Origin of the sequence: Acidovorax sp. FJL06, assembly GCF_003852545.1 — a bacterium.
In the GTDB taxonomy this organism is placed as follows: Bacteria; Pseudomonadota; Gammaproteobacteria; order Burkholderiales; family Burkholderiaceae_C; genus Acidovorax.
This window is the reverse complement of record NZ_QAJR01000015.1, coordinates 113672-168256: the sequence shown is the minus strand read 5'-3', so window position 1 is coordinate 168256 and position 54585 is coordinate 113672. Positions and strand designations below refer to the sequence as shown.

The following is a 54585-nucleotide window of genomic DNA, read 5'->3' as shown; positions in this document are numbered from 1 at the left end:
CCCCATCGTGGAGACCTGGGACTTCACCGACACCCCCATCGACATGCTGGTCGGCCTGCGGCACGAAGCGCTGGGCGCGGCGGTGTGCGAGCACCTGCACGCCCGGGGCCGGCGCCGGCTGGCCCTGCTCAGCGGTGGCGACGAACGCGCCGCTCGGCGCGCGCAGGGCTTTGCGGCGGCGGCGCAGCGCCTGGGCCTGCGCGCACCCACCGTGCGACTGGGCAAATCGCCCACCACCCACGCCGACGGCCGCGAGGGGCTGGCGGCCCTGCTGGCCGACACGCCCGACATCGACGCCGTGTTCTGCAGCTCGGACATGCTCGCCCTGGGCGTGCTGACCGAGGCGCGCGTGCGGGGCATCGCCGTGCCGCAGCAGCTGGCGGTGATGGGCTTTGGCGACATCGACTTCGCGCAGACCGTGAGCCCCAGCCTGTCCACCGTGCGCATCGACGGCACCCGCATGGGGCAGACGGCAGCCCAGTGGATCGCCGACCGCGCCGACGGCAAGGCCGTGGCCGCGCCCGTGGTGGACATCGGTTTCTCGGTCATTGAACGGGAAAGCACGTAGCAGCGCGCAGGCGCTACACCCCGCCCCGCACCACACCCGCCAGCTTCTTCACCAGCGGCTCCATGGCCTGCACCGGCACCTGTGCATAGCCCAGCAGAAAGCCGCGCCAGGGCTGCGCGCGCAGGCCCACGGCGTGCAGGCTCAGGGCCGGCGCCATGATGCCGTGCCGCGCCATGAGGCGCGCGCTCAGCGCCACGTCGTCCACGCGGCCATCGTGCAGGCGCAGGGCCAGGTGCATGCCGGCCGTGCCGCCGTGTACCGTGGCTACATCACCCAGATGCTCAGCCAGCGCGGCCACCAGCGCATCGCGCCGCTGGCGGTACAGGCGGCGCATGCGCCGCAGGTGCAGCGCAAACTGGCCGCTCACGATGAACTCCGCCAGCGCCCGCTGGTCGGCCGTGCGCCCGCGCGGCGCGGCACGGTCCAGCAGCAGGGCCAGCGCGGGCGCCAGGGCCGTGGGCACCACCATGAAGCCGATGCGCAGGCCCGGGAACAGCGTCTTGCTGAAGGTGCCCAGGTAGAGCACGGGCGCATCGGGCGCGAGGCCCTGCATGCAGGCCAGCGGCGGGCCGTCGTGGCGGAACTCGCTGTCGTAGTCGTCCTCGATCACCAGCGCACCGGCCTGGCGCGCGCCGTCGATCAGCGCCAGGCGCCGCGCCAGGCTCATCACGCTGCCCACCGGGTACTGGTGCGAGGGCGTGGTGTAGATGAGCCGCGGGCGCTGGCGCAGCCAGTCGCTGGCGGCCGGTGCCATGCCCTCGCCGTCCACCACGATGCCCACCGCCTTGAGCTGCGCGGCGCGAAAGGCCGCCACCGCGCCCTGGTAGCCCGGGTTCTCCATCCACACCTTGTCGCCCGCGTCGGCAAAGGCGCGGGCACACAGGTCCAGGCTGCCTTGCGTGCCATCGGTGATGAAGACCTGCGCGGCGTCCACCAGCGCGCCGCGCGCCACGCGCAGGTGGCCGGCAATGGCCTCGCGCAGCGCGGTCTCACCCGCCGGGTCGGCGTAGTTGAGCTCTGCGGGCTTGAGCGTAGCCCAGGCTTTGTCCAACATCCGCCGCCAGCGCAGCACCGGGAACTCACCCAGCGCCGGCACGCCCGGCGCGAACGCGGCCGAGGTCTCGGAGCCCGGCAGCGCCGGCATGTTCTGCGCGCGCCGCGACAGGCTGGCACGCGGTGCGGGTGCCTCTGGCCGGGGCACGGCGGCCACCAGCCGCCCGGCCAGCGGTGCCACCACGCTGCCGCGCCGGCTGGCGAGGATGAAGCCCTCGCTCGCCAGCTGCTCGTAGGCATACAGCACGCTGTTGCGCGCCACGCCCAGCTCCGCGGCCAACGCGCGGCTGGCGGGCAGGCGTGCACCGCTGGCCAGGGTGCCGCTGCGTATGCCCTGGCGCAGGCACTCGTGCAGCTGGCGCTGCTGCGGCCAGCGGGCGTGCGCCGGTTGCGCCTGGAAGGCCGTGAACAGCAACTGGAATTCCATGGTGTTTCTGTGGCCCTAAAAAATAATGGTGCCGTGGGTCTTATTCTGGCACCACGCAGGTCCTACATTTCGCTCCCTCAGCAACTTCCCAACCGGAACCACGACCCGTGAACGACACCTCTTCCGCCCCCCTGCCCCCGACCGACCGCACCCGCATCCGCCGCGCGGCCGAGAACGCCCGCTACGACCGCGCCACGCTGCACGCCATCATCGACGCGGCCTACCTGTGCCACGTGGCCTTTGCCGACGACAAGGGCACGCACTGCATCCCCACGGCCTGCTGGCGCGAGGGCGAGCACCTGTACATCCATGGCTCCAACGGCGGGCGCCTGATTAAGTGGCTGGGCCAGGGCATTGAGGCCTGCGTGACCATCACCCACCTGGATGGCCTGGTGCTGGCGCGCTCGGCCTTCAACCATTCGATGAACTACCGCTCAGCCATGGTGTATGGCCGTTTCGAGCCCGTGGCCGACAAGCACGCCTCGCTCGCGGCCTTGATGGACCACCTGGCCGTGGGCCGCCAGACCGAGATCCGCGCGGGCAATGACAAGGAATTCGCGGCCACCACGGTGCTGCGCATCGCCCTCGATGAAGCCGCCTGCAAGGTGCGCAGCGGCCCGCCGGTGGACGATGCCGAGGACATGTTGCACCCGGTGTGGGCCGGCGTGCTGCCGCTGGTGCAGGTGCGCGGCGCGCCCGTGGCCGACCCGCTGAACGCGGTGGCCACGCCGGGCTATGTGGCGGCCTGGGCTGCGCAGACCGCCTGAAGGCTCAGGCCTTGTAGATCAGCGCGGCCGCCCGCGCTTCCATGGCCAGGCCCTGGCCCACGGGGCCCAGGCGCTCGGCTGTCTTGGCCTTCACATTGACCTGGTCGGGCTCCACTTCGAGCGCCCTGGCGATGCACTCGCGCATGCCAGGGATGTGCGCAGCCAGGCGCGGGGCCTGGGCCACCACGGTGCTGTCCACATTGCCAATGGTGTAGCCCGCAGCGCGCACGCGGCGCGCGGCCTCGGCCAGCAGCACGGCCGAATCGGCCCCTCGGAACTGGGCGTCGGTGTCGGGGAAATGCCGGCCAATGTCACCCAACCCAGCCGCACCCAGGATCGCGTCGGTGATCGCGTGCAGCAGCACGTCGGCATCCGAGTGGCCCAGCAGGCCCATGGTGTGGGGAATGTGAACGCCGCCGATCACCAGCGGGCGCCCCGGCACGAGGGCATGCACATCCCACCCTTCCCCGATTCTGAAATTCATGTGTTCCTTTGCCTCGCTCCCGTCCGGGGCGGATTAGAAAATCGTCTTGCGCCCCGTCTCGCTGGCGCCATGCCCACGCTCGCCGCCAAAACGGGCCAGCGTGGTGCCATAGCCGCGCTGGGCCAGCACGGCCTCGGCCAGCGCGAAGTCGTCGGGGTAGGTCACCTTGAAGTTCTGCGCACCGCCGGGCACCAGGCGCGGGTGCAGGCCCATGGCCTCCATGGCGCTGGCCTCGTCGGTCACATTGGTGCCCACCTTGGCCAGCGCGTCCTGCAGCGGGCCGATGCGGAACATCTGCGGCGTCTGCGCCAGCCATTTGTTGCTGCGGTCCACGGTGGAGGCCACGCGCACGCCGCCCGGGCCGTCGATGGAGGTCTTGAGCGTATCGGCCAGCTGGTGGGCCAGCAGGCCGCCCACGGAATCGTGCACACAAGCGTCGATGAGCCGGTCGATCTGCTCGGCCGTGACCAGGCAGCGCGCGGCATCGTGCACCAGCACCCAGTCGTCGCGGTCAGCGCCGTGCTCCAGCAGGGTTTTGATCCCGCCCTGCACCGTGGCCGCGCGCGTGGGGCCGCCACATGGGGCCACAAAAAACGAGGGATGGGCGTGGGCCTCCAGGAAGTGGTCCCCCGGCGCCACGGCCACCAGCGTGCCTGCGAGCCGGGCCACGCCGGCAAATGCAGCCAGCGTGTGCATGACCATGGGGTGGCCCGCGACCAGGTGGTATTGCTTGGGCAGGGGCGGTGGCGCGGGCTCACCCGCCGCACCGGCCAACGCGCCAAAGGCCGACACCGTGCTGCCTGCGGGTGCCGCAGGCGGCGCGGCCACGGCCCGCGAACCCACGCCCGCACAGGGCACCAGCGCCCACAGGCGCCCCGGCACGGACATGGGCGCATGGGGAGCGGCGAGCGAGGGTTGCAGCAGCGGGTCGATGGTCATGGGGGGCCCATTTTAGGAGGATGCACCTTGCGCGGCGAGCTGGTGCCTGGCTTGGCACCGGCCGCCGGGGGGCGGCATGCAACACGCCTCGCCGTGGATCACTAAAATGCCCCGTTGCCCCCGATCCAGCCCGTGCGCGCTCCGCGCCCCTGGGGATGCGGTGGCCCCGACGACCGACTCCATCCGCATGGAACTGCCCAAACTCTCCCCCGGAAAACGCTTCACCCTGCCCCGCCCCGTGGGCAGCGCCGATTCGCTGCTGCTGGCCCGCCTGGCCGAACGTGACAAGGCCGCCGGCCGCACCACTGCCATCGTCACGGCCGACGCCACCGATGCGCAGCGCCTCATCGAGGAAATGGCGTTTTTTGCGCCCAGCTTGCGCTGCGCCCTGTTCCCCGACTGGGAGACGCTGCCCTACGACACCTTCTCGCCGCACCAGGACCTGATCAGCGAGCGCCTGGCCACGCTGTGGCGCATCAGCCAGAAGGACAAGGACACCGGGGCCGACGTGGTGCTGGTGCCCGCCACCACGGCGCTGTACCGGCTGGCGCCGCCGTCCTTCCTGGCTGGCTACACCTTCCACTTCAAGGTCAAGCAAAAGCTCGACGAGGCGAAGTTCAAGGCCCAGCTCACGCTGGCCGGCTACAGCCATGTCTCGCAGGTGGTGAGCCCGGGCGAGTACGCGGTGCGCGGCGGACTGATCGACCTGTTCCCCATGGGTTCGCTGGTGCCCTTCCGGGTGGACCTGTTCGACAACGAGATCGACAGCATCCGCACCTTCGACCCCGACAGCCAGCGCAGCCTGTACCCCGTGCCCGAGGTGCGCCTGCTGCCCGGCCGCGAGTTCCCCATGGACGACGAGGCGCGCGCCAAGTTCCGCAGCCGCTGGCGCGAGATGCTCGAGGGCGACCCGACCAAGAGCCGCATCTACAAGGACATGGGCAACGGCGTGGCCACGGCCGGCATCGAATACTACCTGCCGCTGTTCTTCGACGACACGGCCACCGTGTTCGACTACCTGGGCGGCGAGGCCACTGTCGTACTGCACGGCGACCTGGAACCCGCCTTCCAGCGCTTCTGGCAGGACACCAAAGACCGCTTCCGCCTGGTGCAGGGCGACCCCGAGCGCCCGGCCCTGCCGCCCGAGTCGCTGTTCCTCTCGGCCGACCAGTTCTACACGCGCGCCAACGAACATGCCCAGCTGTCGCTGCGCCCCGGTGTGCAGGACGTGGACGACAACCCGCACTTCCACAAGCTCGGCGACCTGTCGGTGGTGCGCGGCGCCGAGGACCCGCTGGCCCGCCTGCACGCCCACATCCGCAACACCCAGCACCGCGTGCTGCTGCTGGCCGAAAGCGATGGCCGGCGCGAAAGCCTGCTCGACTTTCTGCGCGCCAGCGGGGTGAACCCGCCGGCCTTCGACTCGCTGGCCGAGTTCCAGGGCACGGCCGACGAAAAGGTGGGCATTGCCACCGCCGGCCTCACCGTGGGTTTCAGCTGGGTCGAGGACGGCATCGACTTCGTCACCGAGACCGAGCTCTTCGCCGCCGGCCCCACCACGCGCCGGCGCAAGAAGCAGGAGCAGGTGAGCGACGTCGAGGCCCTGATCAAGGACCTGGCCGAACTCAACGTGGGCGACCCCGTGGTGCACAGCGCCCACGGCATCGGCCGCTACCGCGGCCTGGTCAACATGGACGTGGGCAACAAGAACCCCGACGGCACGCCCGCCATGCAGGAGTTTCTGCACCTGGAGTACGCCGACAAGGCCGTGCTCTATGTGCCGGTGAGCCAGCTGCAGCTCATCAGCCGCTACACCGGCGTGAGCGCCGACGAGGCGCCGCTGCACAAGCTGGGCAGCGGCCAGTGGGAAAAGGCCAAGCGCAAGGCCGCCGAGCAGGTGCGCGACAGCGCGGCCGAGCTGCTCAACATCTACGCCCGCCGCGCCGCGCGCGAAGGCCACGCCTTCCGCTACAGCCCGCAGGACTACGAGACCTTTGCCAACGACTTTGGCTTCGACGAAACGGCCGACCAGAACGCCGCCATCCATGCGGTGATCCAGGACATGATCAGCCCCCGCCCCATGGACCGCCTGGTTTGCGGCGACGTGGGTTTCGGCAAGACCGAGGTCGCCCTGCGCGCGGCCTTCGTGGCCGTCACGGGGGGCAAGCAGGTGGCCTTCCTCGCGCCCACCACGCTGCTGGCCGAGCAGCACTATCAGACGCTGGTGGACCGCTTCAGCAAGTGGCCCGTGAAGGTGGCCGAGGTGTCGCGCTTTCGCTCGGGCAAGGAGATCACCTCGGCCATCAAGGGCATCGGCGACGGCACGGTGGACATCGTGGTCGGCACGCACAAGCTGCTCTCCGAATCCACAAAGTTCCACAACCTGGGCCTGCTCATCATCGACGAGGAGCACCGCTTCGGCGTGCGCCACAAGGAGCAGATGAAGGCCCTGCGCGCCGAGGTGGACGTGCTCACCCTCACGGCCACGCCCATCCCGCGCACGCTGGGCATGGCGCTCGAAGGGCTGCGCGACCTGTCGGTCATCGCCACCGCGCCGCAGCGGCGCCTGGCGATCAAGACCTTTGTGCGCAACGAGGGCACCGGCGTGATCCGCGAAGCGGTGCTGCGCGAACTCAAGCGCGGCGGGCAGGTGTACTTTCTGCACAACGAGGTGGAGACCATCGAGAACCGCCGCCAGAAACTCGAAGAGATCCTGCCCGAAGCGCGCATCGCCGTGGCCCACGGCCAGATGCCCGAGCGCGAGCTTGAACGCGTGATGCGCGACTTCGTGGCCCAGCGCTACAACATCCTGCTGTGCTCGACCATCATCGAGACCGGGATCGACGTGCCCACGGCCAACACCATCATCATGAGCCGCGCCGACAAGTTCGGCCTGGCGCAGCTGCACCAGCTGCGCGGCCGCGTGGGCCGCAGCCACCACCAGGCGTACGCCTACCTCATGGTGCCCGACACCGAGGGCCTGACCAAGCACGCCGCGCAGCGCCTCGATGCCATCCAGCAGATGGAGGAACTGGGCAGCGGCTTCTACCTGGCCATGCACGACCTGGAGATCCGTGGTGCCGGCGAGGTGCTGGGCGAGAACCAGAGCGGCAACATGCTGGAAGTGGGCTTCCAGCTCTACAACGAGATGCTCAACGAAGCCGTCAAGGCGCTCAAGGCCGGCAAGGAGCCCGACCTGCTCTCGCCGCTGTCGGTCACCACCGACATCAACCTACACGCCCCCGCCCTGCTGCCCGACGACTACTGCGGCGACGTGCACCTGCGCCTGTCGTTCTACAAGAAGCTGGCCACGGCCAAGAACCCCGACCAGATCGACGGCCTGCTCGAAGAGATCGTGGACCGCTTCGGCAAGCTGCCGCCGCAGGCCCAGACCCTCATCGACGTGCACCGCCTGCGCGTGCTGAGCCAGCCCTACGGCGTGGTGAAGGTGGATGCCGCCCCGGGCGTCATCCACATCACCTTCAAGCCCCAGCCGCCCATCGACCCGATGCGCATCATCGAGCTGATCCAGAAGAACAAGCACATCAAGCTCGCGGGCAACGAGAAGCTGCGCATCGAGCGCGAACTGAAGGAGCCTAAGGACCGGGCGCAGATGGTGCGGGACATCCTGCGGTCGCTGGGGCAGCCGGTGGCGGCCTAGTGCCGCTCAGATATGGGTCAAATGGGCACCTAGCGCCTATTCAACAAGCGCTAACAGCTATCAAAATCATAGTATGTGGATGGAAGCCGCGCTGGCCCTGATCGCTCTTGCCGCCGCGCTGGCGGCCCGCCCCTGGCGGCTGCTGGCCAGCCGCCAGCCCTTGGCGCATGAAACGCATGGCGCCCCCGCCGCGCTGTGGACGCCGCTGCTCGCCACCCTGGTCCTGCTGCCCTGGGCCTGGGCCCTGCCCACGCTGCACCGCATGCCGCTGCAACTGCAGTGGTCGGGCGCGTGCCTGGTGCTGCTCATGCTGGGCTGGCCACTGGCCGTGCCGACGCTGCTGACGGTGGGCGCCATTGCGGCGTGGGTCTCGCCCGGCCTCGGCGGGTGGGATGCGCTGGGCATCGCTGTGTGGCAGGGCGTGGTACCCGCCACGCTGGCCCTGCTGCTGGGCGTGGTGCTGCGCCGCCTGGCGGGCGCGGGCGCGCTCGCCGGTGTGCGGGCCTTTGTCTATGTGCTGGGCCGGGGATTTTTGGGCACGGCGCTGTGCCTGTTCGTGGCGGGCACGCTGTCGCAGTGGAGCGGCCACACGCTGCCGGGCGTGGGCGAACAGCTCTCGCTCGTGGCACGCTGGCTCATGGCCTGGGGCGACGCGGTGGTCACCGGCATGCTCTGCGCAGTGTTCGTGGCCTTCAAGCCCGAATGGCTGGCCACCTGGTCGGACGATCTCTATCTCAATGCAAAAAACGACTGAAGGGCTTGCTGATCAAGCGCAACAAGCTATCAAAAGAGAAGTACCTCCCAAGCCCCCTGCGGCGCACCGCCCGCGTGGGATGCATGGGAGGGTGGCACGCCCTAGTCCGCCGCCACGCCCTTCACCTGCCCTCGGAACCCCCAGTTGTTCTCCAGCCCCACGGTCACGGCCTTGCCGCCGCTCTCGAATTGCAGCTTGACCACGGTGACCTCGCCATCGGCCACCGAGCGTGAGATGAGCTGAAAGGTCTGCGCGTCGAGCCAATGGCCCTTGACGGCGATGACCGCATCGGGCCCTTGCGCAGCGGTGCGGTACAGGCCGTCCAGGCCCAGGGGGCCGGCAACGGGCTCGCGGGGCAGACCGGGGCGGCTGCCGTCGAAGCTGACCTCGTAGCGCGGGTTGGCGGGGGTCAGGTCCAGCACCAGGCGCTGGATGCCCATGCCGTTGCGCTCCAGCACCCAGGCCTTGCGGGAAACGGTGGCGGCCAGCTCGGGCGTGGACGCGGGAAGGGCACTGGGCTTTTCCTGTCCGGCATCGCGGATGCGGGCGGCCAGTTGCTCCTGTGCGGCAGCGTCGGCGGGCAGGGGCTCGCGCGAGCGCGCAGCGGCGGTGATCTGATCGATGAACGCGGGCAACGGGTAGTTGCGCCGGCCCGTGACGGCCACGACCACGTCGGTGTCGGGCAGCACCACGATGAGCTGACGGTTGAAGCCGGCCGTGAAAAAGGCGCGCTTGGACGGGATGCTCCACCAGCCATTGGCATAGCGGAACGCTGGCCCATTGCCGCCAAAGCCCATGTCCACCACGGGATTGAAGACCTGCTCCACCCAGGCGGCGGGCAGCAGCTGGCGGCCGTTCCACTGGCCTTTGCGCAGGTAGAGGTAGCCGATGCGCGCCATGTCGCGCGGGTGCAGGTACAGGCCCCAGCCGCCGACCTCGATGCCCTGCGGGTCCTTGCGCCAGCGCACGTCGCTGATGCCCAGCGGGCCGAACAATCGCTTTTGTGCATAGGCCAGGGTGCTGCCGCCGGTCTTGTGCGCGAGGATGGCCGAGAGCAGGTGGGTGTTGCCGCTGTTGTAGTTGAAGCCCGCGCCGGGCGCCTGGGCCATGGGGCGGTCGAGCACAAAGCCTTGCCAGTCGCGCGCGCGGCCCAGCTGCAGCATGGTCTCGGGCACGGCGTCGCTGAGCGGCTCGATCCAGTGCAGGCCCGAGGTCATGTCGAGCAGGTGGCCCAGGGTCATGGCCTTTTTGGAGGCATCGGCGTTGGCGACCTTGCGATCGGCAAAAAATTCGAGCACGGGCGCGTCGCGCGAGGCGATCAGCCCGTCCTGGATGGCCATGCCGGTGAGCGTGGCGACCACCCCCTTGGTGGTGGAGTTGACGGCATGCTTGAGCCCCTCGCGATACGGGGCGTAGAAGGCCTCGGCCACCAGGCTGCCATGGCGGGTGACGAGCAGGCTGTCCATGCCCTGCGCGGCGCCAAAGTCAACGAGTTTGGCCAGCGCGGCAGAGTCCATGCCCTGGGCCTCGGGCGTGCTCTCGGCCCAGTCGTCACCGGGCCAAAGGGTGGTGGCCGCAGTGGTTGCCGATGTGGCAGAGGGTGCGGGCGCAGCAGCGTCCTGCTGCGCCCCGGCCGTGAAAGGTGCGGCGGCGCCGGCCAGCAGCACGGCCGTGGCCTGCCTGCGGTTGATGGGTGTTGCGGCAGCTGTCCCCGCCGCCCTGCAGTGCGCTTGCATGGCCATCACCAGCCTCCCTGTGTGCATGTTGTGCCGGAATCATATGCGGGTGGCTATGCGGACCCTGGCCCCCTTTGGAGAGACTGTTGCCGTTTGCCCACGGCGGGTGGCTGCGGGGGTGGCAGCAACCCCTCGCAGGCGGATCGCAGCCAGGCCAACACGGTGTGGAAAACGCCGTCTCCATCCTCGGCCGCGCGCGGCGCCATGAGCTGGTAGCAGCTGCCATCGGCCACGAAGCCGCGCGGCGCACACAGCACGCCGCTGGCCAGGTCGTCGGCCACCAGGGCCAGCGGGCCGATGGCCACGCCGGCACCGGCCACGGCGGCCTGCAGGCTCTGGTAGAAGTGCTCGAAACGGATGGCGCGCGTGGGCTGCAGCGGTGTGCCGGCCAGGGCGGCCCAGGTGTCCCAGGCGCCCGGCCGCGTGGCGGTGTGCAGCAGCACGCCCTGCAGCGGGGCACCTTGCTGCCGCCCCAGGGTGGCCGCCACATCGGCGCGGCACACGGGGCCAATGTGCTCATTCACGAAGGGCTCGGCCAGCACATCATCGGCCAGCGCAAAGTCGTTGCGTCGGATGGCCAGGTCGATGCCGTCGCGCTCGAAGTGCACTACGCCGCCGGCCGAAACCAGGCGCAGCTCGCGCTCGCCCCCTACGGCAGCCTGCAGCTGCGCCAGGCGCGGGATGAGCCAGCGGATCAGCAAGGTGGGCTCGCACGACAGCACCAGTGGCCGGCCCGGCCCCGCGCTGCGGCGCGCACGCGCCAGGGCCGCGCGCAGCCGGTCGAGCGCACCGGCCACGTCCTGGGCCAGCACCTGGGCTGTGGGCGTGGGCAGCACCGCGCGGCTGCTGCGCTGGAACAGATCGAAACCCAGGTCGCTCTCCAGCTCGCGCACGGCGCGGCTCACGGCGCCGTCGGTCAGGTGCAGCTCGCGCGCGGCGCGCGAGACGCTGCCATGGCGCACTGTGGCCTCGAAGGCGCGCAAGGCGGACAGCGGGGGCAGACGGGTGTCTGGGGGCATGGCTTTAATGATTGAGTTCTGCTCAATCATGCATGAGATCAAATCGGTTTTCTTCATTTAAGGCAAAGGGCACATTCACGGCTTCTGACTGAATGACATGCAAACAACGATGACAACTGCAGCGAACGGCGCCCAGCCCCTGGCCATCACCATGGGCGACCCGGCCGGCATCGGCCCCGAGATCATTGCCCAATGGGCCGCAGCACGCGGCAAGGGGGCTGCGCCGTATGTGGTGGTCGGTGACGTGGGCGCCCTGCGGCGCGCGGTGGCCACCGTGGGCGTGCCATTGAAGGTGCAACCCGTGGGAGACCAGTTGGAGGGGCTTCAGGCAGCCTTGCAGCAAGGCGCCCTGCCCCTGCTGCAGGCCTGCGCGCCGCTGCCGGCCGACCTGCCCATGGGCCGCGTGGATGCGCGGGCCGGGGCCGCAGCGCACGCCTGCGTGCAGCGCGCCATCGACCTGGCGCTGGCGGGCCGGGTGGCCGGCATCGTGACCGCGCCGCTGCACAAGGAGGCGCTGCGCGCCGCCGGCGTGCGCCACCCCGGGCACACCGAAATGCTGGCCGAGCGATCGGGCACCACCGACTTCGCAATGGTGCTGGCCAATGGCGAGCTGCGCGTGCTGCTGGTGTCCATCCACCTGGCGCTGCGCGATGCGATTGCCGCCGTCACGATGGAGAACGAGCTGCGCGCCATCCGCCTGGCGCACCGCGCCTGCCGCGCCCAGGGCATCGCGCAGCCGCGTGTGGCGGTGGCCGGGCTCAACCCGCATGCGGGCGAAGGCGGGCTGTTCGGCCACGAAGACCGCGAGGTCATTGCCCCCGCCATTGCCGCCGCGCGGGCCGAGGGCATTGACGCCACGGGCCCCTGGCCGGGGGACACCGTGTTCATGCGCGCACGCCGGGGCGCGTTCGACATCGTGGTGGCGCAATACCACGACCAGGGTCTGATCCCCGTGAAATACCTGGGCGTGGACCAGGGCGTGAACATCACCGTGGGCCTGCCCTTTGTGCGCACCTCGGTGGACCACGGCACGGCCTTCGACATCGCGGGCACGGGCCGGGCCGATGCATCGAGCCTGGGGCATGCGGTGGACCAGGCTGTGGCCATGGTGACGGCCGCACCGGTACCGCCGCCACCCGCGCAACCGTTGCCGGAATTCATCTTCATGCTCACCCGGCACGACCAGACCATCGCCGACGCCCTGGCGCAGTTGCCCGCCGTGCTGGCCGCCGGGGTGCGGCACATCGGCTTCAAGGACATCGGCCTGCCCTGGGCGGCGCTGCAGCGCCTGGCCGATGCCATCCGCGCGGGCGGCGCGGTGAGCTACCTGGAGGTAGTGAGCCAGGACGAAGCCAGCGAGGTCGCATCGGCCCGCGCCGCCGTGGCGCTGGGGGTGGACGTGCTGATGGGCGGCACCCGGCCCGAGGCGGTGCTGCCGCTGCTCGCCGGCACCCCCATCCGCTACTACCCCTTTGCCGGCCAGGTGGTGGGCCACCCCAGCGTGCTGCAAGGCACGGTGCAGGACGTGGTGGCCAGCGCGCGCCGCATCGCCGCCCTGGAGGGTGTGCATGGGCTGGACCTGCTGGCCTACCGGTTTGCCGGTGGTGCCGGCGACGTGCCTGCGCTCATCGCCGCCGTGGGCGCCGCGGTCAACAAGCCCGTGGTGGTTGCCGGCTCCATCGACCGCGCCGAGCGCATCGCGGCCGTGGTGGCGGGCCGGGCGGCAGGCTTCACCGTGGGCACGGCGGCGCTAGACGGCGCCTTCCCCAGCCGCGGGCCGGGGCTGGCCGCGCAACTGCATGCCATCCATGCCCTGCGGGCCGGTGCGGCGGGGGGCGACTGAGTGGCGACGAAGGGGCGGGCGCGGGCGATACCATTGCGGGTTCTAACCCCCGCATTTGCCACGAGCGCCTTGCCATGAAAAACGCCACCGAAATCGCCCCCGGCCTTGTTGTCCAGGGCATCGAGCCCCCGCTGTCCCTGTCGAGCTACAAGCTCATCGCCTTCGACATGGACTCCACCCTCATCAACATCGAATGCGTGGACGAGATCGCCGACGCCGCCGGCCGCAAGGCCGAGGTGGCCGCCATCACCGAGGCCGCCATGCAAGGGGTCATCACCGACTACAAGGAAAGCCTGCGCCAGCGCGTGGCCCTGCTCCGGGGCGTGACGGTGGCCCACATGGAGCAGGTGTTCAGCGAGCGCCTGCGCTTCAACCCCGGTGCCAAGGAACTGATCGCCGCCGCCAAGGCCGCGGGCCTGACCACGCTGCTGGTCTCGGGCGGCTTCACCTTCTTTGCCGACCGCGTGAAGGCCGGCCTCGGGATCGACTTTGCCCGCTCCAACAGGCTCGAAGTGGAGAACGGCCTGCTCACCGGCCGCATGGTGGACCAGGCCTGGGGCGACATCTGCGACGGTGCCGAGAAGCGCCGCACCCTGCTGGAAGTGGCCTCGCTCATGGGCATTGACCCCTCACAGGCGATTGCCGTGGGCGACGGCGCCAATGACCTGCCCATGATGGGTGCGGCCGGTCTGTCGGTGGCCTACCACGCCAAGCCAGCCGTGCGCGCACAGGCCAAGGTGGCCATCAACCAGGGCGGTCTCGACCGCCTGCTGGAAGTGCTGCGCTGAGCCCCTGGCGCAGCGCACGCACTGTGTGCCGCGCAAAAATTTACTACTGTTTTTATAGCTTAGAGCGCTTGCCTATCAAGCGCCACAAGCAGTTCTTACTCAAACCCCGGAGCGTCCGGCAACCCTGGCACGGGTTGCGGCGCACGGCGGGCCGTGCCATTGCGGGGCACCGCCACGGTGGGCAGCAGCCCCCGGGCCAGGGGTGAGGCGGGCGCCATCAGGTCGGCCAGCGTCACGCCGTCCAACACCGCCAGATAGGCCTGCATGGCCTGGCCCAGCACGCCCTTGAGGCGGCAATGGCTGCTCAGGCGGCACTGGTTGGTGGCGGGGTCAAAACATTCCACCAGGTTGAAATCGGTCTCCGTGGCACGCACCACCGCCCCGATGTTGATGGCGGACGCGGGCCGCATCAGCCGCATGCCGCCCCCCCGGCCCCGCGTGGTCTCCAGCATGCCCAGGGCAGACAGCTGCTGCACGATCTTCATCAGGTGGCTGCGGGAGATGCCATAGCCCTCGGCCACCTCCGTGATGGTGACGGGCTGGGCCCGCCCCTCGGTGGCCGCGCAGTACATCAGCACGCGCAAGGTGTAGTCGGTCCATTGGGTCAGGCGCATGGGGTTTGCCGCAGGTCAATTAAAAAGATGCACTCAGTCTGAATTTTATTGGATAAAATATTCACATCAAATGAATCTTTAAAGGACCACCCCATGAACGCCCGCATCGACACCTTGCCAGCCGCCCCGTCCGCCCTCAGCACCGCCCAGCAGATCGGCCAGATTGCCGTGCAGCTGCCCGGTGCCACGGCGGTGTTCCGGCGTCTCAAGCTGGACTTTTGTTGCGGCGGCCAGGTGAGCCTGGCCCAGGCTGCGGCCGACAAGGGGCTGGATGCCAACGCGGTGCTGGCAGAGCTGGCCGCCCTGCAACGCAGCGACGCCGTGCCCGAGGCCGCTTCGCCCAGTGCGCTCATCGACCACATCCTGGCGCGCTACCACGAGGTGCACCGCCAGCAGCTGCCCGAATTGATCCGCATGGCCCGCCGCGTAGAGGCCGTGCACCGCGACAACCCCCATGTGCCCGCCGGGCTGGCCGACCACCTGGAAACCATGCACGAAGAACTGCTCTCGCACATGCTCAAGGAAGAGCAGGTGCTGTTCCCCATGCTCAAGAGCGGCGGCAACCCCTTTGTGGGCCAGCCCATCGGCATGATGCGCGCCGAACACGTGGACCATGGCGAGGCCCTGGACAAGCTGAACGCCCTGACGAACGACGCCACGCCCCCGCAAGGCGCCTGCAACACCTGGCGCGCGCTCTACGCCGGCATCGCCCAGCTGGGCGACGACCTCATCAACCACATCCACCTCGAAAACAACGTGCTGTTTCCGCCGTTCGAAGCCAGCGCGGCGCCTTCGCAAGGTTGCGGTCCGTCAGGCTGCGCCTGCAGCGGTGGGGGCACACTGCAGGCATGAACCTGCCAACGCGCCCCTCCAACGAACCCGAGGCCCTCGTACCGCCCAGCGTGGAAAGCATCACGCGGCTGGTGCATGGCTTTTACGGCGACGTGCGCCAGGACCCGCTGCTCGGCCCTGTGTTTGAAAAAGCCCTGCACGGCCAGTGGGACGCCCACCTGCAGCGGCTGGTGGACTTCTGGAGCACCGTGGCACTGGGCACGCGCAGCTTCAAGGGCGATGTGTTTGGCAAGCACATGGTGCTGGAGGGCGTCACACCCGCCCACTTTGCGGCCTGGGTGGGGCTGTGGCAGCAACACACCAGCCGCCTGTTCGCCCCCGAGGTAGCGCGCGATCTGCAGGTGGCGGCGCATGGCATTGCGCGCAACCTGTTCCGGGGCTATTTCGGTAGCGACCCGGCCTTTGCGGCCCCCCGCGCAGACGGGCACGCCCATTCTTGACCCTGGCCCGCAGAATGCGCGGCAGCAGGCCCGAACAAGGGCCTGGAACCGCGGCTGCAAAACACCTACTTGCCTTTGGAGCCCGGCGTGAAGAACAGCGCCAGGCCCACGGCGATCAGCGCCACCGGCCACCACACCCGCAGCAACTCGCGCAGGCTGATGCTGATCAGTCCCAGGTTGGTCAACAGAAAAAACACGCCCAGCACGACCAGAACGATCGCCGCGATATTGCCCTTCATGTGCATTCCCTCGAAGTGGTTGTCGGTATGGTGGCAGCCATTATGGTGGAGGCGCCTCCACGCCCAGGGACGCAGCAGCCCACGCCCGCCGCAGATCAGCGGCCGCGCAGGGGCTGTAGCAGCTCCGACAGACCGTTGTGGTCGATCTCGTGCATCAGCGCCAGCAACTGTCCCAGCTCACCCCGGGGGAAGCCCTCGCGCGCAAACCAGTTCAGGTAGTTGCCTGGCAGGTCGGCCAGCAGCGTGCCCTTGTGCTTGCCATAGGGCATCTGCAGGGTGACCAGGCGCTGCAGCTTGTCGGGGTCGATGGCCTGCATCAGCCCCCCGCGCGCTTGACCTTGTGGCCCAGCTTCTGCAGCGCGGCCATCACGCGCTCGACATGGTCGCCCTGCACCTCGATCACGCCGTCCTTCACCGTGCCGCCGCTGCCGCAGGCGGCCTTGAGCTGCTTGCCCAGCTGCTCCAGGGCCGCAGCATCCACCAGCACGCCCTTGACCAGCGTGACGGCCTTGCCGCCCCGGCCCTTGGTTTCGCGCGAGACGCGCACGATGCCGTCGCCCGTGGGCAAGGGCTTGTTCTGTTGGCAGATGCATTGCGCCACGGGCTGGCGGCAGCCCGGGCACATGCGGCCCGACTCGGTGGAATAGACCAGGCCGCCCAGGTCGGCAAAGGACTTCATCGCTTGTGCTCCACTTCGTTTTGCAGCATGTGAAAGTCCAGCAGGCGCGTGGCCAGCAGGGTTTCAGTGAAAAAACACACCAGCGCCAGAAGGAACGACACCACCCCCGCCAGAAAGCCGCCCACCGCAAAGCGGTTGGCCTGGAAGTCGGTGGTCTCGCCCAGGAACAGCAGGATGATGGTGATGCCGATCAGGAACGCACAGAAGGTGAGCAGGCCGATGCAGCCATTGGCCAGCCGCCCCCGCAGCTGCAGGTCGGCCAGCTCCTCGTAGGCGCGGGCCAGGAACTCGGGTTCGGCCTTGTCCCTGGCGCGGTCCTCGATCACGCGGGCCCGGTCGATGATGCGGGCCAGCCGGCCGGCCACCGCGCCGATCATGCCGGACACGGCCGTGAGCAGGAACACGGGGGCCACCGCAAGCTGGATGCCATGGGTGATGGTAGAGGTGTCAAGGGTCAAGGCCATGGGTGCTGAAGGCAGAGAAAAACAGGAGGGGGGAAAAGCACGCGCTCCCGATTATCGGCGCCGATGGCACAGGGCCAAGGCCCCGGCAGCGCCCCACGGAGGACCAGGAACCTGTTCAAGGCGACAATCTCCCCCTGTCTATCCTCCGTTCGCGCTGCCGTGCGTACCCTTTCCAACGCCGCGCCAGCGCCCCGTCCATGCCCTTTGCCTCCCTCGGTCTGTCCCCTGCCCTCGTCCATGCCGCCCACCAGGCAGGCTTTGCTGCGCCCACGCCCATCCAGGCCGGGGCCATTCCCGCCATCCTGCAGGGGGTGGACCTGCTCGGGGCGGCGCAGACGGGCTCCGGCAAGACCGCAGCCTTCGCCCTGCCCCTGCTGCAACAGCTGCAGCTGAGCGCCACGCAAGGCCCCGGCGGCCCGCGCCGGGTGCGTGCCCTGGTGCTGGTGCCCACGCGCGAGCTGGCCGCCCAGGTGGGCGAGGTGCTGCGCAGCCTGGCCCAGCACCTCTCGCAGCCGCTCAAGGTCGCCATTGTGTTTGGCGGTGTGTCGATCAACCCGCAGATGATGGGCCTGCGCGGCGGCGCCGACATCGTGGTGGCCACGCCGGGCCGCCTGCTGGATTTGGTGGAGCACAACGCGCTGCGCCTGTCCGCCGTGGCCCATCTGGTGCTGGACGAAGCCGACCGCCTGCTGGACCTGGGCTTCACGGAAGAGCTGAACCGCGTGCTGGCCCTGCTGCCCGCCCAGCGGCAGAACCTTTTCTTCTCGGCCACCTTCCCCACCGCCGTGCAGGCGCTGGCCGACGGCCTGCTGAACAACCCGGTGCGCGTGGAGGTACCCCACACGCCCGGCAACGAGCCCGCCATCGAACAGCGCGCCATTGCGGTGGACGCCAGCCGCCGCACGCAGCTGCTGCGCCATCTGGTCAAGGAGCACGGCTGGTCGCGCGTGCTGGTGTTCGTGGCCACGCAGTATGCGGCCGAGCATGTGGCCGAGAAGCTCTACAAGGCCGGCATCTATGCCTCGCCCTTCCATGGCGGCCTGAGCCAGGGTGCGCGCAACCAGGTGCTGCAGGAGTTCAAGGACGAACGCTGGCAGGTGGTGGTGACCACCGACCTGGCCGCGCGCGGCATCGACATTGCGCAGCTGCCCGCCGTGGTCAACTATGACCTGCCCCGTTCGGCCGTGGACTATGTGCACCGCATCGGCCGCACCGGCCGCGCAGGCGAGAGCGGCGTGGCCGTGAGCTTTGTGACCGCCGATGCCGAAGCGCATTTCCGACTGATCGAAAAGCGCCAGCATTTGAGCCTGCCACGCGAGCAGATTGCGGGCTTTGAGCCCACCGAAGCCCCCACGCCCGCATCGGCCACCGATCCGCAAGGCACGGGCGGCATCAAGGGCACACGGCCCAGCAAAAAGGACAAACTGCGCGCCGCGGAGGCTGCGGCGGCGGCAGCCAACCCCAGCACCAATAAAAAAGGCTCCTGAACGGAGCCTTGGCAACTGCGGCGAATCACGGTGGACCGCCCGGGGGGAACCAGGCCGGCGGGGCCGGGTCAGGCCTCGTCGCCATCCTCCTCCATGCCATGGTCCCCTGCCTCACCGGCAGCGCGGGGATGGCGTTTGGCCGGCTTGGCCAGGATTTCGGCATAGAACTGGGCCCCGCCCTCGGCCGCCACCCCGTTGATGAGGCCGGTCAGGGCCGAGAGATGGGCCACGGCTGCATCTTCTTTGGTGCGGCCGAACTGGCAATCAAAGTCCCAGAAATCGGCGCCTTCGGGCAGGTCGCGGCGCCGCTCGCGCTTGATGTATTTGCGGATTTCGTGCTTGACGGCATCCAGAACGCGGTCGCGGTTCTTGCCTTCAACGTGGAGTTGGAAAGTTTTTCTCATGGGCGATGGTACCGCCTGCGGCACCGGCCAGGGCCTGTCACCCGTCCATCCCCCCACGCGCTGGTTCCCAGCCAGGCATCCTGGTGCCACAATGGGGCATTACCTTTGGTTACCGCCAAGTCCGATGTTCCACGACCTCCGTCTGCTGCAAACGCTGCCAGCGGCTGTGCTCGTCACACAGGAAAGCCGCATCCGCTTCGCCAATCCCGCCGGCCTGGATCTGCTGGAGGCCCCTGGCCTGGACAGCCTCATCGGCCGGCTGACTGCGGATTTTGTGCACCCCATGGACCAGGTGCGATCCAGCCACCGCATCCAGCAGGTGACTGTGCCCGAACAGGCGGGGCGTCCCAACAAATCCTCCGAATTCCGCATCCGCACGGCGCTGGGCAACCTGCGCATGGTGCTGGTCAGCAGCGTGGCGATGGAGTGGAACGGCGCCCCCGCCGTGCTCATGTGCGGCATGGACATGACGCACCAAAGCGAGATCGAGGCCCAGCTGCGCGAAAGCGAGCAGAACTTCCGCCGCCTGTTCGACAACCTGCAGGACGTGTACTACCGCACCAATGCCCAGGGCGTGGTGCAGCATGTAGGGCCGGGCGTGCGGCGCGTGCTGGGCTACGAACCCCACGAGATCGAGGGCCGCACGGCCGAGTCCTACTACCCGCAAAGCTCCGACCGCGACGCCTTCAAGGCCGCCATCCTGGCGCATGGCGAGGTCTCGGACTTCCCTGGCCAGATGGTGCGGCGCGACGGCCAGGTGATCGACATCTCCATCAGCAGCCATGCGCTGTATGACCACGCGGGCAATTTCGCGGGCGTGGAGGGCATCTACCGGGATGTCACGCAGCGCAAGAACCTGGAGCGCGAGCTGCAGCGCCTGGCCACCACCGACATGCTCACCGGCATCGCCAACCGCCGCGCATTTCTCGAATGTGCCGAATCGGCATACACCCATTCACGCAACAACGGCGAGCCGCTCACGCTGCTGATGCTGGACCTGGACCATTTCAAGACCATCAACGACCGCTTTGGCCACCTGGAAGGTGACCGGGCCCTGGTGGCATTTGCCCAGGCCGTCAAAAGCCAGCTGCGCGCCAGCGATGCCGTGGGCCGGCTGGGCGGCGAAGAGTTTGGCGTGCTGCTGCCGCTGACCACCCTGGCCGAGGGCCTGGAGGCCGCCACCCGCATCCTGCACAGCGTGCGCGCGCTGCAACTGAGCGACGATGCAGGCCATGCCTATGGCATCACCACCAGCCTGGGCGTGGGCACCTTCCGCCAAAGCGATCGCAGCCTGCGCGACATGCTGGACCGCGCCGACCAGTCCCTGTACCTGGCCAAGCGCCGGGGGCGCAACCAGATTGCCTCGCTCGAAACCTCGGGCGAATAGCGCGGCAGCGGGATAGCGCGGAGTGCCCTGCCCGGCCGGATCGGGGCGGGTTGGCGCACAGCGCGCGCACCGTCACAGACGCATCCGCTCCTGCTGCAGGTTCCACAGGCAGGCGGCAATCCCCAACAGCATCTCCATCACCTGCTCGGCGCCGCCCTGCGACAGCTCCAGGCTGTCGATGATCATGGCCAGCTGGGCAATGGCGTCCTCGGGCGCAGACGCGCCGCCGGTTCTGGCCACTTCGGCAATGGCGATCAATACATCCGTGTGATTCATGGCCACCGTGCTACCGCGCTACCGGCCCACCGGTGCGATGCCACAGAGAGTGCCCGCACGCCTATGCCTGGCGCGCAGCCATGGACAGCTGCGGGCGCAGTGCCGCCCCGGCGGGCAGCGCGGCCTGGGCTTTCTGCCCGGCCGCCAGTGGCAGCCCACCCCGGTGGGGGCCTTCCAGGGCATCCCCGGCCGGGCCCGTGCCGCCGGGCGCCAGCCGGAACTGGTGGATCACCTCCAGCAGGCGGCGGACCTGGTTCTTCACGCCGGTGGAGGCCGACGAGCTGTCGTCCACCAGGGCCGCGTTCTGCTGCGTGGCGGCATCGAGCTGCCGCACGGCCTCGCCGATCTGGGCGATGCCCCGGGCCTGCTCCTGGCCCGCGTCCTTGATCTCGTGGATGAGCGCCAGGACCTGGTTGACATGCTGCACGGTGTTGGCCACGCGCTCGCCGGCCTGGCCCACCAGCGCCGAGCCCCGGCCCACGCCCTGCACGCTGGCCGCGATCAGGCCCCGGATCTCGCGCGCCGCAGTGCTGCTGCGCTGGGACAGGCCCCGCACCTCCCCCGCCACCACGGCAAACCCGCGCCCCTGCTCGCCCGCGCGGGCCGCCTCCACCGCCGCATTGAGGGCCAGCAGGTTGGTCTGGAAGGCGATGTCGTCCATCACCTTGATGATGTCGGTGATCTTCTGCGACTGCAGGTGGATCTCCTGCATGGTGGCCACCACCTCGCGCATCGCGCTGCCGCCCTCGTTGGCCACCTTGCTGGCCTCCTGCGCCAGCTGTGTGGCCCGGTGGGCGTTGTCGGTGTTGTGCTGCACGGTGATGGCAAGCTGCTCCATCGACGCGGCCGTCTCCTGCAGGTTGGAGGCCTGCACCTCCGTGCGGCGTGCCAGGTCCTCCGCGCCACCGGCCATGAGCACGGCGTCCTGCGCCACGGTTTCGGTGCTGTCGCGCACCTCGGTGATGACACGCACCAGCTGCTGGTTCATCTCCCGCAGGGCGCCCAGCAGTTCGGCGGTTTCATCGGTGCCGTGCACCACGATCTGGGCGCTCAGGTCGCCCCCCGCCACGGTGCGGGCCAGCGCCACGGCCTGGCGCAGCGGGCGCGAGATGGACCGCGTGATGACCAGGGCCATCGCCGCCCCCACCAGCAATGCCAGCGCAGTAGCCGCCAGCATCCACACATGGATGCTTTCACTCATGGCCCTGGCGGCGCCAAACTCCTCTTCAGCCACCTGGATCTGCAGGGCCACCAACTGTTCGACCGCCGCCTGCACCTTCGCGGCGTTGGGACGGATCTGGGTGATGTACAGCTCCGAGCCATCGTCGTACTTGCCGGACACCAGCGCCTGCGCGGCGGGCAGCAGCCCCTTGTCCAGGTAGTGGGTGTTGGCGTCGGCAAAGGCCTGAGCCAGGGCTTGCTCCTGCGCGGGCATGGGCTTGGCCACGTAGCCCTCCCACAGGGCGCGGATGCGCTCGACATTGGCCTCCAGCTCCTGGTGGCTGGCCTGCAGGTTGCTGGTGCCCGGGTCCATCAGCATGTCCATGACCAGGACCCGGTTGCGCTGGGTGAGGTGGCTGATCTCCGCCAACACGCCCAGCGGCACCGTGCGGTCGCCATACAGCGCGGCACTGCGCTCGGTCAGGCGCTTGGCGCCGCTGATGCCGCCCGCGGCCAGCGCCGAGATCAGCAGCAGCAGCACGGCGAACGCCAGGGCCAGTCGGGTGCCAATTTTTATCTTTTGAAGCATCTGAAACTCTCGTCAATGGTCCGGCGGCGGCCCGGCAAGGGCGCCACCATCACCTTTTCGCAAGGATGGCAAAACGCCAGGGCCTGGTCGTGCCCGCGCCCCTTTTCGCCAGCGGTCTGCAGCCACGGTAGCGGCCATCAGCAAAAAGATACTATTTGTTTCAAATGACAAAACCATGACGCGGCGGCAAAGACATTTCTGCCCCAAGCCCATCCCAATGGCATATTCTTTTTTTGATAAGCTTGCCGCGCTCCAGGCGCAGCGGCATACCCGCGATGCCGGACGAGAGACTGCAATATTTCAATAAATACAAACACCATTCCAACAAATAACAGAAAAATCCATGAAATATATCTACACCCTCTTTGTACTGTCCTGGACCTTCCTGCTGGCTGGTGAAGCCAGTGCACAGGCCAGCACGCAGGCCGTGACCGGCGCAGGCTCCTCTGCCGCTGCCCCCATCTACCGCAGCTGGGCCAAGGCCTATGCCAAGGCCACGGGCACTCGCGTGGACTACGACTCGATCGGATCCAGCGCCGGCATGAAAAAAATCCAGCAGCAGGCCGTGGGGTTCGGCGCCACCGATGTCTACCCCTCCGACAAGGACCTGATCGACAACGGCCTGCTCGCCCTGCCCGTGGCCATCACCGGCATCAGCCCCATCGTCAACCTGCCCAAGGTGCAAAACGCACAGCTGCGCCTGACGGGCGAGGTGCTGAGCCGCATCTTCATGGGCGAGATCGGCCGCTGGAACGCCCCCGAGATCACCGCCCTGAACCCCGACGCCCCGCTGCCCGACCTGCCCATCAAGGTGGTGGTGCGCGCCGACGGCTCGGGCACCACCTACAACTTTGCGGACTACCTGGGCAAGGTCAGCCCCAAGTGGAAGGCCACCTACGGCACCAAGACCAGCATCCAGTGGCCGCAAGGGGTGCTGGCATTCAAGGGCAGCGACGGCGTGGCCAAGGGCGTGCGCGACACGGTGGGCGCCATCGGCTATGTGGATTTCGGCTACGTGGCCGAATACGGGCTGGCGGCAGTGCAAATGAAGAATGCCGACGGTGTTTTCGTGAAGCCCTCCATCGATGCCTTCAAATCCGCACTGGCCAACAGCGAATGGCCGGCCACCGGCGCCTTCAACAACACGCTGACGCAGAAACCCGGCAGAGCCGTGTGGCCCATTACCATGGGCACATTTGTGGTGTTCCCCAAGGTCACCCAGAACACCGAGCAGACCACGCAGGCCCTCAAATTCATTATCTGGTCGTTTGTCAATGGCGACACCCTGGTCCATGAGAACAATTTCGTGCGCCTGCCCGACCGGGTGCAAGCATCGGCATTCCGGGTGATTACCTCCATCCGCGATCAAAATGGCACACCGCTGGGCATGAGTTTGATTTCTTCATCGGCTCCCCTGCAGCCCTGATTTTTTTCCTGCATATTTTTTATTCACCGATCCGATTATTTTGAAACCCGACCGGCCCTTTATCTGAAGGGCCGTGTTCGTTCAAAAAACCCCCTCAGCCTGAAGGATGGCAGGCAAGACCCCCATGGAAATCGAATTCAAGTTCTGCATTCCCCCCGACCGGCTGGCCGCCGTGCAGGCGGCCGTGCGCCGGGGCGCCTGGGCATTGGTCCGCATGGAGGCACGCTATTTCGACACCCCCGACGCGGCCCTGTCGTCCCGGGGCATCGCCTTGCGGCTGCGCCGCGAGGGCGAGCAGTGGGTGCAGACCGTCAAGGCCCTGGGCGATGGCCCCCTGGACCGTGAAGAACACAACGTGGTTCTGGACCAGGCCCCCTCCAGCCCCGCGCCCCGCCCCGAGCTGCATGCGGGCTCGGTGGCCGGCGCCCGGCTGCTGGCGGCCCTGCAAACGGCCCAAGGGCCCCTGGCAGAAACCTATGGCACCGAGATGGACCGCGTGACGCGGGACATCGCCGTCCCCGGCGGCGTGGTCGAGCTGGCCCTGGACACCGGGCGGGTGGTGGCCCACCGGGGCACACCGCAGCAAAAGGAAGCCCGCATCTGCGAGCTGGAGCTGGAACTCACCACCGGGCCCGTGGCGGGGCTCGCCGCCCTGGCCACCCGCTGGGCCACGCGGCACGGGCTGTATCTCAGCACGGTGTCCAAGGCCGAGCGCGGCGAACGGCTGCTGGCCGCGCAGTGGGCCCGGCCCGCCATCCGGGCCGGGGCCATGGACGCTGGCGCCGGCCGCACCCGCAACAAACACTTTCTGCAGGGCCCGGCCCTGCAGCGGGCCGTGGTCGCCCATTGCCTGCAGCAGGTGCTGGGCAATGCCAGCGAGATCGCGGAAGGCACGGGCACCGAAGAACATGTGCACCAGCTGCGCATCGGCATCCGCCGCCTGCGCACCGCCCTGCGCGAGCTGGCGCCGCTGGCCCCCGGCCGGTTCGACCCGGCCTGGGAGCCGCCGCTGGTCGCGGTGTTCCAGCGCCTGGGCCAATGGCGCGACCAGGGCCTGGTGCTGCGCTCCATCAGTGCCCAGCTGCACACCGCCGGCGCACCGGCGCTAGGGGACACGGACGATGGCAGGCCCGCAACAGCCTCCGATGCCGTGGACCCGGCGGTGGCAGGCCTGCTGTGCACGGCCGCATTCCAGACGGCCCTGATCGGCCTGATGGCCTTCACCGCCCCAGGCCATGGCAGCGACACCGCAGCAGACGATGCGCCCCCCTTGGACGCCAAGGACACCCGCCGCCTGCTGCAAAAGCGCCTGCGGCACCTGCATGCCCAGGTGCACGAAGGCGCACAGGGCTTTGCCGCCCTGCCCGTGCCAGAGCAGCACCGCCTGCGCAAGCGCCTCAAGCGCCTGCGCTACCTCACCGAATTCGTGGCACCGGCGCTGGATGCCCAAAGCGCCCCCTTCCTGGACAGCCTGCAGCCCGCCCTGTCGGCCCTGGGCCAACTGAGCGATGAGCGCGTGGCCCAGGTGCGGTATGGCAACCTGGCGGCCGCCACCAACGCCCCCGGGGCCTGGTTTGGCCTGGGCTGGCTGGCCGCACGCCGGGCGCAGACGGTGGCCGCCTGCGAAGCGGCCTTGTCCCACCTGGGCGAAGCGCCCCGCCTGCGCAAAAGCGGCTTGCGCTGAGGCCTTCAAACCCAGGGCCCAGGCAAGGCACGCGGCACAATGCCCGGCATGACGGCCTCTCCCCCACCCCGGCGCGCGCGCCCACCGGCACGCACCGCCCACCACCCCACCCCCGACAAGGACCAGATTGCACTGCTGGAACCCTTTGAACGCCTGGGCACCGACCGCATCGCGCTGGTCAGCACTCCCGCACAGGCCGACCAGGCCTGCGCCGCGCTCGCGGCCGCCACCGCCTGGGGCTTTGACACCGAATCCAAGCCCACCTTTGTGCAGGGCGAGGTGTCGGACGGCCCCCACATCGTGCAACTGGCCACCCTGGACCACGCCTGGGTCTTCCAGCTGCACGACGCCGGCTGCCGCGCGCGCGTGGCCGAGCTGTTGGCGCTGCGCGGCGTGACCAAGGCGGGTTTTGGCCTGGGTGACGACACCAAGCGCATTGAGTCCAAGCTGGGGGTGCAGCCCAGCGACGTGCTGGAGCTGAACACCGTGTTCCGCCAGCGGGGCTACCGCAAGGACATGGGCGTGAAAGGCGCGGTGGCCGTGCTGTTCAACCGGCGCTTCATCAAGTCCAAGAAGGCCGCCACCTCCAACTGGTCCAACGAAAGGCTCACCGAGGCCCAGCTGGTCTATGCCGCCAACGACGCCTGGGCAGCGCTGCGCGTGTTCCATGCGCTGCACGGCACGGCGCCGTCAACCCATCCACTATCAAAATAAGAGCTTTTAGCGCTTATCCATCAAGCGCTAGAGCCATTTTTACTCCATATCCGGCGTCAGACCGAATCACAGGCGCGCCGCCAAGCGCGCCGCCTGGTCGATGGCGCGCTTGGCGTCCAGCTCGCCCGCCTCCAGCGCGCCACCAATCAGGTGAGGCTTGCGGCCCTGGGCCTCCAGGTCCTGCGCCAGGCTGCGCAAAGGCACCTGCCCCGCGCACAGCACCACGGTGTCGCAGGCGATCCAGGTGGGGTCTTCGCGCTTTTCGCCGTAGGACACCAGCAGGCCCTTGTCGGCAATGCGCTCGTAGTTCACGCCGCCCACCATCTCCACCGCTTTCATCTTGAGCACCGTGCGGTGGATCCAGCCCGTGGTCTTGCCCAGGCCGCCGCCCAGCTTGCCCTTCTTGCGCTGCAGCAGCGTCACCTGCCGCACGGGCGGCGTGGCGCGCGGCCCCGTGGGGGCCAGGCCGCCGCGTGCCTCGCCCGGGTCGGTGATGCCCCACTCGGCCTGCCAGGCGCTCAGGTCGAGCGTGGTGGACGGGTGCCCGCCATGCGTGAGGAACTCCGCCACGTCAAAGCCGATGCCGCCCGCGCCCACGATGGCCACGCGCTCGCCCACGGGTTTTCCGTGGCGCAGCACGTCGATGTAGCTCAGCACCTTGGGGTGGTCCTGGCCGGGGATCTGCGGGTCGCGCGGCAGCACGCCTGTGGCAATCACCACCTCGTCGAAGCCTGCCAGGTCTGCGGCATCGACCTTGCGGTTGAGGTGCAGTTGAACGCCCGTGTCCTCCACGCGGGTGGCCAGGTAGCGCAGCATTTCGTGGAACTCCTCCTTGCCCGGGATCACCTTGGCCATGTTGAGCTGGCCGCCGATGGCGGGCGCCGCGTCGAACAGGTGCACCTCGTGCCCGCGCTCGGCCGACACGGTGGCGGCGGTCAGGCCCGCAGGCCCGGCGCCCACCACGGCAATGCGCTTGCGCTGTGTCGCCTGCCGGTACACCAGCTCGGTCTCATGGCAGGCACGGGGGTTGACGAGGCAGCTGCTGGTCTTGTTCTGGAACACATGGTCCAGGCAGGCCTGGTTGCAGGCGATGCAGGTGTTGATGCGATCGGCCCGGCCCTCGGCGGCCTTCTTCACGAAGGCGGCGTCGGCCAGCAGCGGACGCGCCATCGACACCATGTCGGCACAGCCGTCGGCCAGCACCTGCTCTGCCACCTCGGGCGTGTTGATGCGGTTGGAGGTGACCAGGGGCGTGGCAATGCCCGCGGCCGCAAACTCGGCCTTCATCTTCTGCGTGACCCAGGCAAACGCCGCACGCGGCACGCTGGTGGCGATGGTGGGCACCCGCGCCTCGTGCCAGCCGATGCCGGTGTTGACGATGCTGGCGCCGCCCGTGGCCACGGCCTTGCCCAGGGTGACGATCTCGTCCCAGCTGCTGCCGCCGGGCACCAGATCGATCATCGACAGGCGGTAGATGATGATGAAGTCCGGCCCCACCGCCTCGCGCATGCGGGCGAGGATCTCCACCGGCAGGCGCATGCGCTGGCTGTAGTCGCCACCCCAGGCATCGCGCCGCAGGTTGGTGGCCTGCGACAGGAACTGGTTGATGAAGTAGCCCTCCGAGCCCATCACCTCCACGCCGTCGTACCCGGCCTCGCGCGCCTTCACGGCGCAGTTCACGAAGGCGCGGATCTGCCGCTCCACCCCGCGCGCTGACAGCGCAAACGGCGTGAACGGCGAAATGGGCGACTGCACGCGCGACGGCGCCACCGCCAGCGGGTGGTAGGCGTAGCGGCCCGTGTGCAGGATCTGCAGCGCGATCTTGCCGCCCGCCCCGTGCACCGCGTCGGTCACCACGCGGTGGCGCTTGGCCGCGCCCGAGGTCGACAAAGTGCCCGCAAACGGCTTGGCCCAGCCCGCGATGTTGGGCGCAAAGCCGCCGGTCACGATCAGGCCCACATCCCCCTCGGCCCGCTCGCGGAAGTACGCCGCCATGCGCGACAGGTCGCGCCCGTCCTCCAGCCCCGTATGCATGGAGCCCATGAGCACCCGGTTCTTGAGGGTGGTGAAGCCCAGGTCGAGCGGGGCCAGAAGGTGCGGGTACAGGGCCGCGCCGGGCGCACGGGGCACGTTGGCAAAGGCGGAAGGGATCACGTGGGCAGAAGCGGACATGGAGGACACCGTGGAATTAGAAAAATTTTCTAGAACTTTATTCTAGAATCACACCCCATGGCAAGCCGCACGCCCCCGACCCTGACCACCGCCCCCGCCGAGCCCGCACCCGACCGGCGCCAGGAGATCCTGAACGCCGCCCTCGCCTGCGCGGCCGACGGCGGAGTCGACGCCGTCAGCATTGACGGCGTGCGTGCGCACTGCGGCGCGAGCGTGGGCAGCATTTACCACCACTTCGGCAACCGCGACGGCATCGTGGCCGCGCTGTTCTTCGACATCTTTCACGACCAGTCGCGCGCCGTGCAGGCGCAACTGGACGCCGCCCTGGGCGTGGAGGCGGGCGTGCGGGCGCTGGTCACGGGTTATCTGGACTGGGTGGTGGCGCAGCCCGAGCGGGCGCGCTTCTTGTTCCAGGCGCGGGGCGCCGTGGCTGCGGGCCCGCGCACGCCCGACCTGGCCGATGCCGCCCGCCGCCGCAACCAGGCGCTGGTGGCCTGGTTCGAGCCCCACCGCCGCGCCGGCGCAGTGCGCGATCTGCCCTGCGAGCTGATGCCCTCGCTGGTAATGGGCCCGGTGCAGAGCTACTGCCGGGCGTGGCTGTCGGGCAATGCAGGCCCGGACGGCCTGCCCTCGCCCACTACGTACCGCGCTGAATTGGCAGATGCGGCGTGGCGGGCTGTGCGGGTCTGATACCGCCCGATCCAACAAAAAAACCGTTCACGCTGAGCCAATCGAAGCGCCGCGCAAGGCGTCGGCAAGCCAACCCGAACGGGGGTGGGTGGTGGCGAGCGATGGCAAGAACCCGCGTGAGGCGTGCGCGCCGGATCAGTAGTGCGGCGGCAGCTCGTCGCGCAGATTGCGCGGCGCGGCCATGCCGCCACCTTCAGGCACCTGCCGGCGCAGCTGGATGACGTCCTGCGCAAGCCGGTCGATCAACTCCTGCTGGCGGTAGATGGTCATATTGAGCTGGTCCAGCAGGTCTTCGGTGAAGCTGGCCTTGATCTCCAGGCTTTCCAGCCGCTCGATGATCTGCTGCTGGGCGTCGTCCATCACACCGCCTGCCCGAGGCGCGCCACGCCTTCGCGGATCTTGTCCACATCGGCCGTGGCAAACGACAGGCGGAAGGTGGCGTGATCGGGGTTGGCGCAGAAGAACGGCGTGCCGGGCACAAACGCCACACCCTTCTCGATGGCACGTTTGGCCAGCACATTGCCATCGGCCACCTTGCCGCCCGCACCGGTCAGGCGCGCCCACACGAACAGGCCGCCCTGGGGCTGCACGAATTCGATGGCATCGCCCAGTTCCTTGCGCAGCGCATCGCCCATGGCCTGGGCGCGCTCGGCGTACACCTTGCGCACATGGGCCAGCGTGCCGGGCATGCGGCCGGCCTTGAGGTACTGCGCGGCCGTGGCCTGCGCAAAGGTGCTGGTGTGCGCATCGCTGAACTGCTTGCACATGGTGGCCTTGGCCAGCAGCTCGGCCGGGGCGATCATCCAGCCCACGCGCAGGCCGGGCGAGAGCACCTTGCTCAGGCTGCCGCAGTGCACCAGCAGCTCGCGGCTGCCGGGCATGCTGGCCGACAAATTGAGCAGGCTGGGGGGTGGGGCCTCGCCAAAGTACAGGTCGCCGTAGGGGTCGTCCTCGACGATCAGGGTGTTGTGCTTGACGGCCATCTCCAGCACGGCCTTGCGGCGCTCGGCGCTCAGCATGGCGCCGCTGGGGTTGCCGAAGGTGGGGATGAGGTAGACGAACTTGGGCTTGTGCTCAGCGATGAGCTTTTCCAGCTCATCGGTCTTCACGCCGTTGCCGTCGATGGGCGCGCTGATCAGCTCGGCGCCGTACAGGCGAAAGCACTGGATGGTGGCCAGGAAGGTCGGGCCTTCCACGATGACCTTGTCGCCGGGGCTGATGAGCGTCTTGCCCAGCAGGTCCAGCGCCTGCTGGCTGCCGGTGGTGACGATAAGGTTATCGGCCGCGACTGCCGTGGCGCCCTTGGATGCCATGAAGGCGGCCAGTTGCTCGCGCAGCGGGTTGTAGCCCTCGGTGGCGCCGTACTGCAGGGCCGCACCGGGTTCTTCGGCCAGGGCGGCGTTGCTGGCCGCGCGGATGCCTTCCACGTCGAACATCGCGCTGTCCGGGAAGCCGCCCGCAAAACTGATGATGCCGGGCTTGCCCAGCAGCTTGAAAAGCTCGCGGATGGCGGAGGTTTCTACGTTGTTCAGGCGGTCGGCAAATTGCATGGCGTGGACAGGGGGGTTGGCAAAGAGATGCTGCATTGTCGCCAATTGGCGAGCAGGTTTCCTGCGGACTACACTGCCAGGCCACTCCGCAAGACCCCCATGCCCCTCGAAATCCGCCAACTGCCCCGCATGCGCCTGGCCTACATGCGCCAGACCGGCCCCTACGGCCCCTCGCTCACGCAGCTGTGGGACCGCTTCGGCCAATGGTGCGCGGCCCATGGCCTGAGCGAGCCGCGCCCCAAGTACTATGGCATCAGCCTGGACAACCCCGCCTGCACCCCGCCCGCGCAGTGCCGCTACGACGCCTGCGTGCAGGTGGGCGTGGGCCTGCGCACGGGCACCGAGGCACTGGTGCAGGACTTTCCGGGCGGCGACTATGCCTGCATGTACTTTGTGGGCACGGGCCCGGAGATCGGTGCAGCCTGGGCCCGCATGATGGCCCCGGGGCAGATCCCCGCAGGCTGGGAGCCCGCAGCGCGGCCCGCCGTGGAGGTCTACGACGAGAACTTCGCCGTCAACCCCGCCACGGGCGCGTTTCCGTGCTGGCTGTGCCTGGCGGTGCAGCGCACCGCCTGACCCCCGCGCCGCCAGCCCATCAATCGACGCGGATGTCCGCCCGCGCCGCCACGGCGCGCATCAGCGGCAGTTCGCGCTCGATGCGGGCGCGCAGTGCATCGCCATTGCCCCAGGCCGGGGTCATGCCGATGTCCACCAGCTTCTTCTTGAATTCGGCGGACGCCATGGTGTCGGCCAGGGCCTTCTCCAGCTTCTTGTGCACCGGTGCCGGCAGGCCTGCAGGGGCGACGAACGCAAACCACGAGCCCATATCGAAGCCCGGGTAGCCGCTCTCGGCCACCGTGGGCACGTTGGGCAGCAGCGCCAGGCGCTGCGGGCTCAGCACGGCGATGGCCTTGATCTTGCCGGCCTTGATGAGCGGGGTGGAGGCCACCACCGTGTCCACCGCCAGCTGCACCTGCCCGCCCATCAGCGCAGTCAGGTTGGGCGAGCTGCCGTTGAAGGGCACATGCAGCATCGGAAAGCCCGCGGTGGCCTTGAGCATCTCGGCACCAAAGTGCACCGACGAGCCCGTGCCGTAGGAGCCGTACGAGAACTTGTCCGGCGCGGCCTTGGCCTGCGCCACGATGTCCTTGAGCGTGCTGCCCTGCACCTCGTTGTGGGCCACCAGCAGCAGGCCCATGTCGGCCACCATGCCGATGGGCGTGAAGCTGCGAACGGGGTCGTAGGGCAGGTTGGTGCGGATGGCGGGGTTCATGGTGAGCGTGGTGTTGGCGCCCAGCAGCAGGGTGTAGCCGTCGGCCGGGGCCTTGGCCACCAGCGACGCGGCCACCACCGTCCCGGCACCGGGCCTGTTTTCCACCACCACCGGCTGGCCCAGCCGCTCGCCCATGGCCGTGGCCAGCAGGCGCCCCAGGATGTCCGTGGCGCCGCCGGGCGCAAACGGAACGACAAGCTTCACAGGCCGGTCGGGATAGGCCTGCGCCCAGGACACGGCGGGCGCCGCCAGCACGAACGCACTGGCCAGAAGACACGAGACAAAGCGGGAGCGCGGCAGGGACATGGGGGTTCTCCGGTCAAAAAACTGCGGGAAAGGCGGCAGGGGAAGCGATGTAAAACGGGGCGGATCAACCCAGCAAAGGGCTAGCCACGCGGGCATGGCCGCTGGCCTGGTCGTACGCATGCCCAATCTGCAGCACGGCGGCATCGGCCTGCGCCGGGCCGATGATCTGCAGCCCGGCAGGCAGTCCACCAGGCCCGAAGCCCGCCGGCGCGGCCAGCGCGGGCAGGCCGGCCATGGTGGCGGGCACCACGGTTTCCATCCAGCGGTGGTAGGTGTCCATGGTGCGCCCGCCGACCTCGTGCGGCCAGTCCAGCTCGGCACCGAACGGAAAGACCTGCGCGGCCGGCAGCACCAGGAAATCGAACTGCTCGAACAGGCCGCGCAGCACCTGGTACCAGGCACTGCGCACGCGGGCTGCGTCGTACACCTGCAGGGCCGCGAGGCGCATGCCGCGCTCGATCTCCCACACCGCCTCGGGCTTGAGCAGCGCATGCGTGGCCGGGTTGCGGTACAGAGCCGCGTTGGCGCCCGCCACGCTGAAGCTACGCAGGTCGATCCAGGCGTTCCACAGCTGTTCCAGATCGAACGCGGGCACCACGGATTCCACGGCGCAGCCCACCGTGCGGAAGTGTTCCAGCGCCTGCTCACAGGTGGATAAAAGGCCGGGTTCGGTGGGCAGGTGGCCGCCCAGGTCGCCCAGCCAGCCGATGCGCACACCCCGGAAGTCGCGCTCCAGCGGCTGGCCCAGCAGGGCCGTGTTGTCGTGCCGGCGCGTGAGTGGCAGGCGCGCGTCGAACCCCGCCTGCACCGACAGCAGCAGCGCCAGGTCGGGAATGTTGCGCGCCATGGGCCCGGCCACGCTGAATTGCTGGAAGAACACCTCCTCCGTCGGCCCGTGTGGCACCAGGCCGAACGAGGTGCGCAGGCCATACACGTTGTTGAACGCCGCCGGCGTGCGCAGCGAACCCATCATGTCCGAGCCGTCGGCCACCGGCAGCATGTGCAGGGCCACGGCCACTGCCGCCCCGCCGCTGCTGCCGCCCGCCGACACCTTCGGGTCGAACGCATTGCGCGTGGTGCCGTACACCGGGTTGTAGGTGTGGCCGCCCAGGCCGAACTCGGGCGAGTTGCTGCGGCCGATGAACAGCGCGCCGCCGGCGCGCATGCGCTCGAACACCACGGCATCGCTGGCCGAGACCTGGCCCGCGAAGATGGGGGAGCCGCGGGTGGTGACCATGCCGGCGGCAGGCATGATGTCCTTGGGCGCCTGCGGAAACCCGTGCAGCGGCCCCAGGCTGTGGCCCCGCGCCAGCTGGGCATCGCGCTCTGCGGCCTGCGCGCGCAGCGCATCGCGGTCGGCCATCGCCACCAGGGCATTGACCACGGGGTTCAGGCGGTCCACCTGGGCCAAGTAGGCGTCAAGCACTTCGACGCAGGAGACATCGCGGGCGTGAATGGCGTGCGACAGGCTGGTGGCCGTGTGGTCCACGATGGCGCTTGGGGGGACGACGACAGGGGAGCTGGCTGCAGAAGGCATGGATGCGAAGGCCGGTGAATGTGTCATTTGCAAGCCAGCATAAGCAGCCGAATGCTTTTCAGCAATCGACGATTTCTGAGGTTATCTTTGCGTTTTACGCAATCCACGCCCAAAGGTATCCCATGCTTTCATCCAGCCGGCTGCAGGACACGGCGCTGCGCTACTTCCTGGAAGTGGTGCGCAGCGGCTCGGTCAGCGAGGCCGCCACGCGTCTGAACGTGTCGCCCTCGGCCGTGAGCCGCCAGGTGGCCGCGCTCGAAGATCTGCTGGGCGTGCCGCTGTTCGACCGGCGCCCGCGTGGCATGGCGCCCAGCGCCGCCGGCGAGCTGCTGGCGGCCCATGCGCGGCGCGGTGCGCTGGAGGCCGACCGCGTGGTCTCGGACATCCAGGCGCTGCAGGGCCTGCACACCGGGCGGGTGCGCATCTGCAGCTCCGCCGGGTTTGCCATCGAATTTTTGCCGCGCGTGATGGCACAGTTCCGCACGCAGTACCCCGGCATCCAGTTCCACCTGCGCGTGGCCAGCCCGGCGGCCGTGACCACGGCGGTGCGCAACGGCGACGCGGACATCGGCCTGACCTACAGCCGCTCGGCCGAGCGCGACATCACGGTGCAGCACCGCCAGGCCGCGCCCGTGATCGCCATCATGCGGCCGGACCACGCGCTGGCGCGGTTTGCCTCGGTGACGCTGGCACAGATGCATGGCTACCCCATCGCCCTGCCCGAGCGCGACAACACCGTGCGCCAGCTGTTCGACATCGGCTGCAGCCAGCGCGGCCTGGTGTTCGAGCCGGCCCTGGTGTGCAACCACTTCGAGACGCTGATGCACTTCGTGCTGCACGGCGGCGGCCTGTCCATCTCGGGCGAGGTCACGGTGCGCGACCGCGTGCAGCGCGGCGAACTGCACGCTGCACAGATCCGCGAGCCCGGCATGAGCGCGCGCGCCGCCGAGCTGCAAACGCTGCATGGCCGCACCCTGCCGGCGGCCGTGCGCATGTTCCTCGAATTTCTGCGCGGTGAGCTGCGGGACAATGCAGCGGTACCCCCCGTGCCTTCCAGAAAAAAGACATCCCCACCCACTTCCAGATGAAGACCTCCGACATCGAGCCCTTCTTCGCCACCCTCAAGGCGGCCAACCCCCTACCCAACACGGAGCTGGAGTACACCACCCCGTTCGAGCTGCTGGCCGCCGTGCTGCTGTCGGCCCAGGCCACCGACGTGGGCGTGAACAAGGCCACGCGCAAGCTGTTCCCGGTGGCGGGCACGCCCCAGGCCATCCTGGACCTCGGCCTGGCGGGGCTGGAGGGCTACATCAAGACCATCGGCCTGTACCGCACCAAGGCCAAGAACCTGATGGAAACCTGCCGCATCCTCGTGGAGCAGCACGGCAGCGTAGTGCCCCGCACGCGCGAGGCGCTGGAGGCCCTGCCCGGCGTGGGCCGCAAGACGGCCAATGTCGTGCTGAACGTGGCCTTTGGCCAGCCCACCATGGCGGTGGACACGCACATCTTCCGCGTAGGCAACCGCACCGGCCTCGCGCCGGGCAAGAACCCGCTGGCGGTAGAGCTGCAGCTCATGAAGCGCGTGCCAGATGCCTACGCAGTGGATTCGCACCACTGGCTCATTCTGCTCGGCCGCTACGTATGCCAGGCGCGCAAGCCGCGCTGCTGGGAATGTGTGGTGAGCGAGTATTGCGACTACAAGCCGAAGACGCTGGCGCCCTGAGCCAGCAGGCGTGGCAAAAAGCTATCATTTTTATAGCTTACAGCGCTTACTGGATAGGCGGTAGGGCCCCAGAAAGCTTCAAATTTCACTCAACGGACTACGGCGTGCTCCCGCAGCCAGGCGGCAAACGCCTCTTCGGTGATGTCGCCTGCGGCGACGGCGAGCATGGTCAGCACGCACGATGCGTCGTCGGCGGTGAGCGTCCACCCGTTCAGGCGCAAAAAAAGCTCGGCTGCCACGAAGCCCGTGCGCTTGTTCCCATCGATAAAGGGATGGTTGCGCGAAATCCCATACCCGTAAGAAGCAGCCAACGCCGCAGCGTCTGGCGGTGGCTCACCGTAGTGGCTCAGATGCAGCGGTTTGCCCAGGGCTGAATCGAGCAAACCTGCGTCGCGCACGCCCACACCACCACCGTGTTCGGCCAGTTGCATTTCATGGATGGCAATGATGACAGCACGGTCCAGCCAGACCCATTCGCTCATTTGGCCAGCTCGTGCAACACGGCCCGACGCTCTTTCATGATCTCGCGCGCCACGCGCATCTGTGCTTCAAATTCGGGGTTGTGGGTGGTAATGCGCAAGCCGTCGGGCGATTCCGTCACATACAGTTCATCGCCCTTTTCCAGTTGCAACCGCGCCAGCAGCTCCTTCGGAAAAATCGCACCGACAGAGTTGCCGACCTGGGTGAGTTTGAGGGTGTGCATGGAATACCTTAAGTAATTACAAACGTAATACTAGGCTTTCCGCCTCCCTGCGTCAAACCACCCCAGCCATCCCCAAGGCCACCATCTCCCCCGACACCCCCGCCCACGCCACATCGAAGCCAGGCACTTTGCGCTCTGATGGCACCGGGTGCACACGCAGCGCCCAGGTGGCACCAGCCACCACGCTGTCAATGACCGGCACAGCCACCTGCGGCTGCACGGCGGCGGCCATGCCGGCAAGCCCCGCCCCGCCCAGGATCACAGCCTGCACGCCCATCTGCCGCACCACGTCACGGCACGCCTGGGCCAGCAAGGCGAGCGCGGCCTCTGGGTCTGCAGCCAGCTGGGCGCCTGTCGGGGCCACCGTGTGGATGCCCGCGAGCCCATGCGCGTGGCCCAGCGCCTGCGCCAGGCGCTGCAGCATGGGGCCCCATCGCTCGCCGCCCGTGACGATGGCGAAGCGGCCGTGGCGAGCGGCTTCGATGAAAGACGCTTCGGCCAGCCCCGTCACAGGCACAGGGCTGCTTTCGCGCAGCGCCATCAGGCCCGGGTCGCCAAAACAACCGATCAGCACGGCATCAGGCTGCGGCTGGAGCTGTGCCAGTTCATTCGCCCAGGCATCCAGCGCGGCATGGGCCGCCACCGCGTAGCTGGCCTCGCAGGCGATGTACGGGGCGCCGAAACGCGCCGTGGCCGTGCGCACCGCCACATGCGAACCTGCGGCGGCCTGCACATGCCGCTGCAGCAAGGCGCTGACGCTGGCCGAGGTGTTGGGGTTGATGACGAGCAGCTGGCGCATGGCAAGCAAGGTGGCGGAATTCAGGTGCCCAGCAGCTGCGCAAGATCCGGCACACCGCTGGCCGGCGGGGTGAACTCCAGCTGCGTTTCGATGCGTGCCAGGTGCGCCAACATGAGGCGGGGCGCCTCGCGCGCGTCGCGCAGGCGAATGGCGTCGATCAGCGCCCGGTGCTCGCGGCAGCCGCAGGCCGTGGCCTCTTCGCGGGTCTGCGCATGGCTGGGGCTGTAGGTCATGAGGATGAGCGAAGTGCGCGAGACCAGCTCGCGCAGGATGCGCCCCAGCGTCTGATGCCCTGCCGCCTGCGCAATGTGCAGGTGGAAGTCGCCCGACAGCCGAATGGCGCGGCGCATGTCGCCGCTGGCGCGGGCGGCCTCTTCGTCGTCGATGCAGGTGCGCAGCGCGGCGATGTCGGCGTCGGTGGCGTTGGCAATGAACAGCTCCACCAGGCGCGGCTCCAGCAGGCGGCGGGCCTCGAACACCTCCAGCGCCTCTTGCGGTGTGGGCTGGGCAATGGATGCGCCCCGGTTGGGTGTGAGCGTGACGACCTGCTCGTTGGCCAGCCGCACCAGCACAGGCCGCACGCGGGTGCGCGACACGCCGAAGGCTGCCGCCAACTTATCCTCTACCAGCTTGGTGCCAGGCGGCAGCCGATGGTCGAGGATGGCTGACACCATGCGGTCGTACATGTCGTTATCGCTGAGCTGGCCTGGGGCCTCGGGCTGCACGGGCGGTTCGGTGGCCGCAGCGCGCGCACGCCGGGGCCTGGGAATAGTGGTCGTCATAAGGGTGCCGTTTTTAACCCGGGCGGCCCTTGCGCCGGCGCCCCAAGGCCCACACCAGCGCCAACGTGATGCCCATGACCACAAAAGACACCACGGTGGTCAGCGTGCCCAGCGCGTAGATCGACGGCGTTGTCACGGTGCTGGTCAGGCCCTGCAGCTCCAGCGGCAGCGTGTTCACGTCGCCGATGGCCTGCGAGGTGCGGGCGATCTCATCCCAGCTCAGCGTGAAACCGAACATGCCGATGCCCACGACCGAGGGCGCGATCAGCGGCAGCACCACATGGGCAAAGCCCTGCCAGGGCGTGGCGCCCAGGTCGCGCGCGGCTTCTTCGTACGCAGGGTTGAAGCGGTTGAACACCGCAAACATGATGAGCAGGCCAAACGGCAGCGTCCACGTCAGGTGCGCGCCCAGGGCCGAGGTGAACAGGCCGAGCGAGGTGCCGTAACCCTCCAGCGTGCTCTCCAGGCCCAGCCATTCAAGCGCGGCCTTGATGCCGTTGTCGATGAGCCGAAACTCCAGCCCGATGCCCAGCGAGACGATGATGGACGGCATGATGAGGCTGGCCACAACGATGAAGAACAGCGTGTTGCCGCCCGCCAGCCGCTTGCGAAACGCCAGCCCGGCCAGCACCGACAACACCACCGTGCACAGCATCACCGCCACGCCCAGGCCCAGCGAGCGCCACAGCGCCGCGCCGATGTCCACCACGCCCAGCCCCTCGGCCAGCTTGGTGAACCAGTGCAGCGACACGCCGCGCATGGGGAAAGTGAGCCCCCCTTCCGGTCCCTGAAAGCTCAGGATGAAGATGACCAGCATCGGCCCGTACATGAACAGCACGAACAGCGCAAAGACAATGGCCAGGGGCCAGAAGCTGGCGGGGCGAGATTCACGGACTTTCATCTCACAGCTCCTTGCGAATATCGACGAGGCGCGTGAGGCCCCAGATGATCATCAGCACCACGGCCAGCAGGATCACGGCGTTGGCCGCCGCCAGCGGGAACTGCAGGTACGAGGTCTGCACCTGGATGATCTTGCCGATGGAGGCGATCTGCTGCCCGCCCATCACGCCGATGGTCACGAAGTCGCCCATGACGATGGTGATGACAAAGATCGAGCCGATGATGATGCCGGTGCGCGACAGCGGCACGATCACGTTCCACAGCGTCTGCCAGCCACTCGCGCCGCTGTCGCTCGCCGCCTCGATGAGGCTGCGGTCGATGCGCATCATGCTGTTGAAGATGGGCACGATCATGAACATGGTGTAGAGGTGCACAAAGGCCAGCACCACCGAGAAGTCCGAGAACAGCAGCCACTCCACAGGCGTCTCGATCAGGTTCATGCCCATCAGCGTCTGGTTGACCAGCCCATTGCGCCCCAGCAGCGGCACCCACGAGATCATGCGGATCACGTTCGACGTCCAGAACGGAATGGTGCACAGCACGAACAGCAGCGTCTGCATGCCCGAGGAGCGCACATGGAAGGCCAAAAAATAGGCCACGGTGAAGCCGATCACCAGCGTGATCAGCCACACCAGAAAACTGAACTTGAGCGTGGAGTAATACGTCTTGAGCGTGACACACAGGCCCTCCGACGCATCGCCACAGCCCGCGAAGATCGACACGTAGTTCTTGAACGTGAAGCCGGGCAAGAGCTCGTACTCGTTGAAGTCCCAGAAGCTGACCATCACGATCAGCGCCAGCGGCACCAGGAAGAACAGCGCAAACACCAGCGTGAACGGCGCCGCCTGCCACCAGGCGGCAATGCTGCGCCAGGGAACGGCGGCAGCGGGCAAGGTCGGAGTGTTGGTGGTGCTCATGGTGTTTGCATTCAGATATCAGCAGCGCTGCACGCTGCCCTTGAAACCGGCGCGGCCAGAGGCCAGTGCTCCCGCGCAAGGGCCGCCAAGCTGCGAATGCAGCGCTTCGCTTGCGTGCGCTGGGAGCGTCCCCCTCCCGACCCGCGCAGCGGGTCGAGAGAGGGGTGAAGGCGCGCAGCGCCTCAGGAGGTGCACCCCCTACGCCGCCACGAATTCATTCCATTTTTGGACCATGTAGTTGTTCTCATCCATCAGCGCATTCCAGCAAGCGATGCCGCCCATGCGCGATTCGTAGCTGCCGCCGTCGCGCACTGCACCGGCCTTGGCCAGCACATCGCCATTCGGACTCTTGATGTCCTGCGTGGCAGGCTTGCCTTCCATCCAGTAGGCCCACTCGTAGGCTTCCATCTTGGACTTGGCGGTCTCCAGCACGGCGCTGTAGTAGCCCTGGCGGTTCAGGTAGGCACCGGCCCAGCCGTCGAGGAACCAGTTGATGAACTCATAGGCGCCATCGAGCTTGCGGCCCGACAGCGTGGCCGGCAAGCCGAAACCCGCGGCCCAGGCGCGGTAGCCTTCCTTCAGGGGCTGGAAGTTGCAGGCGATGCCCTTGGTGCGCACGGCCGTGACGGCCGGGCTCCACATGGACTGGATCACCACCTCGCCCGATGCCATGAGGTTGACCGACTCGTTGAAGTCCTTCCACAGCGCGCGGAACTGGCCCTGCTTCTTGGCTTCGATCAGGGTCTTGATCGTGAGGTCGATCTCCTTCTTGGTCATGTTGCCCTTGTCGGGGTACTTGTAGATGCCCAGGGCCTCGACCACCATGGCGGCGTCCATGATGCCGATCGAAGGAATGTTCAGGATCGCGGTCTTGCCCTTGAACTCGGGGTTGAGCAGCTCGGCCCAGGAGTTGATGGGGCGCTTGATCAGGTCGGGGCGGATGCCCAACGTGTCGGCGTTGTACACGGTGGGGATCAGGCTCATGAACTGCGTGGGCGCTGCGGCGAACTTCTTGGACTTCTCGCCTTCGAGGTAGATCACCTTCTTGGGCGCCGTGCCCTGGTCGCCCACGGCCTTGCCGTTGACCATGCCGGTGGTGAACAGCGTGGTGATCTTGTCAGCGTTCTTGATGCGCTTGGTGTCGATGCCCTTCAGGTTGCCCGTGGGGACGATCTTCTTCAGAGAGAAGTACTCAGTGTCGATCAGATCGAAGCTGTTGGGCGCGGTCACGGCGCGCTTGGTCACGTCGTCCGTGGTCACGGCCACGTACTGGATCTCGATGCCGGTGTCGGCCTTGAACTTCTCGGCAATCGCCTTGTCCTGGTTCACCGCCGTGCCCAGGTAGCGCAGCACGATCTTTTCCTGCGAATGCACGGCCGGGAACATGCCCGCGGCCAGGATGCCCGCCGTGCCCTTGAGCAGCGAGCGGCGCGCCACGCCAGTGGCATCGGAGACAACAACAGGGGAATCAGCACGGGAAGCATCGGACATGGGAAAACTCCTTGGGTTGCGGAAGGGGACGGGTGAAAAATGGGGATGTGTGGCGACGCGGTCAGGCGGCTACGGCCACTGCGGGAGAGAGCACCACCGGTGATGCAGCAGCAGGCAGGGCGAGCGGGTGCGCCTGGTCGGGCGTCCAGTGCAGTTGCACGCCCTGCCCCACCTGGTAGGGCTGCGCGGCAAACGCGGCCTCGGACACCATCACCGAATAGGCCGCCGTGGCGTTGGCCGACAGGGCCACACCCTGCTTTTGCAGGCCCAGCAGCACATAGGTGCCCTGGTACTCCACGTCGGTCACCACGGCCTGCATGTGCTGGGAGCTCCTGGGCAGCTCGGCGTGGGCAGGGGCGATCTGCAGGTGGTCGGTGCGCACGCCCACCTTGCCCTCGGGCGTGTCGATCACGTTGTGCCCGCCCATGAAGCGCGCCACAAACTCGCTGGCGGGCCGGTTGTAGACCTCGTGCGGCGAGCCCACCTGCTCGATCACGCCGTGGTTCATCACCATCATGGTGTCGGCCAGGGCCATGGCCTCCTCCTGGCTGTGGGTCACGTGGATGAAGGTCAGGCCCAGCTCCTTTTGCCAGCGGCGCAGCTCGGCGCGCATCTGGATGCGCAGGAACGGGTCGAGTGCGGACAGCGGCTCATCGAGCAGCAGCACGCGTGGCTGGGTGATCAGGGCACGCGCCAGCGCCACGCGCTGCTGCTGCCCGCCCGAGAGCTCGGCCGGCTTGCGCTCGGCCAGGTGGCCCATGGCCACGCGCTCCAGCAGGTCGCGCGCCTTGGCCTGGCGCTCGGCCTTGGCCACGCCCTTCATCTTGAGGCTGAAGGCCACGTTGTCCAGCGCCGACAGGTGCGGGAACAACGCGAAGCTCTGGAACATCATGGCCGTGCCGCGCGCGGCGGCGGGCAGGTCGGTGATGTTGCGGTTCTCCAGCAAGATGTCGCCGCTGGTCACCGACTCGTGCCCAGCGATCATGCGCAAGGTGGTGCTCTTGCCGCAGCCCGAGGGGCCCAGCAGGCAGCAGTAGCTGCCGCTGGCGATGCGCAGGTTGATGGCATCCACGGCGGGTTTGCCGCCGGCATAGCGCTTGGTGAGCGCCACGATCTCGATGGCGGCCGGGGGCTGGGCAGGGGAAGGTGCGTACATGCCCACGGACGTACGCAAAGCCCATGCCAACTTTGTACACAATATTTTCATCGCATTGCATACAAAATGCACTAACACCGTGCACGGACACCCGCCAGGCGCGCCACCCGCACCATTGTTGACCCATGCCCAAGGCTTTTGTGATGCGCTCCAGCATGGCGCCGGGGTCATCCCCCATCAAGCGGAAGCCCGCAAACGCGTGGCTATACTGGTAGCGGGCAGAAGAAACAATTTCTTACGCTTTACGCAGGCGCGCCACCCTCCTCTCCATCACGGATGACGAACCTCGACCCACGCTCCATGATCGCCATGGCGGGCTTCATGTCCGCCATCATGGCCATCGTTCTGCTGTTCATGCGGCGCTACTACCCGCCATCCATCCGAGGGGTGGGGGCCTGGGCAGCGGCACCGCTGCTGTGGCTGGTGTCCACGGTGCTTTTTGGTGCGCGCAACGCCATACCGGATTTGCTCAGCCTGGTGCTCGCCAACCAGTTGCTGGTGATGGGCACCCTCGTCTACTACATGGGCACGTGCAGCTTTCTGGGCCAGCCCTTTGACCGGCGATTCTGGGGCTGGGTCCTGGCAGGCAGCACCGTGGTGTTTGTGGTGCTTACCTACTGGATTCCCGACTACGCGCTGCGGGTGGGCTTCTTTTCTGTACTGATGGGCGTCATCTATGCCGCGCAGCTGCGCTTCATGCTGCGCCATGGCGGGCACAACTTTCCGGTGCGGCTGGTGGAGGTGGTGCTGGTCTTGCACATGGCGGTGCTGGCCCTGCGGCTGGCGTCCATCCTGACCGGCAAGGGCGGTGGCGACCTGATGGAGCCATCGTGGTTCCAGACGCTGTACATCGGGGCCTATGTGCTCACGGTGCTCATGCTCTCCATCGGCGCGGTGCTCATGGCCACAGACCGCCTGCGCACCGAGCTGGAGCACCTGGCCACGCACGACTCGCTCACGGGCACGCTCAACCGCCGCGCGCTGCTGCAGCGCTGCGAGGACGAACTGGAACGCGCCCAGCGCTACGGCCATGGCCCGTCGATCATGATGGTGGACCTGGACAACTTCAAGGCCGTGAACGACACCCGGGGCCACCAGCACGGCGATGCGGTGCTGGTGCATTTTGCTGAGCGCACGCGCCAGGTGCTGCGCCGCGCAGACCGGCTGGGGCGCTACGGGGGCGAGGAGTTTCTGGTGCTGCTGCCGGGCGCCGACATGGCGGCGGCCACCAGCGTGGCCCAGCGCATCCACGCCACGCTGGCCACGGGCCATGCGCTGGATTGCCAGGTCAGCATCGGGCTGACCAGCTGGACCGGCGGCCATGAAACGCTGGATACCATGCTCTCCCGCGCCGATGCGGCCCTGTACCGTGCCAAGCACGAGGGGCGCAACCGGACCGTGGTGGCCTGAGCCTGTCCAAGCGCCGCGCGAGGCTTCGACAGGCTCAGCCCGAACGGCAGTGAGCAACTGACCGCAAATCCGTATCAGTTATCCATGGCGCTGCGCCACCCGCAACTGATGCAACCGGCGCGGCCCAAGCCAGCGCCCCCGGGCAAGGGCTGCCCCGCCGCGCTGGGGGCGTCCCCCTCCCGCGAAGCGAGAGAGGGGGAAGGCGCGAAGCGACTCAGGGGGTGTTTCACTTCAGGCCGACTGGGTGGCCACACCGGCCGATTCAAAGCTCGCCATCTCGGCCAGCACCGCACAGGCCGACTGCAGCAGTGGCCAGGCCAGCGCCGCGCCCGAGCCCTCGCCCAGGCGCAGGCCCAAATCCAGCAGCGGCTCGGCCTGCATCTGCGCCAGCATCAAGGTGTGGCCGCGCTCGCCCGAGCGGTGCGCAAACACGCAGCGCTGCAGCACGGCCGGCGCCAAGCGGCTGGCCACCAGCACGGCGGCGCTGGTGATGAACCCATCCACCACAATCACGCGCCGCTCGGCGGCAGCCTGCAGCACCGCACCCACCAGCGTGGCGACCTCGTAGCCGCCCAGGGCGGCCAGTGCGTCCAGCGGGCTGGTGGCGCCGGCATTGGCATCCAGCGCCTGCTGCAGCACGGCGCGCTTGCGCTCTATGCCGGCGGCATCCAGGCCCGTTCCAGCCCCCGTCACCTCGGCCAGCGGCAGGCCGGCCAGGCGCGCGAGCAGCAGCGAGGCCACCGAGGTGTTGCCGATCCCCATCTCGCCCAGCAGCAGGGCGTTGCCCGGCAGGCCACGCACCACCTCCATGCCGTTGGCCAGCGCCTGGGCGCATTGCTCTGCCGTCATCGCGGGGCCGGCCGATGCATCCTGCGTGCCCAGCGCCACCTTGCGCAGCAGCAGGCGCGGCTGGCCGGGCGCGGCATCGCGCGCGGCGATGGGCTTGGCCACGCCGCAGTCCACCACCGTGAGGCCCAGGCCATGCTGGCGCGCGAGCACGCTCACGGCGGCGCCGCCGGCCAGGAAGTTCTCGACCATCTGCCAGGTCACGTCGCTCGGAAAGGCCGAAACCCCCCGCGCCGCCAGGCCGTGGTCGCCCGCGCACACCAGCATCTGGGGCGCCTGCAGCGCCGGGGCTTCGCTGCCCAAAATCAGGCCCAGGCGCAGCGCCAGGCGCTCCAGCAGGCCCAATGAGCCCAGGGGCTTGGTCTTGAAGTCGATCGCGTGCTGCAGGCGGCCGGCCAACGCGGCATCATGCAGGTCGTCAATGGATGGAAGAGTGAAAGGTACGGTCATGGTGGTAGAGAACACATCAAAAAATGCCGTGCACATGGCGGCACAGCAGGGTTTCACAAAAGAGGCCCAGGCCTACGCGCGCGGCCGGCCGGACTACCCGGCAGCGCTGTCGGCCTGGCTGGCGCAAACCTTGGGCCTGGCCCCCGGCCGCCAGGTGGCCGATGTGGGTGCGGGCACGGGCAAGTTCACCGCGCTGCTCGCAGCCACCGGGGCCACGGTGGTGGGCGTGGAGCCCGTGGACGCCATGCGCGCCAGGATCGACGCACTGCAGTTGCCCACGGTGCGCGCCGTCGCGGGCACGGCGCAGGCCATGCCGCTGCCGTCCGGCGCACTCGATGCCGTGGTCTGCGCGCAGGCGTTCCACTGGTTTGCCACCAGCGAGGTTCTGGACGAATTCCACCGCGTGCTGCGCCCGGGTGGCAAGCTCGGCCTGGTGTGGAACGTGCGCGATGAATCGGTGGACTGGGTGGCCGCGCTCACCGCGATCATCACGCCCTACGAAGGCGATGCGCCGCGCTTCTACAAGGGCGACTGGCGCAAGCCCTTTCCGCACCCCGGCTTCAGTCCGTTGGTGGAGACGCGCCTGCCGCACGAACATGTGGGGCCGCCGCAGCAGGTCATCGTGGACCGCTTCATGTCGGTGAGCTTCATTGCTGCGCTGCCCGATGCGGAGCGTGCCAAAGTGCGCGCACAGATCGAGGCACTCATTGCCGACCACCCTGCCCTGCGCGGGCAAGGCACCGTGCGCTTTCCATACACCACCCTCGCCTGCCACTGCGAACGGGTGTGAAGGACTGCGATGCGCCACGGTGGCCAGCCTCCTACTGTGCCACCAGCGCATCCAGCACACCCGGTGTGAAGCTGGTGCCAAGGAAACCCGCAAGGCCGTCAAACACGCTGTCCAGCGTGGGCACCTGGGCCCCAAACAGCGCGTGCAGCACGGCGGCATCCTCGAACAGACCGTGCAGGTACACGCCCAGCACATTGCCCGCCGGGTTTTGCCAGGCGATGCCGGGGATGACCTCGCGCGCCACATCGCCCTTGGCGGCCATGGCCGGGTGCTGGGCCGTCTGGCCGTGGTGGATTTCGTAGCCCATGACGGACACATCTGCAAGTGCAGCCCAGGCGCCCCGCACCGCGCCAAACTGCGCCTGCGTGCGCTGCACGGTCTTGGCCACCTCGAAGGTGGTGACCAGGGGCAGCAGGCCCAGGCCCGGCGCATTGCCGTCGATGCCCGCCGTGTCGATAAGCGCCTCGCCCAGCATCTGCAGGCCGCCACACACGCCCAGCACAGTACCGCCCCGCCCCGCGTGGTGGGCAATGGCCTGGTCCAGGCCCTGCGCGCGCAGCCAGGCCAGGTCGGCGGCGGTGGATTTGGAGCCAGGAAGCACCACCCAGTCGGTGGGCTTCAGCCCCCCGATGTCGGCCGGGCTGCGCACCCACAGCAGGCGCACGCCGGGCACGTTCTTGAGGGGCTGGAATTCATCGAGGTTGCTGATACGCGGGTAGGCCACCACGGCCACCGTGGTGTGCACGGCGCCTGCTGCGGTGCTGCGGTCATCAAACACACCATCTTCTTCGGGCAAGCCATGGCGCCACTGCATGGGAATGGTGGCCACGGTGGGCACGCCGGCGAGCTGATGCAGCATCTGCGGCGCCGGGGCCAGCAGGCTGGCGTCGCCACGGAACTTGTTGAGCACAAAGCCATGGATCAGCGCGCGCTCCTCCTCGGGCAGCAGCGCCCAGGTGCCGTAGAGGTGGGCAAACGCACCGCCCCGGTCAATGTCGGTCACCAGCAGGCAGCGCGCGTCGGCATGGCGGGCCACGCGCATATTCACGATGTCGCTGGCATGCAGGTTGATCTCGGCGGGCGAGCCCGCGCCTTCAATGACGACCACATCGTTCTCGGCGCGCAGCGCATCGAGCGCAGCGGCGATCTGCGGCCACACCTTTTCGCTGCGGCCGCGCCAGGGCATGGCGGTCAGCTCAGCGCTCACCTGGCCCATCAGCACCACCTGGCTGTGGGTGTCAGCCTCGGGCTTGAGCAGCAGCGGGTTCATGCGCACCTCGGGCTCGGCGCGGGCCGCGAGGGCCTGGAAATACTGTGCGCTGCCGATCTCGCCCAGGCTGCCGCCGGGGCCCGACACCACGCGCGCGTTGTTGCTCATGTTCTGCGCCTTGAACGGCGCAACCCGCAGGCCCAGGTTGCTGTAGTGGCGGCACAGCGCGGTGGTAAGCCAGCTTTTGCCCGCGCCGCTGGTGGTGCCCAGCACCATCACGCAACGGGCCAACGTGGAAGCAGATTTTTCAGTCAAGGCAGTGGGCGGACCATGCGGTCCATGATGTGTTCGAGCGCGGCCGCCGCATCGGTGCAGCGGCCGGTGTGCACGGGGGATGTCTGGATGATGGCGCTGCGCTTGGCGGTGAGCCAGTGAAAGCGTGAGCGGTAGGGCAGCTGGGCAATGGGCCCGCAGCCCGGATCGCCCGCACAGATGGCCACGATGGCCGCCAGGTGGCGGCGCACGGTGTCGATGTCGGCCTGCGGGTCCATGGCCAGCAGGCGGGCCTCGTCGAGCGCCATGGCGGCCTGCAGAAAGCCGGTGCGCTGGCACGAGAGGATCACGCCCGCGTTGATGAATTCCTCGCGCTCCACGCGCGGCACCACGCGCACGATGGCGTAGTCGTACACCTCAGGCGCGTGCATCGATGGTTCCTTTCACCGCGCCCACCCAGGCCTCCCGCCCGGCCAGGCGCGCGCAGAAGTAGTCCACATAGGCCTGGCGGTGGCTCGCGGGCACCGACAGCGGGCCTTCGGCATGCTCGGCCCCAGCCAGCGCCAGAAACTCGTCGGGTACCTCGGCCAGGATGCCCATGACCACTTCAGGTGTGAGGCGCGCGGCCAGCTCGGCATCCACGTCCATCAAGGCCGTGGCCTGGGCCAGCAGCACATGGTCGGCAATCGGTGCGAAGGGTTTGGCGGGCAGGGCCACCACGCCGTTCCAGGCATGGTGAAAGGTCAGCGCCGCACCATGGTCGATGAGCCAGGGCTGGCGGTGCCACATGAGCAGGTTGGTGTTGCGCGCGGTGCGGTCCACATTGCCCACCAGCGCGTCGAACCACACGAGGCGCGACGCGAAATCATCCGACACGACATCCACCGCCGGGTCGAAGTTGAGCGCGCCCGAGAGGTAGTCCAGCCCCACGTTCAGGCCACCGCTGGCGCGGACCAGGTCCTGGATCTCGGGGTCGGGCTCGGTTTGCGCCAAGGCGGTGTCCAGCTGGGCCAGCACGATCTCGGGCACGGGCAGGCCCAGGGCGCGGGCCATGCCGCCCGCGATGATCTCGGCCAGGAGCGCGCGCACGCCCTGCCCTGCACCACGGAACTTGAGCACGTAGGTGCCCAGCTCGTCGCCCTCGACGATGGCGGGCATGGAGCCACCTTCACGCAGCGGCGTGACGTAGCGGTTGACGGTGATGGTTCTCACAAGGCATCCCCTGAACCGGTTGAACTTCTGTCGGCGATGGTACGGCCGCTGGCGGTGGCCCTCCAGGCCCCCCGCAGCGCATCCTGCGCAGTGGGCACCAACACGCCCAGGCGCACGCTGCCGGGCAAACCGAACGAGGCCGCATCGCGCAGCTTGATGCCCGCTGTGCGCAACGCCGCCAGATCCGTTCGCAGCGAGGGGGTGTCTGGCTGCGCGCAGAAATAGTTGGCCAGGCTGCCCGCATGCAGGGTCCAGCCCAGGTCCAGGCACAGCGCCTGCTGGCGCGACTTCCACTCGCGCAGGGTAGAGAGGCTGTACACCAGCCACTGCTGCACCACGGGCTGCACCCAGGCCTGCAGCAAGGCCACGCCATGCGCGCCCACCGGCCACGAAGGCGCCAGCGCCGCCAGCATGCGCACCTGCTCCTCGCTCTCGCTGCCCACGGGTGCAATGGCGTAGGCCGCACGCACACCGGTCAGCCCCAGGGCCTTGTTGGGGGTCCACAGCTGCCAGCAGGCCGATGGCAATTGGGCGGATGGCACCCCCGTCCACGCGCCCTCGGGGTCAAGCCGCAGGGGCACATAGGCGCAGTCGAGCACGCGCAGCGCACCGGCCGCACCGCCATCCCGTGCCCTGCCGGCAGGCTGCCAGGCGCGCACGGCCGGATCGGCCAGGCCCAGCGGGCTGGAGGGTTCGCACGCCCACTGCAGGCCCGCCGCAGCACCGCCCCCCCGCACCACATCCAGCCCGCGCACCTGGGCGGCCTGGGCATAGTCGCCATAGCTGTGCAACGGCAGGGCCGCCTGCACGGCGCCCTGCAGCGCGGCCAGGGCGGTGATGCGGTGCATGAACTCGCTGGCGCTGGCCGCCAGCACGATGCGGCCCGGCGCCACGCCGTGGAATGCGCCCAGGCCCTCGCGCAGGGCGGTGTAGGCCGGGTCGGGGTAGCGCGTGGCATCGGCCATCTGCACCGCATGCCGCGCCTCGGAGCAGGGACCGCAGGCGTTGCTGTTGGTCGAAAAGTCATGCAGCGGAATGCCCGCCGCGTCCGGGCCGCCATGCAGCGGCACCAATGGGGGCGGGAGGTCGTGAGGGGTCATGTCTGCATCCATGCTGAGAAAGCCAGGGCCACCAGCAACTGGATGGCCGCCACCACCGGCACCAGGGCCAGCACCGCCCGGGTGCCGGCGCGTGCCGCCCGCCGCGTATCCAGCGGCCCCGCCCTGCGCCCCTTGCTGTGCAGGGCGTACACGCCCGGCTTGGCCAGGCGCACATCCAGCACCAGCGCCATGGCCGCCATGGGCCAGCCGCTGTTGGGCGACGGGGTCTTGCGCGCCTGGCGCGCCAGCGTGGAAAGCCGCAGGCCCTGGGCCCCCAACACCAGCAACAGGGCCGTGATGCGCGCCGGCAGCCACGACAGCACATCGTCCGCCCGCGCCGCCCATTTGCCCGCCCATTGCCAGTAGCGCCCGCCGCGCATGCCAGGGTAGCCCCACATGGCATCGGCCGTGTTGGCCAGCCGGTACAGCGCCGCCCCTGGCAGGCCTAGCAGCGCAAACCAGAACAGTGGCGCCACCACCGAATCGTTGAGGTTCTCGGCCAGCGACTCGATGGCGGACTCGCGCACCTGCACGGCGCTGAGCGCACTCACATCGCGGCTCACCAGGCGCGCAAGCTGCGCGCGGCCAGCGGGCAGCGATTGGCTCAGCGCCAGCTCCACCGCGAGCACCTCGTCGTGCAGCATGCGCCAGGCCAGCAGGGGCTTGAGCAGCAGCGCCAGCACCGCCACCGCCAGCAGGCCGGGCAGCATCAACGCCCCATGTTGCAGGTACGCCGCAACTATCAAAACAATAGCTGCCAGGGCGCACCAAAAAAGCGCTGCAAGCCAAAAGCCCTTCCAGTCCCTGGCCACCGGCGAGAGCGGTGCCAGCCGCTCGCCCCCCCACTGCAACGCCTGCCCCATCCAGACCACGGGGTGCCAGGCCACGGGCGGCTCGCCCAGCCACCAGTCCACCGCCAGCGCCAACAACGGGCACCACAGGAGCAGGTGGAACAGGGCCCCGCCCATGCCGGGGACAAACAAGGCGGTCAGGCTGTCCATGCGCCCTCCGCCGACTGCGCGCTGGCCACGGGCCGCGCCGCTCGCCGCCGGCGCGGCGCCAGCACACGCCAGGCCACCACGCAGGAGGTGATGCACAGCGCCACACCCAATAGGGACAGCCCCACGACCAACCCGGTGCGCAGCGCCGGGCGCGCCAGCAGCGGCGCAAAGTCCAGGCTGTGCAGGCCGTTGTACAGCACGCGCTGCCAGGGCGTGGTGGCGTCGGCACGCAGCACGATGCGGGCGGAGGCGGGGTCGGCGTACACCGTCACCCCGTCCCCCACCCAGTGGGCGCGCCACACGGGCAGCGGGCGATGGAAGGCCGTGGATGCATCATGGTGGCGCGCATAGTACAGCCCGTCGTACTGCGTGATTTGTTCGATGCTCGGCACAGGCATGCCCGGACGCAGGCTCTGCAGCGCAGCCAGCAACGTCGCATCGGGCACGGCCCGCACCACGGTGGCCTCGGGCCCATCGGCGCGCACCAGGCGCTGCACGGCGCCCCCGCCCTCCCCCCGGCCCCGCACACGGTACCAGGCCTGGCCGGCGATGCGCAGCGTATCGAGTTCCAGCGGCACGATGCCTTCGGCCGCTGCCAGCGCCACGGCTTCGGCCGGGCCACGCAGGCTGCGCGGGGCCTCGCCCGCCCACTGCGTGCGCGCTTGCGGGTCGGCCGCGCGGCCGGTGAACACGCCAAAGGGGTTCATCGACATCAGGCCCGAGAACATCCAGGTGAGCGTGAACACCGCCGCCACCAGGCCCAGGATGTGGTGCCAGCGCATCCAGAACTGGCGGTAGGGAATCCAGCGCCGCCGGTTCAGGAACAGCTGCCAGATGCCCAGCGCGACGCCTGTGGCGGCCAGCAGCACACCAGGGATGGACAACCACACCACCACGTGGTGCCAGGCCTGGGGAAACTGCCGCAGCACCGTGGGGTAGATCCAGTGCGGCACGGCGCCCAGCCAGTTCCAGAAGCGCTCGGCGCGGCGCGTGTCGCGCACCACCTCCGTGGCGCCGGGTGACACGTACAGCTCCAGCCCGTCGTCGCCATCGAGCAGCACCTTGACCAGGGGGCGGTGTGCGTCCAGGCCCTGGGGCACCGTCCATTGGTCGCGCTCCACCCCTTCGGTGCCCATGGCACGGCGGCCGCTGAAGGCCTCGGCCACGGTGGCGGCCTGCGTGTCGCTGATCGGCGGCACCAGGGCGCCCGTGCGGGCATCCACCGTGTGCCAGCGCGGGGCCGCGCCCTCGCCGGCCGCCGCCTGCAGGCGCCACACAGGCGCATCGCCCAGCATGCCCAGGCGTGCCTCGCCACCGCCACCGGCTGGGCGCAGGCCCGCGCGCTGGGCGGCATCGGGTGCGGCCAGGCAGCAATCGGCAGGCAGTTGAAGCGGCGGCAAGGCCGCCAGCCGCTCGGCCTGCGTGAGGCTGGGGAAGGGCACGAAGTACAGCACCACCCCGCTCGCAAACCACATCAGGAAGAACAGCGCCAGCACCACGCCCAGCCACTTGTGCACGAAGATGACGAGCTTCTTCACCATGCGCCGTTCCTCACTCGATGCACCGCTATCAGAAGCTTGCGCGCGCCGTGAGCTGCACGGTGCGCGGCGCGCCCAGCAGCCAGCGCGTGTTGGCCGTGCCGGCCAGCGCATAGTCGCGGTCGGCCAGGTTCTTCACGGCCAGGCCGAGCTTGAGGTGGCGCGAATAGTCGTAGGCCAGCGAGGCATCCAGCACCACATACGACGGCAGCTGCGCGCTGTTGGCGGTGTTGCCCTGGCGCTCCCCCACGTAGCGCGCCCCCAAACCTGCCTGCCATTGGGGCAGGAAGCGCCAGGCCGTCCAGATGCTGGCGGTGCGCTCAGGCACGCCCGTGGGCGTGTTACCGTCGCGCGCAACCAGGGCGCCCGACACCAGCTCCTTGAAGTTGTCATACCGCGCCCGAAGGAAGGCGGCGTTGGCGTCAATGGTCCAGCCGCGCACGGGCTCGGCCGCAAAGGCCAGCTCGATGCCGCTGGAAGACTGCTGGCCGATCTGCTGCGTGAGGTTGGGGTTGCTCGCATCCCGCGAAAGCAGGTTGCGTTTTTCGATCTTGTAGAGCGCCACCGTCCACTCGCCGCGCACGGCAGGCACGGTGCCCTTGGCGCCCACTTCCACCTGGCGGCCCTTGGTCAAGTCCAGCGTGTTGCCGCCGCCGGGCAACGACAGCGCGCCGCTGAGCGGATCGGTGCCGGTGCCGAACTGGCCGTAGAGCGACAGCGCATCGCTGGGCGACCACACAGCGCCCAGGCGGCCGGTGACGGGTGAATATTGCTTGACCAGGTTCACGCCAGTGCGCAGGTCGGTGTTGTCCAGTTCCATGCGGTCGCTGCGCAGGCCTGCCACCAGCTTCCACTCCGGCGTGAGGTCGAGGGCGTTCTCGGCAAACAAGGCCGTGGTCTGCAGCTTGGAGCGCCGGCCCGGCAGGGTGGGCACGGGACTGATAAACGCGCCGGGGTTGAAGTTGAATGGGTCCACCGTGCTGGCACCGCCGTAGGGCGCATTGTTGGTGTGCACCAGCTCTGTGCGGTACCAGTCCAGGCCCACGATGAAGCGGTTCTTCATGCCGGAGAGGTGGCCGTCGAACGTGGCGTCAAAGCGATTGCCGGTCTGCGCCTGGTCGTGCAGGATTTCCAGGTAGTCGCTGCGGTTCACGGCCGTGCCGGCGGCGTTGAAGGCATAGGCCTCGGCATTGCGCCAGTGGCGGTCGGTGCTCAGGTGGTAAGTCTCGTTGCGCAGGCGCACGCCGGCGGCGGCCTGGTAGTCCACCTTGGCGCGCCAGATGCGGTCGTCGTACTTCACCACCGAATCGGCCACGTTGAAGTTGGTGCGGCGCAGGCGCTCGTCGAGCACGCCATTGCGCAGCGGTGTGCCGAAGTAGCGCGCGTCGTCGTTCACGCCGCCGTCCAGCGACAGGGTGACGTTCAGGTCGCGGCTGGCACGCACGGCCAGGGCCAGGGCGTAGTTGTGGCGTTGCGTGTCCATCAACGGGCGGTAGCCGTCGCTCTTTTCCGCATCCAGGTAGACCGAGTAGGCCAGCATGTCGTTGATCGGGCCGCGCAGGCCCACGCCGCCCTGCACGGTGCCGAAGGAGCCCACGCTCAAAAACGCCTCGCGCTGCGGGGCCTCGAAGCTCGGGCGCTTGGTCACGTAGTTCACGGCCGCGCCGATGGCACCGTCGCCGTAGAGCACCGAGGCCGGGCCGCGCAGCACCTCGACCGACTCCATGGGCCAGGTCGAGAACGGGTAGGTGATGGTGCCCGAGGCGACGATGAGGCGCGTGCCGTCCACCATCTGCGCCACCGAGTTGTGGCCCGCAAAGCCGCGCGCCACCAGGCTGGTGCCGCCATTGCCGGGAGCCGGCGCCTCGGTGATGCCGGGCATGCGCACGGCCACGTCCTGCGCGCGGGTCAGGCTGCGCTCGGCGATGTCGGCCGCGCCCAGGCTGCTCACGCTGGCCGGGGTCTCGCGCGCGGTGAGGCCCAGGCGCGAGCCCGTGGCGCTGGGCGCGTCGAGCGAGAGCGTGCTGCCGGGCGCGGACGGCGTGTCCGTGACGTGGACCGCCGGCAACTCGGCGGTGGCCTGGGCCATGGCGGCCGGCGTGGTGCAGGCGAGCACGGCCAGCGACAGGGGAGTGAGGTGTTTGCGCATGAAAAGAACGGAGAAAGAAAAAGCAGGAGCGAAAAGGCTGGAGCGGGAGAACGGGCCGCCCCCAGCAGCGACAGGAATCGCAGGCCTCAGTCCTCGATTCCGCGCTGGGCAGGAATGCCGGCCTTGAACGCGTGCTTGACCATCTGCATCTC

General features: G+C 68.6%; 54 protein-coding genes (2 of these 54 only partly in view). 19 read left to right on the top strand and 35 right to left on the bottom strand.

Features of this window, described 5'->3' with window-relative positions; all coding sequences use genetic code 11:
* Positions 1–568: the 3' portion of a LacI family DNA-binding transcriptional regulator gene (locus DBV10_RS09855; RefSeq protein WP_124513061.1), read on the top strand. 470 nt of this gene lie to the left of the window's left edge; only the last 568 of its 1038 coding nucleotides appear in the window; the start codon falls outside the window, past its left edge; it ends in the stop codon at positions 566–568.
* A gap of 13 nt (positions 569–581) precedes the next feature.
* Here the strand turns inward: DBV10_RS09855 and DBV10_RS09850 are convergent, their stop codons facing one another.
* Positions 582–2048 (bottom strand): PLP-dependent aminotransferase family protein, encoded by a 1467-nt coding sequence (locus tag DBV10_RS09850; RefSeq protein ID WP_124513059.1) that lies wholly within the window; start codon positions 2046–2048, stop codon positions 582–584.
* Positions 2049–2155: 107 nt separating this feature from the next.
* Here DBV10_RS09850 and DBV10_RS09845 point away from each other — a divergent pair, with 107 nt between their 5' ends.
* Positions 2156–2815: a pyridoxamine 5'-phosphate oxidase family protein gene (locus tag DBV10_RS09845; RefSeq protein WP_124513057.1), complete on the top strand. Its 660-nt coding sequence runs from the start codon at positions 2156–2158 to the stop codon at positions 2813–2815.
* A 4-nt stretch (positions 2816–2819) separates the two neighbouring features.
* Here the strand turns inward: DBV10_RS09845 and ispF are convergent, their stop codons facing one another.
* Together ispF and DBV10_RS09835 are read right to left on the bottom strand one after the other, a co-directional pair.
* Complete coding sequence (gene ispF / locus DBV10_RS09840) at positions 2820–3299, bottom strand: 2-C-methyl-D-erythritol 2,4-cyclodiphosphate synthase (protein WP_124513055.1); 480 nt, start codon at positions 3297–3299, stop codon at positions 2820–2822.
* Positions 3300–3332: 33 nt separating this feature from the next.
* Positions 3333–4238 (bottom strand): 2-C-methyl-D-erythritol 4-phosphate cytidylyltransferase, encoded by a 906-nt coding sequence (locus DBV10_RS09835; protein ID WP_124513052.1) that lies wholly within the window; start codon positions 4236–4238, stop codon positions 3333–3335.
* Between the two features lie 187 nt (positions 4239–4425).
* Here DBV10_RS09835 and mfd point away from each other — a divergent pair, with 187 nt between their 5' ends.
* Both mfd and DBV10_RS09825 read left to right on the top strand, forming a co-directional pair.
* Positions 4426–7899 (top strand): transcription-repair coupling factor, encoded by a 3474-nt coding sequence (gene mfd / locus DBV10_RS09830; protein WP_124513050.1) that lies wholly within the window; start codon positions 4426–4428, stop codon positions 7897–7899.
* 73 nt (positions 7900–7972) lie between these two features.
* Positions 7973–8653: a hypothetical protein gene (locus DBV10_RS09825; protein WP_124513048.1), complete on the top strand. Its 681-nt coding sequence runs from the start codon at positions 7973–7975 to the stop codon at positions 8651–8653.
* A gap of 101 nt (positions 8654–8754) precedes the next feature.
* Here the strand turns inward: DBV10_RS09825 and DBV10_RS09820 are convergent, their stop codons facing one another.
* Both DBV10_RS09820 and DBV10_RS09815 read right to left on the bottom strand, forming a co-directional pair.
* Positions 8755–10395 carry a serine hydrolase gene (locus DBV10_RS09820; RefSeq protein ID WP_124513046.1) on the bottom strand — a complete coding sequence of 547 codons (1641 nt, stop codon included), beginning with the start codon at positions 10393–10395 and terminating at the stop codon, positions 8755–8757.
* Between the two features lie 47 nt (positions 10396–10442).
* A complete protein-coding gene (locus DBV10_RS09815) occupies positions 10443–11408 on the bottom strand; it encodes a LysR family transcriptional regulator (protein ID WP_124513044.1) in 966 nt (321 codons plus the stop codon).
* Positions 11409–11517: 109 nt separating this feature from the next.
* Between DBV10_RS09815 and pdxA the strand changes: the two genes are divergently transcribed.
* Positions 11518–13251, top strand: a complete 1734-nt coding sequence (pdxA, locus tag DBV10_RS09810) for a 4-hydroxythreonine-4-phosphate dehydrogenase PdxA (RefSeq protein WP_199740076.1) — start codon at positions 11518–11520, stop codon at positions 13249–13251.
* 74 nt (positions 13252–13325) lie between these two features.
* Positions 13326–14039, top strand: a complete 714-nt coding sequence (gene serB, locus DBV10_RS09805; RefSeq protein ID WP_124513040.1) for a phosphoserine phosphatase SerB — start codon at positions 13326–13328, stop codon at positions 14037–14039.
* A 95-nt stretch (positions 14040–14134) separates the two neighbouring features.
* Here the strand turns inward: serB and DBV10_RS09800 are convergent, their stop codons facing one another.
* Positions 14135–14653, bottom strand: coding sequence for an Rrf2 family transcriptional regulator (locus DBV10_RS09800; RefSeq protein WP_124513038.1), 519 nt, complete (start codon positions 14651–14653; stop codon positions 14135–14137).
* 93 nt (positions 14654–14746) lie between these two features.
* Between DBV10_RS09800 and ytfE the strand changes: the two genes are divergently transcribed.
* Both ytfE and DBV10_RS09790 read left to right on the top strand, forming a co-directional pair.
* Positions 14747–15505, top strand: a complete 759-nt coding sequence (gene ytfE / locus DBV10_RS09795; protein WP_124513036.1) for an iron-sulfur cluster repair protein YtfE — start codon at positions 14747–14749, stop codon at positions 15503–15505.
* Complete coding sequence (locus DBV10_RS09790; protein WP_124513034.1) at positions 15502–15945, top strand: group III truncated hemoglobin; 444 nt, start codon at positions 15502–15504, stop codon at positions 15943–15945. The genes ytfE and DBV10_RS09790 overlap by 4 nt, the downstream gene beginning before the upstream one ends.
* 65 nt (positions 15946–16010) lie before the next feature.
* On the opposite strand, the gene DBV10_RS22890 is transcribed toward DBV10_RS09790, so the two are convergent.
* The 4 genes from DBV10_RS22890 to DBV10_RS09775 form a co-directional block, all read right to left on the bottom strand.
* The gene (locus DBV10_RS22890) at positions 16011–16184 is read right to left on the bottom strand and encodes a LiaI-LiaF-like domain-containing protein (protein ID WP_198509199.1); all 174 of its coding nucleotides are present in this window, start codon (positions 16182–16184) and stop codon (positions 16011–16013) included.
* 95 nt (positions 16185–16279) lie between these two features.
* Positions 16280–16492 (bottom strand): DUF3820 family protein, encoded by a 213-nt coding sequence (locus DBV10_RS09785; protein WP_124513087.1) that lies wholly within the window; start codon positions 16490–16492, stop codon positions 16280–16282.
* 8 nt (positions 16493–16500) lie between these two features.
* The gene (locus tag DBV10_RS09780) at positions 16501–16863 is read right to left on the bottom strand and encodes a translation initiation factor Sui1 (RefSeq protein WP_124513032.1); all 363 of its coding nucleotides are present in this window, start codon (positions 16861–16863) and stop codon (positions 16501–16503) included.
* Positions 16860–17327 carry a DUF2721 domain-containing protein gene (locus DBV10_RS09775; RefSeq protein ID WP_124513030.1) on the bottom strand — a complete coding sequence of 156 codons (468 nt, stop codon included), beginning with the start codon at positions 17325–17327 and terminating at the stop codon, positions 16860–16862. Before DBV10_RS09775 ends, DBV10_RS09780 begins: the two co-directional genes overlap by 4 nt.
* Before the next feature lie 197 nt (positions 17328–17524).
* On the opposite strand from DBV10_RS09775, the gene DBV10_RS09770 reads away from it, so the two are divergent.
* Complete coding sequence (locus DBV10_RS09770) at positions 17525–18814, top strand: DEAD/DEAH box helicase (protein WP_124513027.1); 1290 nt, start codon at positions 17525–17527, stop codon at positions 18812–18814.
* A 68-nt stretch (positions 18815–18882) separates the two neighbouring features.
* Here the strand turns inward: DBV10_RS09770 and DBV10_RS09765 are convergent, their stop codons facing one another.
* Entirely contained in the window at positions 18883–19218 is a 336-nt protein-coding gene (locus DBV10_RS09765) for a DUF6172 family protein (protein ID WP_124513025.1), read from the bottom strand.
* Between the two features lie 124 nt (positions 19219–19342).
* Here DBV10_RS09765 and DBV10_RS09760 point away from each other — a divergent pair, with 124 nt between their 5' ends.
* Positions 19343–20605 carry a sensor domain-containing diguanylate cyclase gene (locus DBV10_RS09760; protein ID WP_124513023.1) on the top strand — a complete coding sequence of 421 codons (1263 nt, stop codon included), beginning with the start codon at positions 19343–19345 and terminating at the stop codon, positions 20603–20605.
* 72 nt (positions 20606–20677) lie between these two features.
* Here the strand turns inward: DBV10_RS09760 and DBV10_RS09755 are convergent, their stop codons facing one another.
* Together DBV10_RS09755 and DBV10_RS09750 are read right to left on the bottom strand one after the other, a co-directional pair.
* A complete protein-coding gene (locus tag DBV10_RS09755) occupies positions 20678–20881 on the bottom strand; it encodes a hypothetical protein (RefSeq protein ID WP_124513021.1) in 204 nt (67 codons plus the stop codon).
* Positions 20882–20942: 61 nt separating this feature from the next.
* Positions 20943–22631 (bottom strand): methyl-accepting chemotaxis protein, encoded by a 1689-nt coding sequence (locus DBV10_RS09750; RefSeq protein WP_124513019.1) that lies wholly within the window; start codon positions 22629–22631, stop codon positions 20943–20945.
* 343 nt (positions 22632–22974) lie between these two features.
* On the opposite strand from DBV10_RS09750, the gene pstS reads away from it, so the two are divergent.
* From pstS to DBV10_RS09735, 3 genes are all read left to right on the top strand, one after another.
* Positions 22975–24057, top strand: a complete 1083-nt coding sequence (gene pstS / locus DBV10_RS09745; RefSeq protein WP_124513017.1) for a phosphate ABC transporter substrate-binding protein PstS — start codon at positions 22975–22977, stop codon at positions 24055–24057.
* Positions 24058–24181: 124 nt separating this feature from the next.
* Positions 24182–25741 carry a CYTH and CHAD domain-containing protein gene (locus DBV10_RS09740; protein WP_124513015.1) on the top strand — a complete coding sequence of 520 codons (1560 nt, stop codon included), beginning with the start codon at positions 24182–24184 and terminating at the stop codon, positions 25739–25741.
* A 48-nt stretch (positions 25742–25789) separates the two neighbouring features.
* Positions 25790–26455 carry a 3'-5' exonuclease gene (locus tag DBV10_RS09735; RefSeq protein WP_233589869.1) on the top strand — a complete coding sequence of 222 codons (666 nt, stop codon included), beginning with the start codon at positions 25790–25792 and terminating at the stop codon, positions 26453–26455.
* A gap of 66 nt (positions 26456–26521) precedes the next feature.
* Here DBV10_RS09735 and DBV10_RS09730 read toward each other — a convergent pair whose 3' ends face one another.
* Positions 26522–28627: an NADPH-dependent 2,4-dienoyl-CoA reductase gene (locus tag DBV10_RS09730; protein ID WP_124513011.1), complete on the bottom strand. Its 2106-nt coding sequence runs from the start codon at positions 28625–28627 to the stop codon at positions 26522–26524.
* 57 nt (positions 28628–28684) lie between these two features.
* On the opposite strand from DBV10_RS09730, the gene DBV10_RS09725 reads away from it, so the two are divergent.
* Positions 28685–29317 (top strand): TetR/AcrR family transcriptional regulator, encoded by a 633-nt coding sequence (locus DBV10_RS09725; RefSeq protein ID WP_124513009.1) that lies wholly within the window; start codon positions 28685–28687, stop codon positions 29315–29317.
* A 135-nt stretch (positions 29318–29452) separates the two neighbouring features.
* On the opposite strand, the gene DBV10_RS09720 is transcribed toward DBV10_RS09725, so the two are convergent.
* A complete protein-coding gene (locus DBV10_RS09720) occupies positions 29453–29677 on the bottom strand; it encodes a SlyX family protein (protein ID WP_124513007.1) in 225 nt (74 codons plus the stop codon).
* Positions 29677–30867, bottom strand: a complete 1191-nt coding sequence (locus DBV10_RS09715) for a PLP-dependent aminotransferase family protein (protein WP_124513005.1) — start codon at positions 30865–30867, stop codon at positions 29677–29679. The genes DBV10_RS09720 and DBV10_RS09715 overlap by 1 nt, the downstream gene beginning before the upstream one ends.
* 99 nt (positions 30868–30966) lie before the next feature.
* Between DBV10_RS09715 and DBV10_RS09710 the strand changes: the two genes are divergently transcribed.
* Complete coding sequence (locus tag DBV10_RS09710; protein ID WP_124513003.1) at positions 30967–31443, top strand: GyrI-like domain-containing protein; 477 nt, start codon at positions 30967–30969, stop codon at positions 31441–31443.
* Positions 31444–31462: 19 nt separating this feature from the next.
* On the opposite strand, the gene DBV10_RS09705 is transcribed toward DBV10_RS09710, so the two are convergent.
* Together DBV10_RS09705 and DBV10_RS09700 are read right to left on the bottom strand one after the other, a co-directional pair.
* Entirely contained in the window at positions 31463–32446 is a 984-nt protein-coding gene (locus tag DBV10_RS09705; protein WP_124513001.1) for a tripartite tricarboxylate transporter substrate binding protein, read from the bottom strand.
* A 64-nt stretch (positions 32447–32510) separates the two neighbouring features.
* A complete protein-coding gene (locus DBV10_RS09700) occupies positions 32511–33983 on the bottom strand; it encodes an amidase (RefSeq protein ID WP_124512999.1) in 1473 nt (490 codons plus the stop codon).
* A gap of 122 nt (positions 33984–34105) precedes the next feature.
* Between DBV10_RS09700 and DBV10_RS09695 the strand changes: the two genes are divergently transcribed.
* Entirely contained in the window at positions 34106–35071 is a 966-nt protein-coding gene (locus tag DBV10_RS09695) for a LysR family transcriptional regulator (RefSeq protein ID WP_124512997.1), read from the top strand.
* Positions 35068–35706: an endonuclease III gene (gene nth / locus DBV10_RS09690; RefSeq protein WP_124512995.1), complete on the top strand. Its 639-nt coding sequence runs from the start codon at positions 35068–35070 to the stop codon at positions 35704–35706. The genes DBV10_RS09695 and nth overlap by 4 nt, the downstream gene beginning before the upstream one ends.
* Before the next feature lie 89 nt (positions 35707–35795).
* Here nth and DBV10_RS09685 read toward each other — a convergent pair whose 3' ends face one another.
* From DBV10_RS09685 to DBV10_RS09650, 8 genes are all read right to left on the bottom strand, one after another.
* Entirely contained in the window at positions 35796–36188 is a 393-nt protein-coding gene (locus DBV10_RS09685; protein ID WP_124512993.1) for a type II toxin-antitoxin system death-on-curing family toxin, read from the bottom strand.
* Positions 36185–36409, bottom strand: coding sequence for an AbrB/MazE/SpoVT family DNA-binding domain-containing protein (locus tag DBV10_RS09680; RefSeq protein WP_056169497.1), 225 nt, complete (start codon positions 36407–36409; stop codon positions 36185–36187). The genes DBV10_RS09685 and DBV10_RS09680 overlap by 4 nt, the downstream gene beginning before the upstream one ends.
* Before the next feature lie 52 nt (positions 36410–36461).
* Positions 36462–37208, bottom strand: coding sequence for an aspartate/glutamate racemase family protein (locus tag DBV10_RS09675; protein ID WP_124512991.1), 747 nt, complete (start codon positions 37206–37208; stop codon positions 36462–36464).
* A gap of 20 nt (positions 37209–37228) precedes the next feature.
* Positions 37229–37990 (bottom strand): GntR family transcriptional regulator, encoded by a 762-nt coding sequence (locus DBV10_RS09670; protein WP_124512989.1) that lies wholly within the window; start codon positions 37988–37990, stop codon positions 37229–37231.
* A gap of 13 nt (positions 37991–38003) precedes the next feature.
* The gene (locus DBV10_RS09665) at positions 38004–38891 is read right to left on the bottom strand and encodes an ABC transporter permease (RefSeq protein ID WP_124512987.1); all 888 of its coding nucleotides are present in this window, start codon (positions 38889–38891) and stop codon (positions 38004–38006) included.
* A gap of 1 nt (position 38892) precedes the next feature.
* Positions 38893–39807: an ABC transporter permease gene (locus DBV10_RS09660; protein WP_124512985.1), complete on the bottom strand. Its 915-nt coding sequence runs from the start codon at positions 39805–39807 to the stop codon at positions 38893–38895.
* A gap of 198 nt (positions 39808–40005) precedes the next feature.
* A complete protein-coding gene (locus DBV10_RS09655) occupies positions 40006–41298 on the bottom strand; it encodes a PotD/PotF family extracellular solute-binding protein (RefSeq protein WP_124512983.1) in 1293 nt (430 codons plus the stop codon).
* 61 nt (positions 41299–41359) lie between these two features.
* Positions 41360–42454, bottom strand: a complete 1095-nt coding sequence (locus DBV10_RS09650) for an ABC transporter ATP-binding protein (RefSeq protein ID WP_124512981.1) — start codon at positions 42452–42454, stop codon at positions 41360–41362.
* Between the two features lie 276 nt (positions 42455–42730).
* Here DBV10_RS09650 and DBV10_RS09645 point away from each other — a divergent pair, with 276 nt between their 5' ends.
* Entirely contained in the window at positions 42731–43864 is a 1134-nt protein-coding gene (locus tag DBV10_RS09645) for a GGDEF domain-containing protein (protein WP_233589868.1), read from the top strand.
* Between the two features lie 231 nt (positions 43865–44095).
* Here DBV10_RS09645 and cobT read toward each other — a convergent pair whose 3' ends face one another.
* Complete coding sequence (cobT, locus tag DBV10_RS09640; RefSeq protein WP_124512979.1) at positions 44096–45160, bottom strand: nicotinate-nucleotide--dimethylbenzimidazole phosphoribosyltransferase; 1065 nt, start codon at positions 45158–45160, stop codon at positions 44096–44098.
* Between cobT and DBV10_RS09635 the strand changes: the two genes are divergently transcribed.
* Positions 45159–45950 (top strand): class I SAM-dependent methyltransferase, encoded by a 792-nt coding sequence (locus tag DBV10_RS09635; protein WP_124513083.1) that lies wholly within the window; start codon positions 45159–45161, stop codon positions 45948–45950. The genes cobT and DBV10_RS09635 overlap by 2 nt on opposite strands.
* A 31-nt stretch (positions 45951–45981) precedes the next feature.
* Here the strand turns inward: DBV10_RS09635 and DBV10_RS09630 are convergent, their stop codons facing one another.
* The 8 genes from DBV10_RS09630 to cobO all read right to left on the bottom strand — a co-directional run.
* On the bottom strand, positions 45982–47436 hold the full coding sequence (locus DBV10_RS09630; RefSeq protein ID WP_124513081.1) for a cobyric acid synthase: 1455 nt from the start codon (positions 47434–47436) through the stop codon (positions 45982–45984).
* A gap of 35 nt (positions 47437–47471) precedes the next feature.
* Positions 47472–47864: a DUF3037 domain-containing protein gene (locus DBV10_RS09625; RefSeq protein WP_124512977.1), complete on the bottom strand. Its 393-nt coding sequence runs from the start codon at positions 47862–47864 to the stop codon at positions 47472–47474.
* Positions 47851–48645 carry a HipA family kinase gene (locus DBV10_RS09620; RefSeq protein ID WP_124512975.1) on the bottom strand — a complete coding sequence of 265 codons (795 nt, stop codon included), beginning with the start codon at positions 48643–48645 and terminating at the stop codon, positions 47851–47853. The genes DBV10_RS09625 and DBV10_RS09620 overlap by 14 nt, the downstream gene beginning before the upstream one ends.
* Entirely contained in the window at positions 48642–49745 is a 1104-nt protein-coding gene (locus DBV10_RS09615) for an aminotransferase (RefSeq protein ID WP_199740075.1), read from the bottom strand. The genes DBV10_RS09620 and DBV10_RS09615 overlap by 4 nt, the downstream gene beginning before the upstream one ends.
* The gene (cbiB, locus tag DBV10_RS09610; RefSeq protein ID WP_124512973.1) at positions 49742–50746 is read right to left on the bottom strand and encodes an adenosylcobinamide-phosphate synthase CbiB; all 1005 of its coding nucleotides are present in this window, start codon (positions 50744–50746) and stop codon (positions 49742–49744) included. Before cbiB ends, DBV10_RS09615 begins: the two co-directional genes overlap by 4 nt.
* Complete coding sequence (locus tag DBV10_RS09605; protein WP_124512971.1) at positions 50734–52287, bottom strand: PepSY domain-containing protein; 1554 nt, start codon at positions 52285–52287, stop codon at positions 50734–50736. The genes cbiB and DBV10_RS09605 overlap by 13 nt, the downstream gene beginning before the upstream one ends.
* Positions 52288–52315: 28 nt before the next feature.
* Complete coding sequence (locus DBV10_RS09600; RefSeq protein ID WP_124512969.1) at positions 52316–54433, bottom strand: TonB-dependent siderophore receptor; 2118 nt, start codon at positions 54431–54433, stop codon at positions 52316–52318.
* A gap of 86 nt (positions 54434–54519) precedes the next feature.
* Positions 54520–54585, bottom strand: partial view of a cob(I)yrinic acid a,c-diamide adenosyltransferase gene (gene cobO, locus DBV10_RS09595; RefSeq protein ID WP_124512967.1) — the final stretch only. Its footprint extends 504 nt past the window's final position; only the last 66 of its 570 coding nucleotides appear in the window; its start codon lies beyond the right edge, outside the window — the gene reads right to left on this strand; its stop codon occupies positions 54520–54522.

Bases quoted from the DNA above. Each gene is read 5' to 3' on its own strand.
- DBV10_RS09850 (WP_124513059.1), bottom strand. From the start codon at position 2,048: ATGGAATTCCAGTTGCTGTTCACGGCCTTCCAGGCGCAACCGGCGCAC.
- ispF (WP_124513055.1), bottom strand. From the start codon at position 3,299: ATGAATTTCAGAATCGGGGAAGGGTGGGATGTGCATGCCCTCGTGCCG.
- DBV10_RS09835 (WP_124513052.1), bottom strand. From the start codon at position 4,238: ATGACCATCGACCCGCTGCTGCAACCCTCGCTCGCCGCTCCCCATGCG.
- mfd (WP_124513050.1), top strand. From the start codon at position 4,426: ATGGAACTGCCCAAACTCTCCCCCGGAAAACGCTTCACCCTGCCCCGC.
- DBV10_RS09825 (WP_124513048.1), top strand. From the start codon at position 7,973: ATGTGGATGGAAGCCGCGCTGGCCCTGATCGCTCTTGCCGCCGCGCTG.
- DBV10_RS09820 (WP_124513046.1), bottom strand. From the start codon at position 10,395: ATGGCCATGCAAGCGCACTGCAGGGCGGCGGGGACAGCTGCCGCAACA.
- DBV10_RS09815 (WP_124513044.1), bottom strand. From the start codon at position 11,408: ATGCCCCCAGACACCCGTCTGCCCCCGCTGTCCGCCTTGCGCGCCTTC.
- pdxA (WP_199740076.1), top strand. From the start codon at position 11,518: ATGACAACTGCAGCGAACGGCGCCCAGCCCCTGGCCATCACCATGGGC.
- serB (WP_124513040.1), top strand. From the start codon at position 13,326: ATGAAAAACGCCACCGAAATCGCCCCCGGCCTTGTTGTCCAGGGCATC.
- DBV10_RS09800 (WP_124513038.1), bottom strand. From the start codon at position 14,653: ATGCGCCTGACCCAATGGACCGACTACACCTTGCGCGTGCTGATGTAC.
- ytfE (WP_124513036.1), top strand. From the start codon at position 14,747: ATGAACGCCCGCATCGACACCTTGCCAGCCGCCCCGTCCGCCCTCAGC.
- DBV10_RS09790 (WP_124513034.1), top strand. From the start codon at position 15,502: ATGAACCTGCCAACGCGCCCCTCCAACGAACCCGAGGCCCTCGTACCG.
- DBV10_RS22890 (WP_198509199.1), bottom strand. From the start codon at position 16,184: ATGAAGGGCAATATCGCGGCGATCGTTCTGGTCGTGCTGGGCGTGTTT.
- DBV10_RS09780 (WP_124513032.1), bottom strand. From the start codon at position 16,863: ATGAAGTCCTTTGCCGACCTGGGCGGCCTGGTCTATTCCACCGAGTCG.
- DBV10_RS09775 (WP_124513030.1), bottom strand. From the start codon at position 17,327: ATGGCCTTGACCCTTGACACCTCTACCATCACCCATGGCATCCAGCTT.
- DBV10_RS09770 (WP_124513027.1), top strand. From the start codon at position 17,525: ATGCCCTTTGCCTCCCTCGGTCTGTCCCCTGCCCTCGTCCATGCCGCC.
- DBV10_RS09765 (WP_124513025.1), bottom strand. From the start codon at position 19,218: ATGAGAAAAACTTTCCAACTCCACGTTGAAGGCAAGAACCGCGACCGC.
- DBV10_RS09760 (WP_124513023.1), top strand. From the start codon at position 19,343: ATGTTCCACGACCTCCGTCTGCTGCAAACGCTGCCAGCGGCTGTGCTC.
- DBV10_RS09755 (WP_124513021.1), bottom strand. From the start codon at position 20,881: ATGAATCACACGGATGTATTGATCGCCATTGCCGAAGTGGCCAGAACC.
- DBV10_RS09750 (WP_124513019.1), bottom strand. From the start codon at position 22,631: ATGCTTCAAAAGATAAAAATTGGCACCCGACTGGCCCTGGCGTTCGCC.
- pstS (WP_124513017.1), top strand. From the start codon at position 22,975: ATGAAATATATCTACACCCTCTTTGTACTGTCCTGGACCTTCCTGCTG.
- DBV10_RS09740 (WP_124513015.1), top strand. From the start codon at position 24,182: ATGGAAATCGAATTCAAGTTCTGCATTCCCCCCGACCGGCTGGCCGCC.
- DBV10_RS09735 (WP_233589869.1), top strand. From the start codon at position 25,790: ATGACGGCCTCTCCCCCACCCCGGCGCGCGCGCCCACCGGCACGCACC.
- DBV10_RS09730 (WP_124513011.1), bottom strand. From the start codon at position 28,627: ATGTCCGCTTCTGCCCACGTGATCCCTTCCGCCTTTGCCAACGTGCCC.
- DBV10_RS09725 (WP_124513009.1), top strand. From the start codon at position 28,685: ATGGCAAGCCGCACGCCCCCGACCCTGACCACCGCCCCCGCCGAGCCC.
- DBV10_RS09720 (WP_124513007.1), bottom strand. From the start codon at position 29,677: ATGGACGACGCCCAGCAGCAGATCATCGAGCGGCTGGAAAGCCTGGAG.
- DBV10_RS09715 (WP_124513005.1), bottom strand. From the start codon at position 30,867: ATGCAATTTGCCGACCGCCTGAACAACGTAGAAACCTCCGCCATCCGC.
- DBV10_RS09710 (WP_124513003.1), top strand. From the start codon at position 30,967: ATGCCCCTCGAAATCCGCCAACTGCCCCGCATGCGCCTGGCCTACATG.
- DBV10_RS09705 (WP_124513001.1), bottom strand. From the start codon at position 32,446: ATGTCCCTGCCGCGCTCCCGCTTTGTCTCGTGTCTTCTGGCCAGTGCG.
- DBV10_RS09700 (WP_124512999.1), bottom strand. From the start codon at position 33,983: ATGCCTTCTGCAGCCAGCTCCCCTGTCGTCGTCCCCCCAAGCGCCATC.
- DBV10_RS09695 (WP_124512997.1), top strand. From the start codon at position 34,106: ATGCTTTCATCCAGCCGGCTGCAGGACACGGCGCTGCGCTACTTCCTG.
- nth (WP_124512995.1), top strand. From the start codon at position 35,068: ATGAAGACCTCCGACATCGAGCCCTTCTTCGCCACCCTCAAGGCGGCC.
- DBV10_RS09685 (WP_124512993.1), bottom strand. From the start codon at position 36,188: ATGAGCGAATGGGTCTGGCTGGACCGTGCTGTCATCATTGCCATCCAT.
- DBV10_RS09680 (WP_056169497.1), bottom strand. From the start codon at position 36,409: ATGCACACCCTCAAACTCACCCAGGTCGGCAACTCTGTCGGTGCGATT.
- DBV10_RS09675 (WP_124512991.1), bottom strand. From the start codon at position 37,208: ATGCGCCAGCTGCTCGTCATCAACCCCAACACCTCGGCCAGCGTCAGC.
- DBV10_RS09670 (WP_124512989.1), bottom strand. From the start codon at position 37,990: ATGACGACCACTATTCCCAGGCCCCGGCGTGCGCGCGCTGCGGCCACC.
- DBV10_RS09665 (WP_124512987.1), bottom strand. From the start codon at position 38,891: ATGAAAGTCCGTGAATCTCGCCCCGCCAGCTTCTGGCCCCTGGCCATT.
- DBV10_RS09660 (WP_124512985.1), bottom strand. From the start codon at position 39,807: ATGAGCACCACCAACACTCCGACCTTGCCCGCTGCCGCCGTTCCCTGG.
- DBV10_RS09655 (WP_124512983.1), bottom strand. From the start codon at position 41,298: ATGTCCGATGCTTCCCGTGCTGATTCCCCTGTTGTTGTCTCCGATGCC.
- DBV10_RS09650 (WP_124512981.1), bottom strand. From the start codon at position 42,454: ATGTACGCACCTTCCCCTGCCCAGCCCCCGGCCGCCATCGAGATCGTG.
- DBV10_RS09645 (WP_233589868.1), top strand. From the start codon at position 42,731: ATGACGAACCTCGACCCACGCTCCATGATCGCCATGGCGGGCTTCATG.
- DBV10_RS09635 (WP_124513083.1), top strand. From the start codon at position 45,159: ATGGTGGTAGAGAACACATCAAAAAATGCCGTGCACATGGCGGCACAG.
- cobT (WP_124512979.1), bottom strand. From the start codon at position 45,160: ATGACCGTACCTTTCACTCTTCCATCCATTGACGACCTGCATGATGCC.
- DBV10_RS09630 (WP_124513081.1), bottom strand. From the start codon at position 47,436: ATGGTGCTGGGCACCACCAGCGGCGCGGGCAAAAGCTGGCTTACCACC.
- DBV10_RS09625 (WP_124512977.1), bottom strand. From the start codon at position 47,864: ATGCACGCGCCTGAGGTGTACGACTACGCCATCGTGCGCGTGGTGCCG.
- DBV10_RS09615 (WP_199740075.1), bottom strand. From the start codon at position 49,745: ATGACCCCTCACGACCTCCCGCCCCCATTGGTGCCGCTGCATGGCGGC.
- cbiB (WP_124512973.1), bottom strand. From the start codon at position 50,746: ATGGACAGCCTGACCGCCTTGTTTGTCCCCGGCATGGGCGGGGCCCTG.
- DBV10_RS09605 (WP_124512971.1), bottom strand. From the start codon at position 52,287: ATGGTGAAGAAGCTCGTCATCTTCGTGCACAAGTGGCTGGGCGTGGTG.
- DBV10_RS09600 (WP_124512969.1), bottom strand. From the start codon at position 54,433: ATGCGCAAACACCTCACTCCCCTGTCGCTGGCCGTGCTCGCCTGCACC.